General features: G+C 65.5%; 50 protein-coding genes and 1 pseudogene (2 of these 51 only partly in view). 25 read left to right on the forward strand and 26 right to left on the reverse strand.

What is annotated here, in order from left to right:
- Positions 1-878, forward strand: partial view of a hypothetical protein gene (locus M6E97_RS22185; RefSeq protein ID WP_003114568.1) — the 3' portion only. It extends 103 nt beyond the left edge of the window; 878 of the gene's 981 nt are visible here — the last part of the coding sequence; its start codon lies beyond the left edge, outside the window; the stop codon is at positions 876-878.
- A gap of 120 nt (positions 879-998) precedes the next feature.
- Here M6E97_RS22185 and hemE read toward each other — a convergent pair whose 3' ends face one another.
- From hemE to pilM, 11 genes are all read right to left on the reverse strand, one after another.
- The gene (gene hemE / locus M6E97_RS22190) at positions 999-2,066 is read right to left on the reverse strand and encodes a uroporphyrinogen decarboxylase (RefSeq protein WP_021263521.1); all 1,068 of its coding nucleotides are present in this window, start codon (positions 2,064-2,066) and stop codon (positions 999-1,001) included.
- Between the two features lie 176 nt (positions 2,067-2,242).
- Complete coding sequence (locus M6E97_RS22195) at positions 2,243-3,676, reverse strand: FAD-dependent oxidoreductase (RefSeq protein WP_049310645.1); 1,434 nt, start codon at positions 3,674-3,676, stop codon at positions 2,243-2,245.
- A 28-nt stretch (positions 3,677-3,704) separates the two neighbouring features.
- Positions 3,705-8,150: a glutamate synthase large subunit gene (gltB, locus tag M6E97_RS22200; RefSeq protein ID WP_003103700.1), complete on the reverse strand. Its 4,446-nt coding sequence runs from the start codon at positions 8,148-8,150 to the stop codon at positions 3,705-3,707.
- Positions 8,151-8,374: 224 nt separating this feature from the next.
- On the reverse strand, positions 8,375-10,030 hold the full coding sequence (locus tag M6E97_RS22205) for an AAA family ATPase (RefSeq protein ID WP_003141778.1): 1,656 nt from the start codon (positions 10,028-10,030) through the stop codon (positions 8,375-8,377).
- A gap of 6 nt (positions 10,031-10,036) precedes the next feature.
- Positions 10,037-11,143 (reverse strand): 3-dehydroquinate synthase, encoded by a 1,107-nt coding sequence (gene aroB / locus M6E97_RS22210; protein ID WP_003107839.1) that lies wholly within the window; start codon positions 11,141-11,143, stop codon positions 10,037-10,039.
- A gap of 49 nt (positions 11,144-11,192) precedes the next feature.
- Positions 11,193-11,711 (reverse strand): shikimate kinase AroK, encoded by a 519-nt coding sequence (gene aroK / locus M6E97_RS22215; RefSeq protein ID WP_003095833.1) that lies wholly within the window; start codon positions 11,709-11,711, stop codon positions 11,193-11,195.
- 11 nt (positions 11,712-11,722) lie between these two features.
- Positions 11,723-13,855: a type 4a pilus secretin PilQ gene (gene pilQ, locus M6E97_RS22220; RefSeq protein WP_023100018.1), complete on the reverse strand. Its 2,133-nt coding sequence runs from the start codon at positions 13,853-13,855 to the stop codon at positions 11,723-11,725.
- A 53-nt stretch (positions 13,856-13,908) separates the two neighbouring features.
- Entirely contained in the window at positions 13,909-14,433 is a 525-nt protein-coding gene (pilP, locus tag M6E97_RS22225) for a type 4a pilus biogenesis lipoprotein PilP (RefSeq protein ID WP_003116136.1), read from the reverse strand.
- On the reverse strand, positions 14,430-15,053 hold the full coding sequence (gene pilO, locus M6E97_RS22230) for a type 4a pilus biogenesis protein PilO (RefSeq protein ID WP_003116135.1): 624 nt from the start codon (positions 15,051-15,053) through the stop codon (positions 14,430-14,432). The genes pilP and pilO overlap by 4 nt, the downstream gene beginning before the upstream one ends.
- Positions 15,050-15,646, reverse strand: a complete 597-nt coding sequence (gene pilN / locus M6E97_RS22235) for a type 4a pilus biogenesis protein PilN (protein WP_003141783.1) — start codon at positions 15,644-15,646, stop codon at positions 15,050-15,052. The genes pilO and pilN overlap by 4 nt, the downstream gene beginning before the upstream one ends.
- Positions 15,646-16,710, reverse strand: a complete 1,065-nt coding sequence (gene pilM / locus M6E97_RS22240) for a type IV pilus assembly protein PilM (protein WP_003110888.1) — start codon at positions 16,708-16,710, stop codon at positions 15,646-15,648. The genes pilN and pilM overlap by 1 nt, the downstream gene beginning before the upstream one ends.
- Before the next feature lie 184 nt (positions 16,711-16,894).
- Between pilM and M6E97_RS22245 the strand changes: the two genes are divergently transcribed.
- The gene (locus tag M6E97_RS22245) at positions 16,895-19,366 is read left to right on the forward strand and encodes a penicillin-binding protein 1A (RefSeq protein WP_003135771.1); all 2,472 of its coding nucleotides are present in this window, start codon (positions 16,895-16,897) and stop codon (positions 19,364-19,366) included.
- A 95-nt stretch (positions 19,367-19,461) separates the two neighbouring features.
- Here the strand turns inward: M6E97_RS22245 and M6E97_RS22250 are convergent, their stop codons facing one another.
- From M6E97_RS22250 to rpmE, 4 genes are all read right to left on the reverse strand, one after another.
- A complete protein-coding gene (locus M6E97_RS22250; RefSeq protein ID WP_003095842.1) occupies positions 19,462-20,730 on the reverse strand; it encodes a malic enzyme in 1,269 nt (422 codons plus the stop codon).
- Positions 20,731-20,832: 102 nt separating this feature from the next.
- A complete protein-coding gene (locus tag M6E97_RS22255) occupies positions 20,833-22,272 on the reverse strand; it encodes a M48 family metalloprotease (protein ID WP_003095844.1) in 1,440 nt (479 codons plus the stop codon).
- Positions 22,269-23,036, reverse strand: coding sequence for a thermonuclease family protein (locus tag M6E97_RS22260; RefSeq protein WP_003103280.1), 768 nt, complete (start codon positions 23,034-23,036; stop codon positions 22,269-22,271). The genes M6E97_RS22255 and M6E97_RS22260 overlap by 4 nt, the downstream gene beginning before the upstream one ends.
- A 59-nt stretch (positions 23,037-23,095) precedes the next feature.
- Complete coding sequence (rpmE, locus tag M6E97_RS22265; protein WP_003095846.1) at positions 23,096-23,311, reverse strand: 50S ribosomal protein L31; 216 nt, start codon at positions 23,309-23,311, stop codon at positions 23,096-23,098.
- A 175-nt stretch (positions 23,312-23,486) separates the two neighbouring features.
- Between rpmE and M6E97_RS22270 the strand changes: the two genes are divergently transcribed.
- The 10 genes from M6E97_RS22270 to M6E97_RS22315 all read left to right on the forward strand — a co-directional run bounded on the left by M6E97_RS22270 (position 23,487) and on the right by M6E97_RS22315 (position 36,705).
- Positions 23,487-25,706 carry a primosomal protein N' gene (locus tag M6E97_RS22270; RefSeq protein WP_003110891.1) on the forward strand — a complete coding sequence of 740 codons (2,220 nt, stop codon included), beginning with the start codon at positions 23,487-23,489 and terminating at the stop codon, positions 25,704-25,706.
- Positions 25,707-25,954: 248 nt separating this feature from the next.
- Positions 25,955-27,718: an arginine--tRNA ligase gene (gene argS / locus M6E97_RS22275; RefSeq protein ID WP_003110892.1), complete on the forward strand. Its 1,764-nt coding sequence runs from the start codon at positions 25,955-25,957 to the stop codon at positions 27,716-27,718.
- Between the two features lie 34 nt (positions 27,719-27,752).
- Positions 27,753-28,448 carry an SPOR domain-containing protein gene (locus tag M6E97_RS22280; RefSeq protein ID WP_003095850.1) on the forward strand — a complete coding sequence of 232 codons (696 nt, stop codon included), beginning with the start codon at positions 27,753-27,755 and terminating at the stop codon, positions 28,446-28,448.
- A gap of 118 nt (positions 28,449-28,566) precedes the next feature.
- The gene (hslV, locus tag M6E97_RS22285) at positions 28,567-29,100 is read left to right on the forward strand and encodes an ATP-dependent protease subunit HslV (protein WP_003095852.1); all 534 of its coding nucleotides are present in this window, start codon (positions 28,567-28,569) and stop codon (positions 29,098-29,100) included.
- Between the two features lie 28 nt (positions 29,101-29,128).
- The gene (gene hslU / locus M6E97_RS22290) at positions 29,129-30,472 is read left to right on the forward strand and encodes an ATP-dependent protease ATPase subunit HslU (RefSeq protein ID WP_003135777.1); all 1,344 of its coding nucleotides are present in this window, start codon (positions 29,129-29,131) and stop codon (positions 30,470-30,472) included.
- A gap of 94 nt (positions 30,473-30,566) precedes the next feature.
- On the forward strand, positions 30,567-30,938 hold the full coding sequence (locus M6E97_RS22295) for a gamma-butyrobetaine hydroxylase-like domain-containing protein (protein ID WP_003095857.1): 372 nt from the start codon (positions 30,567-30,569) through the stop codon (positions 30,936-30,938).
- Between the two features lie 418 nt (positions 30,939-31,356).
- Positions 31,357-33,036 (forward strand): class II poly(R)-hydroxyalkanoic acid synthase, encoded by a 1,680-nt coding sequence (gene phaC / locus M6E97_RS22300; protein ID WP_003095864.1) that lies wholly within the window; start codon positions 31,357-31,359, stop codon positions 33,034-33,036.
- 152 nt (positions 33,037-33,188) lie between these two features.
- Complete coding sequence (phaZ, locus tag M6E97_RS22305; RefSeq protein WP_003095866.1) at positions 33,189-34,046, forward strand: poly(3-hydroxyalkanoate) depolymerase; 858 nt, start codon at positions 33,189-33,191, stop codon at positions 34,044-34,046.
- A gap of 303 nt (positions 34,047-34,349) precedes the next feature.
- Positions 34,350-36,032, forward strand: coding sequence for a class II poly(R)-hydroxyalkanoic acid synthase (gene phaC / locus M6E97_RS22310; RefSeq protein WP_003095871.1), 1,683 nt, complete (start codon positions 34,350-34,352; stop codon positions 36,030-36,032).
- 55 nt (positions 36,033-36,087) lie between these two features.
- Positions 36,088-36,705: a TetR/AcrR family transcriptional regulator gene (locus M6E97_RS22315; protein ID WP_003112003.1), complete on the forward strand. Its 618-nt coding sequence runs from the start codon at positions 36,088-36,090 to the stop codon at positions 36,703-36,705.
- A 43-nt stretch (positions 36,706-36,748) separates the two neighbouring features.
- Here M6E97_RS22315 and M6E97_RS22320 read toward each other — a convergent pair whose 3' ends face one another.
- The 3 genes from M6E97_RS22320 to M6E97_RS22330 all read right to left on the reverse strand — a co-directional run bounded on the left by M6E97_RS22320 (position 36,749) and on the right by M6E97_RS22330 (position 38,500).
- Positions 36,749-37,654, reverse strand: coding sequence for a phasin family protein (locus M6E97_RS22320; protein WP_033937866.1), 906 nt, complete (start codon positions 37,652-37,654; stop codon positions 36,749-36,751).
- Positions 37,655-37,664: 10 nt separating this feature from the next.
- A complete protein-coding gene (locus M6E97_RS22325) occupies positions 37,665-38,081 on the reverse strand; it encodes a phasin family protein (protein ID WP_003103463.1) in 417 nt (138 codons plus the stop codon).
- A 143-nt stretch (positions 38,082-38,224) separates the two neighbouring features.
- Positions 38,225-38,500, reverse strand: a complete 276-nt coding sequence (locus tag M6E97_RS22330; protein ID WP_003095874.1) for a polyhydroxyalkanoic acid system family protein — start codon at positions 38,498-38,500, stop codon at positions 38,225-38,227.
- Positions 38,501-38,635: 135 nt separating this feature from the next.
- Between M6E97_RS22330 and ubiE the strand changes: the two genes are divergently transcribed.
- The 12 genes and pseudogenes from ubiE (at position 38,636) to M6E97_RS22385 (ending at position 47,424) form a co-directional block, all read left to right on the forward strand.
- The gene (ubiE, locus tag M6E97_RS22335; RefSeq protein WP_003103462.1) at positions 38,636-39,406 is read left to right on the forward strand and encodes a bifunctional demethylmenaquinone methyltransferase/2-methoxy-6-polyprenyl-1,4-benzoquinol methylase UbiE; all 771 of its coding nucleotides are present in this window, start codon (positions 38,636-38,638) and stop codon (positions 39,404-39,406) included.
- A gap of 14 nt (positions 39,407-39,420) precedes the next feature.
- Complete coding sequence (locus tag M6E97_RS22340; protein WP_003110866.1) at positions 39,421-40,047, forward strand: ubiquinone biosynthesis accessory factor UbiJ; 627 nt, start codon at positions 39,421-39,423, stop codon at positions 40,045-40,047.
- Positions 40,044-41,645: a ubiquinone biosynthesis regulatory protein kinase UbiB gene (gene ubiB / locus M6E97_RS22345; RefSeq protein WP_003095885.1), complete on the forward strand. Its 1,602-nt coding sequence runs from the start codon at positions 40,044-40,046 to the stop codon at positions 41,643-41,645. The genes M6E97_RS22340 and ubiB overlap by 4 nt, the downstream gene beginning before the upstream one ends.
- A gap of 115 nt (positions 41,646-41,760) precedes the next feature.
- On the forward strand, positions 41,761-42,165 hold the full coding sequence (gene hisI / locus M6E97_RS22350; RefSeq protein ID WP_003095888.1) for a phosphoribosyl-AMP cyclohydrolase: 405 nt from the start codon (positions 41,761-41,763) through the stop codon (positions 42,163-42,165).
- The gene (locus M6E97_RS22355) at positions 42,158-42,493 is read left to right on the forward strand and encodes a phosphoribosyl-ATP diphosphatase (protein WP_003095892.1); all 336 of its coding nucleotides are present in this window, start codon (positions 42,158-42,160) and stop codon (positions 42,491-42,493) included. The genes hisI and M6E97_RS22355 overlap by 8 nt, the downstream gene beginning before the upstream one ends.
- A gap of 25 nt (positions 42,494-42,518) precedes the next feature.
- Positions 42,519-42,767 (forward strand): twin-arginine translocase TatA/TatE family subunit, encoded by a 249-nt coding sequence (locus M6E97_RS22360; RefSeq protein WP_003095893.1) that lies wholly within the window; start codon positions 42,519-42,521, stop codon positions 42,765-42,767.
- 13 nt (positions 42,768-42,780) lie between these two features.
- Positions 42,781-43,194 carry a Sec-independent protein translocase protein TatB gene (tatB, locus tag M6E97_RS22365; protein WP_015503776.1) on the forward strand — a complete coding sequence of 138 codons (414 nt, stop codon included), beginning with the start codon at positions 42,781-42,783 and terminating at the stop codon, positions 43,192-43,194.
- Positions 43,191-43,994: a twin-arginine translocase subunit TatC gene (tatC, locus tag M6E97_RS22370; protein WP_003095896.1), complete on the forward strand. Its 804-nt coding sequence runs from the start codon at positions 43,191-43,193 to the stop codon at positions 43,992-43,994. The genes tatB and tatC overlap by 4 nt, the downstream gene beginning before the upstream one ends.
- Positions 43,991-44,698, forward strand: coding sequence for a 16S rRNA (uracil(1498)-N(3))-methyltransferase (locus tag M6E97_RS22375; RefSeq protein WP_003095898.1), 708 nt, complete (start codon positions 43,991-43,993; stop codon positions 44,696-44,698). Before tatC ends, M6E97_RS22375 begins: the two co-directional genes overlap by 4 nt.
- Positions 44,699-44,963: 265 nt before the next feature.
- Positions 44,964-45,998, forward strand: a pseudogene (locus M6E97_RS31265) (methyl-accepting chemotaxis protein); the annotation flags it as partial.
- The gene (locus tag M6E97_RS31270; protein WP_404936215.1) at positions 45,990-46,853 is read left to right on the forward strand and encodes a methyl-accepting chemotaxis protein; all 864 of its coding nucleotides are present in this window, start codon (positions 45,990-45,992) and stop codon (positions 46,851-46,853) included. The pseudogene M6E97_RS31265 and the gene M6E97_RS31270, both read left to right, overlap by 9 nt.
- Before the next feature lie 109 nt (positions 46,854-46,962).
- On the forward strand, positions 46,963-47,424 hold the full coding sequence (locus M6E97_RS22385) for a UPF0158 family protein (protein WP_003110871.1): 462 nt from the start codon (positions 46,963-46,965) through the stop codon (positions 47,422-47,424).
- 7 nt (positions 47,425-47,431) lie between these two features.
- On the opposite strand, the gene M6E97_RS22390 is transcribed toward M6E97_RS22385, so the two are convergent.
- The 7 genes from M6E97_RS22390 to pip form a co-directional block, all read right to left on the reverse strand.
- A complete protein-coding gene (locus M6E97_RS22390; RefSeq protein ID WP_003095906.1) occupies positions 47,432-48,166 on the reverse strand; it encodes an amino acid ABC transporter ATP-binding protein in 735 nt (244 codons plus the stop codon).
- Complete coding sequence (locus M6E97_RS22395; RefSeq protein ID WP_003103450.1) at positions 48,159-49,121, reverse strand: amino acid ABC transporter permease; 963 nt, start codon at positions 49,119-49,121, stop codon at positions 48,159-48,161. The genes M6E97_RS22390 and M6E97_RS22395 overlap by 8 nt, the downstream gene beginning before the upstream one ends.
- A 65-nt stretch (positions 49,122-49,186) precedes the next feature.
- Positions 49,187-49,987: a transporter substrate-binding domain-containing protein gene (locus M6E97_RS22400; protein ID WP_003095910.1), complete on the reverse strand. Its 801-nt coding sequence runs from the start codon at positions 49,985-49,987 to the stop codon at positions 49,187-49,189.
- 237 nt (positions 49,988-50,224) lie between these two features.
- The gene (mdoH, locus tag M6E97_RS22405; RefSeq protein ID WP_033989450.1) at positions 50,225-52,810 is read right to left on the reverse strand and encodes a glucans biosynthesis glucosyltransferase MdoH; all 2,586 of its coding nucleotides are present in this window, start codon (positions 52,808-52,810) and stop codon (positions 50,225-50,227) included.
- Positions 52,803-54,380: a glucan biosynthesis protein G gene (locus M6E97_RS22410; RefSeq protein ID WP_003095915.1), complete on the reverse strand. Its 1,578-nt coding sequence runs from the start codon at positions 54,378-54,380 to the stop codon at positions 52,803-52,805. Before M6E97_RS22410 ends, mdoH begins: the two co-directional genes overlap by 8 nt.
- 456 nt (positions 54,381-54,836) lie before the next feature.
- Positions 54,837-55,274, reverse strand: coding sequence for a D-aminoacyl-tRNA deacylase (gene dtd, locus M6E97_RS22415; RefSeq protein WP_003095916.1), 438 nt, complete (start codon positions 55,272-55,274; stop codon positions 54,837-54,839).
- Positions 55,271-56,242: a prolyl aminopeptidase gene (pip, locus tag M6E97_RS22420; protein ID WP_003095918.1), complete on the reverse strand. Its 972-nt coding sequence runs from the start codon at positions 56,240-56,242 to the stop codon at positions 55,271-55,273. Before pip ends, dtd begins: the two co-directional genes overlap by 4 nt.
- A gap of 181 nt (positions 56,243-56,423) precedes the next feature.
- Here pip and M6E97_RS22425 point away from each other — a divergent pair, with 181 nt between their 5' ends.
- On the forward strand, positions 56,424-56,900 hold the full coding sequence (locus tag M6E97_RS22425; RefSeq protein WP_003095920.1) for an NUDIX domain-containing protein: 477 nt from the start codon (positions 56,424-56,426) through the stop codon (positions 56,898-56,900).
- A 4-nt stretch (positions 56,901-56,904) separates the two neighbouring features.
- Here the strand turns inward: M6E97_RS22425 and M6E97_RS22430 are convergent, their stop codons facing one another.
- On the reverse strand, positions 56,905-57,497 hold the 3' portion of the coding sequence (locus tag M6E97_RS22430; protein ID WP_003095923.1) for a transporter substrate-binding domain-containing protein. 307 nt of this gene lie beyond the right edge of the window; the window shows 593 of its 900 coding nt (coding positions 308-900); its start codon lies off the right edge, out of view; the stop codon is at positions 56,905-56,907.

Raw genomic sequence — 57,497 nt, forward strand, 5'->3', positions numbered from 1 at the left:
TGCGGGGCAACGGCCAGCTCGCCGCGGTCTACCGCGACGGCGCCAACCTGCAGGTGGTGGAAGGCGGCAGCACCCGCAACTACAGCTTCGGCAACGTGGTCTGGTCGGTCTTCGGCGCCACCGATACCGACGGCCAGCCCGGCGCGGAAATCCTGGTCAAGGCCGGTCCCGACCTGGTGATCGTCTCCCACGCCAGCACCACCCAGCGCAAGTACCCGGTAGGCAACGTCTCCTGGGCGATCATGCGTGCCACCGACGTCGACAACGTCGCCGGCGACGAAGTCATCCTCAGCATCGGCAACGGCGTGCGCACCGTATTCGATCGCACCCGTACGCAACGCGACGCCACCTTCAGCTACAACGGCACCTGGGGCCTGTTCGACGTCGCCGACGTGGACGGCGCGCCGGGCAAGGAACTGGTGCTGAACATGGGCAACGGCGTCAAGGTCATCGACCCGCGCACCAGTGGCGCCAAGGACTTCACCTTCAGCGGCTACCACGCGCTCGCACAGATCGCCGACCTCGACGGTCAGCCCGGCGCGGAGATCATCGGCCGCACCAGCACCGGCATCTACGTGATCAGCAACGCCAGTTCCCGCAAGGAATACAGCATCGGCGCCAGCGCCTGGGCACTCTATGGCGGCACCGCGGACACCGACGGCAAGCCGGGCAACGAGCTGATCGTGGTGATGCAGGGCAAGGTACGGGTCATCCACCACGCCAGCGGTGCCAGCAGCGACTACCGCATCGGCGACGTCAACTACAGCATCGATTCGGTGGCCGACATGGATGGCCAGCCGGGCGCGGAAATCCTCGTGCGCGACGCCAACGGCAAGCTGTTCGTGATCAACGACCGCACCGGCAAGGTAAGCAGTTGAGCCGGGCGGGTTGCGTAGGGCGGGTACGCCACCGGCGCGACCCCGCCAAGCAACGCGCCGGAGGGCCGTCGGCCCGCGCATGAAAAAGGGGAGCCTCGGCTCCCCTTCTTTCGTTCCGGCTCAGCCGTGGTACTGCGCCGACAGCTCGTGCACCGCCTCGAAGAAGGCGCCGGCATGGGCCGGGTCGACTTCAGGGGTGATGCCGTGGCCGAGATTGAACACATGCCCCGTACCCTCGCCGTAGGCCGCCAGGATCCGCGCGACTTCGGCGCGGATCGCCGCCGGATTGGCGTAGAGCACCGAGGGATCCATGTTGCCTTGCAGGGCTACACGCTCACCGACACGGGCCCGGGCGCTGCCGATGTCGCAGGTCCAGTCCAGGCCCAGCGCCTCGGCGCCGACCTCGGCCATCGACTCCAGCCACAGGCCGCCTCCCTTGGTGAAGAGGATCACCGGCACCCGGCGTCCGTCGTGCTCACGGATCAATCCATCGACGATCTTGCGCATGTAGGCCAGGGAGAACTCCTGGTAGGCCGCCGCCGACAGGCTGCCGCCCCACGAGTCGAAGATCTGCACCGCCTGGGCGCCGGCGCGGATCTGCCCGTTGAGGTAGCTGGTCACCGATTGCGCCAGCTTGTCCAGCAGGGCGTGCATGGCCTTGGGGTTGTCGTAGAGCATCGCCTTGGACTTGCGGAAGTCCTTGCTCGAGCCGCCCTCGACCATGTAGGTGGCGAGGGTCCAGGGGCTGCCGGAGAAGCCGATCAGCGGTACGCGGCCGTTCAGCTCGCGGCGGATGGTGCGCACGGCGTCCATCACATAGCCCAGGTCCTGTTCCGGGTCGGGAACCGGCAGCGCCTCGATGTCGGCCAGCGACGAGACCACCTTGCGGAAGCGCGGGCCTTCGCCGGTCTCGAAGTACAGGCCCTGGCCCATGGCATCGGGAATGGTCAGGATGTCGGAGAAGAGGATCGCGGCGTCCAGCTGCGGGTAACGGTCCAGCGGCTGCAGGGTCACTTCGCAGGCCAGCTCGGGGTTCATGCACAGGCTCATGAAATCGCCGGCCTTGGCACGGGTGGCACGGTATTCCGGCAGGTAACGACCGGCCTGGCGCATCATCCAGACGGGGGTGACATCGACGGGCTGCTTGAGCAGGGCGCGGAGGAAGCGGTCGTTCTTCAGGGCAGTCATAACGGCATCCGATCAAAGGCTGCTGGCTTCACGCGGGCGCGTGCGGAAGGGGGTTATCCACAGGCCGGCGGGCGAAAAGGGCCGCTATTGTCGCAAAGCACAAAACAAAAGGCACGGCGGGGGCCGTGCCTTTTGTCTATCGCGGTGATTTGTCGCAGCGCCGGTGGCGCCGCGGATCAGACGCCAAGGTAGTCGAGGATGCCTTCGGCCGCGGTACGTCCTTCGAAGATCGCCGTCACCACTAGGTCGGAACCACGGACCATGTCGCCACCGGCGAAGATCTTCGGGTTGCTGGTCTGGTGCTTGAACTGCGCCTGCGCCGGAGCCACCACGCGGCCCTGGCTGTCGGTGGCGATCTCGAAGCGCTCGAACCACGGCGCCGGACTCGGCCGGAAGCCGAAGGCGATCAGCACGGCTTCCGCCGGGATGATCTCCTCGGAGCCGGGAATCGGTTCGGGGCTGCGGCGTCCGCGGGCGTCCGGCTCGCCGAGACGGGTCTCGACCACCTTCACGCCTTCCACCCGGTCCTCGCCGACGATGACGATGGGCTGGCGGTTGAAGAGGAACTTCACGCCCTCTTCCTTAGCGTTCTTCACTTCCTTGCGCGAACCCGGCATGTTTTCTTCGTCACGGCGATAGGCACAGGTAACCGACTTGGCGCCCTGGCGGATCGAAGTGCGGTTGCAGTCCATCGCGGTGTCGCCGCCGCCCAGGACCACCACGCGCTTGCCCTTCATATCGACGAAGTCCTCGGCCGACTTCTCGAAGCCGAGGTTGCGGTTCACGTTGGCGATGAGGAAGTCCAGGGCGTCGTGTACGCCCGGCAGGTCCTCGCCGGGGAAACCACCCTTCATGTAGGTGTAGGTGCCCATCCCCATGAACACGGCATCGTACTCATCGAGCAACTGCTCCATGGTCACGTCCTTGCCGATCTCGGTGTTCAGGCGGAACTCGATGCCCATGCCGGTGAACACCTCGCGGCGACGGCTGAGGACGTGCTTCTCCAGCTTGAACTCGGGAATGCCGAAGGTCAGCAGGCCGCCGATCTCCGGGTTGCGGTCGAACACCACCGGGGTCACGCCGTTGCGCACCAGCACGTCGGCGCAGCCGAGGCCGGCCGGGCCGGCACCGATCACCGCGACGCGCCTGCCGGTCGGCTTGACCTTGGACAGGTCCGGGCGCCAGCCCATGGCGAAGGCCGTATCGGTGATGTATTTCTCCACCGAGCCGATGGTCACCGCGCCAAAGCCGTCGTTGAGGGTACAGGCACCCTCGCAGAGGCGGTCCTGCGGGCAGACCCGGCCGCAGACTTCCGGCAGGGTATTGGTCTGGTGCGACAGTTCGGCGGCGGCCAGGATGTTGCCTTCGGAAACCAGCTTCAGCCAGTTCGGGATGAAGTTGTGTACCGGGCACTTCCACTCGCAGTAGGGGTTGCCGCAGCCCAGGCAGCGGTGGGCCTGGTCGGCGGCCTGCTGCGGCTTGAACAGGTCGTGGATCTCCACGAACTCGCGCTTGCGCTGGCGCAGCAGCTTCTTCTTCGGGTCCTTGCGCCCGACTTCGATGAACTGGAAGTCGTTGTTCAGGCGGTCGGAATTCAGACGTTCAGACATATCGAAACCTCATCACAACTTCGGGCGCTTATTGCGGGTTGGCACGGGTGCTGGTCAGCAGCGAACCGAGGCTGGCCGCCTTCGGTTTCACCAGCCAGAACCGACGCAGGTAGTCATCCAGGTTTTCCAGGATGTTCGCGCCCCACTCGCTTGCCGTTTCGTTCACGTACTCGACCAGGACCTTGCGCAGGTGGCTGCGATAGGCCTCCATCGCCTCGCCGCTGATCCGCTGGATTTCCACCAGCTCGTGGTTCACGCGGTCGACGAAAGTGTTGTCCATGTCGAGGACGTAGGCGAAGCCCCCGGTCATGCCGGAGCCGAAGTTGTAGCCGGTCTTGCCCAGCACGCAGACGAAACCGCCGGTCATGTATTCGCAGCAGTGGTCGCCGGTGCCTTCCACCACCGCATGGGAACCGGAGTTGCGCACGGCGAAGCGCTCGCCGGCGGTTCCGGCGGCGAACAGCTTGCCGCCGGTGGCGCCGTACAGGCAGGTGTTGCCGACGATGGCCGATTCCTGGGTCTTGAACGGACTGCCCTTGGGCGGGGTGATCACCAGCTTGCCGCCGGTCATGCCCTTGCCTACGTAGTCGTTGGCGTCGCCTTCCAGGTACAGGTGCAGGCCACCGGCGTTCCACACGCCGAAGCTCTGTCCCGCGGTGCCCTTGAAACGGAACACCACCGGTGCCTTGGCCATGCCCTGGTTGCCGTGCAGGCGGGCGATCTCGCCGGATACCCGCGCGCCGATGGATCGGTCGCAGTTGCAGATGTCCAGCTCGTACTCGCCGCCGCTCAGGCCTTCGATGGCGGCCTTCGACAGCTCGACCATCTTCTCGGCCAGCAGGCCCTGGTCGAACGGCGGGTTTTTCTCCACCTCGCAGAACTGCGGCTTGTCGGCCGGGATCAGCTCACTGCCCAGCAACGGAGCGAGATCCAGGTTCTGCTGCTTGGCGGTCTCGCCGGGGAGGATCTCCAGCAGGTCGGTGCGGCCGATCAGCTCGCCCAGGCTGCGCACGCCGAGGCGCGCCAGCCACTCGCGGGTTTCCGTGGCGATGAAGGTGAAGAAGTTGATCACCATCGCGGTGGTGCCGATGAAGTGGTCCTTGCGCAACTTGTCGTTCTGCGTCGCCACGCCGGTGGCGCAGTTGTTCAGATGGCAGATGCGCAGGTACTTGCAGCCCAGGGCGATCATCGGCGCGGTGCCGAAGCCGAAGCTCTCGGCGCCGAGAATGGCCGCCTTGATCACGTCCAGGCCGGTCTTCAGGCCGCCATCGGTCTGCACCCGGACCTTGCCGCGCAGGTCGTTGCCGCGCAGGGTCTGGTGGGTTTCCGCCAGGCCCAGTTCCCAGGGCGAGCCGGCGTACTTGATCGAGGTGATCGGCGAGGCGCCGGTACCGCCGTCGTAGCCGGAGATGGTGATCAGGTCCGCATAGGCCTTGGCCACGCCGGCGGCGATGGTGCCGACGCCAGGCTCGGATACCAGCTTCACCGATACCAGCGCCTGCGGGTTGACCTGCTTGAGGTCGAAGATCAGCTGCGCCAGGTCTTCGATGGAGTAGATGTCGTGGTGCGGCGGCGGCGAGATCAGGGTCACGCCGGGCACCGCATAGCGCAGGCGGGCGATCAGGCCGTTGACCTTGCCGCCCGGCAACTGGCCGCCCTCGCCGGGCTTGGCGCCCTGGGCCACCTTGATCTGCAGGACCTCGGCGTTGACCAGGTATTCCGGGGTCACGCCGAAGCGGCCGGTAGCCACCTGCTTGATCTTCGAACTCTTCAGCGTGCCGTAGCGCGCCGGGTCCTCGCCGCCCTCGCCGGAGTTGGAGCGACCGCCCAGGGTGTTCATCGCCTCGGCCAGCGCCTCGTGGGCCTCCGGCGACAGCGCGCCGAGGGAAATCCCGGCGGCATCGAAGCGCTTGAAGATGGCTTCCAGCGGCTCCACCTCGTCGAGCGCCAGCGGCTGCGCGGCGGTCTTCACCTGCAACAGGTCGCGGATCATCGACACCGGGCGCTGGTCCACCAGCGCGGTGTATTCCTTGAACTTCTCGTAGTCGCCCTGCTGCACGGCAGCCTGCAGGGTATTCACCACATCCGGGTTGTAGGCGTGGTATTCGCCGCCATAGACGAACTTCAGCAAGCCGCCCTGCTGGATCGGCTTGCGGTTGCTCCAGGCCTCGGCGGCCAGGAGCTTCTGCTCGTTCTCGATATCGACGAAGCGCGCGCCCTGGATGCGGCTGGCGACTCCGGTGAAGCACAGGTCGGTGACCTCGTCGGACAGGCCCACAGCCTCGAACAGCTGCGCGCCACGGTAGGACGCGACGGTGGAGATGCCCATCTTCGAGAGAATCTTCATCAGGCCCTTGGAGATCCCCTTGCGGTAGTACTTGAACACCTCGTAGAGGTCGCCCAGCACTTCACCGGTGCGGATCAGGTCGGCCAGCACCTCGTAGGCGAGGAACGGATAGACCGCCGAGGCGCCGAAGCCGATCAGCACCGCGAAATGGTGCGGATCGCGGGCGGTGGCGGTCTCCACCAGGATGTTGGAGTCGCAGCGCAGCCCGGTCTGCACCAGGCGATGGTGCACCGCGCCGACGGCCAGGGCAGCATGCACCGGCAGTTTGCCGGGAGCGATATGGCGGTCGCTGAGGATCAGCAGCACCTTGCCGCCGCGCACGGCTTCCTCGGCCTGGTCGGCGATGTTGCGCACCGCGGCCTCCAGGCCCATCGACTCGTCGTAGTTGAGGTCGATGAAGTGGCGGTCGAAGCCCGGGCGGTCCAGGGTCATGATGGTCCGCCACTTCGCCGGCGAGATCACCGGAGTGGTGAGGATCGCCTGGTTGGCATGGTGCGGGGCTTCCTCGAAGATGTTCTGCTCGACGCCCAGGCAGGTTTCCAGGGACATCACGATGGCTTCGCGCAGCGGGTCGATCGGCGGGTTGGTGACCTGGGCGAATTGCTGGCGGAAGTAATCGTACGGAGAGCGGATGCGCCGGGAGAGGATCGCCATCGGCGTATCGTCGCCCATGGAGCCAACCGCTTCCTGGCCCTGCTCACCGAGCGGACGCAGCACCTGGTCACGCTCCTCGAAGGTGACCTGGAACATCTTCATGAATTGCTTGAGCTGGTCGGCGTCGTAGCTGGCCACGCCATGGTCGTCGTCCAGGGTCGCCTGGATGCGCAGGGCATTCTGCCGCAGCCATTGCTTGTAGGGATGGCGCGACTTCAGGCGGTTGTCGATGTCGTCGCTGTGCAGGACCTGGCCGGTCTCGGTGTCCACCGCGAGGATCTGCCCCGGACCGACGCGACCCTTGGCGATGACGTCCTCGGGCTTGTAGTCCCAGACGCCGATTTCCGAGGCCAGGGTGATGTAGCCGTTCTTCGTGGTGACCCAGCGCGACGGGCGCAGGCCATTGCGGTCGAGCAGGCAGACGGCATAGCGACCGTCGGTCAGCACGACGCCGGCGGGGCCATCCCAGGGCTCCATATGCAGCGAGTTGTACTCGTAGAACGCGCGCAGGTCGGCGTCCATGGTCTCGACGTTCTGCCAGGCCGGCGGGATGATCATGCGCAGGCCGCGGAACAGGTCCATGCCGCCGGTGACCATCAGTTCGAGCATGTTGTCCATGCTCGACGAGTCGGAGCCGACGCGGTTCACCAGCGGGCCTAGCTCTTCCAGGTCGGGGATCAGTTCGTTGGTGAACTTGGTCCGCCGTGCCTGGGCCCAGTTGCGGTTGCCGGTGATGGTGTTGATCTCGCCGTTGTGGGCGAGGAAGCGGAACGGCTGCGCCAGCGGCCATTTCGGCAGGGTGTTGGTGGAGAAGCGCTGGTGGAATACGCAGATCGCGGTCTGCAGGCGCTCGTCGCCAAGGTCCGGATAGAAGGCGGCCAGGTCGGCCGGCATCATCAGGCCCTTATAGATGATGGTCTTGTGCGAAAAGCTGCAGATGTAGTGGTCGCTGTCGGCGGCGTTGGCCACCGACGAGCGGCGCCGTGCGCTGAACAGCTTGATGGCGAAGTCCTGGTCGCTCAGGCCGGCGCCGCCGATGAACACCTGTTCGATCTGCGGCAGGCGCTCCAGCGCCAGGCGGCCGAGAACGCTGGTATCGATCGGCACCTTGCGCCAGCCGACCAGCTCCAGTCCGGCGGCGACGATCTCGCGATTCATGTTCTCGCGTGCCGCCTCGGCTTTCACCGGGTCCTGGTTGAAGAACACCATGCCCACCGCGTATTGCTCGGGCAGGTCGACAGAAAAGGCTTCCCTGGCGACGGCACGCAGGAACAGGTCGGGCTTCTGGATCAGCAGCCCGCAGCCGTCCCCGGTCTTGCCATCGGCATTGATCCCACCGCGGTGGGTCATGCAGGTCAGTGCTTCGATTGCGGTTTGCAGAAGTTGATGGCTCGGCTCGCCCTGCATATGGGCGATCAGGCCAAATCCGCAGTTATCCTTGAACGTTTCAGGATGGTACAGACCTGCTTTCATAAGGAACTCTCACCGGCAAAACTTTTTTAGTCATCTACTTCGCCTGTCACCCGCTCATGCGGCGAGTTTTCGACAGGCAAAGGGAGGCCATTGTACATAGGTGCACAAGGCCTCACAAATTTTGCGGCGAGAAAATGAAATTCAATGTCGCCAAAATGAAAGACGAAACCCGCCGGTCATGCTAACGACTAGCGAGTTTCGTCAAGAGGCGACGGCAGGTCGGATCAATGCGCCTGGCCGATCTCCTGCTGGATGCTGGCGAAGGTACGCGGCCACGGCTTGCCGGCCTGCACCTTGGACGGCAGTTTTTTCACTGCGGCCAGGGCGGCGGCACGATTCGGGAAGCTGCCATAGGTGACGACGTAGAACGGCTTGCCTTGCAGGGTTTTCTTGAAGTAGCGGAAATCGCCGCCGCCCTGCTGGCGAATGAACGCCTGGGCATTGGCTTCGGAGCCGGTACCGAGGATCTGCAGGGCGAAGTTACCACCAGACTGGTTGCGATACCACTGGCTTCCCGCACCGCCACCGCTGGCCGGCTTGGCGGCCGGAGCCGGGGCCGGCTTCGCCGCGGCGGTGGTGGCCGGCTTGCTCGCCGCCGGCTTGGCCGGAGCGGGGGCCGGGGCCGGCTTGCTGGCCGGGGCGCTGGCGACCGGCGCGGCCGGTGCCGGGGTCTGCGCCGGAGTCGGGGTCGCCGCAGGCGCGGTCGGTTCGGTCGGCGCCGGCGGCACCGGATGCATCGGCGTGACGCCGTTGTTGGCCAGCGGCGTCACCGGAGGAGCCGAGCTGGAAACGGTAGGCGGCACCGCGGCGGACGGCAGGCCGCCTTCGTCGTCGCCACCTTGCCCGGCGGCCTGGGCCAGCGGCTCGCGAATGACCGGCTGCGACTCGCCGACCAACGGTAGCGGCAACGGCTGGCTGGAGCCGTTGAACTCCACGGCCGGGCCGCTGCCCGGCTGCTGGGCCTGGGCCGGCGTAGCGCCATTCATGGACAATTCGGTAGAGGCGGTCTGCGGCGCCTCCGGCTTGCTCTTGCCTTGCATGAACCAGGCGGCGATCACGCCGATGGCCACGACCGCAAGAATCACCAGATGCTTCTTGGGCAAGTTGAAAGACCCTCCGGTTGCCTTGCGCGCTGCGCCACGATTGGCCAGCATCGCTTCGATCAGGGCATCGCGGGCGACCTGGTTGATCGCTCCCGGCCAGCCTTCCGACTGCTCGTGGATGTCCACCAGCAGGTCGTTGGAAATCAGCTCGATGCCCTGCCCGGCGCCCTCGAGACGCTGGGCCAGGTAGTCGCGGGTTTCCTCTTCGCTGTATGGCTGCAACTCGATGGCATGGAAGCGCTCCTCACCCTCGGAAAACACCTCCAGGCGCGGCAGCAACGACGGCTCACCGAACAGGAATACATGCAGGCGTCCCTCGTTGGTGCCGGAAGCCAGCAGCAACAGCACTTCCAGCGCGCTGTCCTGGAGCTGCTCGGCATCGTCCACCATCAGGTAGACGTCCTGCCCGGTGATCGCCAGCTGCGCCACCTTGGTCAGGATCGCCTCCAGGCTCGCCTGGTTGATGCTCAGGCCCTGCGCCACTTGGCGCAGCAACGAAGTCTCGTCGGCGGCGGTGCGCGCCGAGATCACCACGCTGAGGACCGCATCCTTGTTGGTGCTGGCCACCAGCGCCTGGCGCAGCAGGGTCTTGCCGCTACCCAGGGGCCCGGTGACCAGCAGCAGGAGCTGGCTGTAGCGGGCCAGATGGTGCAACTGGCCGAGCACCGGCTTGCGCTGCGCCGGGAAGAACTTGAAACCCGGAACGCGCGGCGCGAACGGGTCGTGACTGAATTGGTAGTGGCCCAGGAAGGCCTCATCGGCATGCAAGCTGGTCATGGGACCTCATTCATCTCCAAGCTGGTCGGCCAAGGCCCGATAGTCGGTGCGCAGGGTCGCGTCCAAGATCTCACGGGGAAAATCGCCGGTGACCACGGCATTCCCCAGTCCTTGCAGCAAAACCAGACGCAGGCGGCCATCGAGCACTTTCTTGTCGACGGCCATGTGTTCCATAAAATCTTCCGCCGTCATCTCGGCCGGCGGTACCACGGGCAGGCCAGCCCGGCGCAGCAGACGGATACCGCGATCGCGCTCGGCGGCGCTCAGCCAACCCAACCGATGCGACATCTCGAGTGCCATCACGGTTCCCGCCCCTACCGCTTCGCCGTGCAACCAGACGCCGTAACCTTGCTGGGTCTCGATCGCGTGACCGAAGGTATGGCCGAGGTTCAGCGTGGCACGCACGCCCGACTCGCGCTCGTCGGCGCCCACCACGCGGGCCTTCGCCGCGCAAGAGCGCTCGATGGCCTCGGTGACAACGGTCGGCTCCAGTGCCAGCAAGGCATCCATGTGCTCTTCCAGCCAGGTGATGAACGGTTCGTCGCAAATGAAACCGTACTTGATCACCTCCGCCAGCCCGGCGGACAGCTCGCGGGACGGCAGCGTCTTCAGCGACGCGGTGTCGATGACCACCGCCTGGGGCTGGTAGAACGCACCGATCATATTCTTGCCCAACGGATGGTTGATCCCGGTCTTGCCGCCCACCGAGGAGTCGACCTGGGACAACAGGGTGGTCGGCACCTGGATGAAGTTGACCCCACGCTGGTAGCAGGCCGCGGCGAAACCGGCCATGTCACCGATGACGCCGCCGCCCAGGGCGATCAGGGTAGTCTTGCGGTCATGCCGCTCCTTCAGCAGGGCATCGAAGATCAGTTGCAGGGTTTCCCACTGCTTGTAGGCCTCGCCGTCGGGCAGCACCACAGGGGTGACCTCGTGGCCTTGCAGTGCCTTGAGCAGGGTTTCCAGATAGAGAGGAGCGACCGTTTCGTTGCTGATCACCGCGACCCGGCGACCGACGATATGCGGCGCGAACCAGCGGGCGTCGCCCAGCAGGTTTTCACCGATGTAAATGGGATAGCTACGCTCGCCTAGATCGACGTGAAGTGTGCGCATGAGGCCCCCAGACAGGAAAGGGCAATAGGATAACGCAATTCGCCGCGCCTCAGCGGGGCGGCAACTTGCGCAGGCGTTCGAGAATTTCCTGGACGACCAGGCGCGGCGGCCTTTCGTCGGTCTCCACCACCACATCGGCGATTTCGCGGTAGAGCGGGTCGCGCAGCGCCATCAGGTCGCGGAGGATCTGTCCCGGGTTGGGCTTCTGCAACAAGGGGCGGTTGCGGTCCCGCGCCGTGCGCGCGATCTGGTGCTCGACCGAGGCATGCAGGTACACAACCCGGCCACCGGCGCGCAGCACCTGGCGGTTACCGTCGCGCATCACCGCCCCGCCGCCGGTGGCGATCACCATGCCGTCGGCGGCGCAGAGTTCGGTGAGCATGGCCTGCTCACGCTCGCGGAAACCGACCTCGCCCTCGACATCGAAGATCCATGGGATATTCGCGCCGCACCGCTGTTCGATCTCCTTGTCGGAGTCCTTGAACGCGAGATGCAGCTCCTTGGCGAGCAGGCGCCCGATGGTGCTCTTTCCAGCACCCATCGGGCCGACGAGGATCAGGTTGACCACGTTGTTCGATATCAGCGACCGATTGCGATGGCCTGATTATTCATGATCCGCGGTGTCAGGAAAACCAGAAGTTCGTTTTTCGTATCGGAGACCGTATCGCGGCGGAACAAACGGCCCAAGTAAGGCAGGTCACCGAGGAAGGGTACCTTGTCGACAGCCTTTGTCTGGGTGTTGCTGAATACACCGCCGATAACGATGGTTTCACCATCGTTGACCAGAATCTTGGCGTTAACCTCGTTCTTGTTGATCGGAGGAACTCCATTCAAAGCATTCTGGAAGTCGGGAGCATCCTTGGTCACCTTCACCTCAACGATGATCCGATTGTCTGGAGTGATCTGCGGCGTCACCTCCAGAGAAAGAGCGGCCTCCTTGAACGAGGTGCTGGTCGCACCACTGGAACTGGCCTCCTGATATGGGATCTCCGATCCCTTTAGGATCTTCGCGGTTTCCTTGTCAGAAGTTACGACCTTGGGTTGCGAAACCACTTCGCCGTTCCCGGTTTTCTCCATGGCCGATAATTGCAAGTCAAGAATGATGTTATCGGTGATAAAGCCAATACCGATACCGGAACTAGCATCCTTGGCCCCCATATCCACAAATGGGGTCGGAGAATTATCTCTGGTCGGGAACGTACACTGCCCCTGGAACGGCCCGCAGTTGTAACCTTCCTTATCCTTGATGCCCATGTTGCCGTTCTTGCCGTAGCTGTTCCAGTTGCCATTGTGGTAGGCACCACCCCAACGCACACCAAGACTCTTGTCGTACCCCACGTTGGCCTCGACGATACGGGCCTCGATCATCACCTGACGAACCGGGATGTCCAACTGGGAAACGATTCGGCGTAGCTCGTCCAGCCGCTCCTGCGGCTGATAGGCAATGATGCTGTTGGTACGGTCATCTACGGTAATCGAACCACGAGAATTTTCTTTCTCTTCGCCACTACTAGTAACCGACTGGAACAGCTTGGCAATGTCCGCGGCCTTGGCGTAGTTCACCTGGATCAGTTCCCGACGCAGTGGCGCCAACTCGGCGATCTGCTTCTGCGCTTCCAGCTCCTGGCGCTCACGGGCGGCGATCTCGTCGGCCGGGGCCACCAGCAGCACGTTGCCGAGCTTGCGCTTGTCCAGGCCCTTGGTCTTCAGCACCAGGTCCAGCGCCTGGTCCCACGGCACGTTCTGCAGGCGCAGGGTGATATTGCCCTGCACGGTATCCGAGGCCACCAGATTCAGGTCGGTGAAGTCGGCGATCAGCTGCAGTACCGAACGCACGTCGATGTCCTGGAAGTTCAGCGACAGCTTCTCGCCGGTATAGGCGAAATTGTCCTTCTTGCGCCGCTCGGCGTCTTCCGTGGTCATCGGTTTGATGCTGACGGTCAGGCGATTGTCGGTCTGGTAGACCAGGTAGTCGTAGAGCCCGCTCGGCTCGATGGTGATGCTGGTACGGTCGGATTGCGCGCTGGCGTTGACGAACTGCACCGGCGTGGCGAAGTCCTTGACGTCCAGGCGAACCCGCAGCGCATCCGGCAGTTGGGTCTTGGCGAAGTCCAGGCGGATCTTGCCGCCCTGCTCCTGGATATCCGGGCTCAAGGTCGGGTCGGACAGGTCGATGACCACGTTGCCCTCGCCCTTTTCGCCACGCTGGAAATCGATGTTGCGGATGGCACGACCCGCCGGCACGTACGGCTTGGGCTTGATCGGCTGGGCATAGCTGGCCGGAGCCGGGCTTGCCCTGACCGGAGCGGCGGAAGCGACGCTGGCGCCGGCCGGCGAATTGCCGACCACCACGAAGAGGTTGTTGCCTTCCACCCGGGTGGTGTAGGACGACAGCGTGGTCAGGTTGATGATCAACCGTGTGCGATCCTTCGCCTCGACCACCGTGACGCTGCGCGTATTGCCCACGCTCAGCTCGCGGTTCTTGGTGCCGAGCTTGTTCTGCACCCCCGGCAGATCGAGGGCGATTCGCGCCGGCTGCTCGATGGTATAGCCACGCGGCGCGGCGACGGGCTCGTCGAACTGCAGCTTTAGCTCGACCCGGTCGCCAGGCAGTGCCGCCACGTCGAGTTTCTCCAGGTCCGCGGCGAGCAATGCCGGCGCGAACATGGCGGCCAGCAAAGCGATCCCGAGGCGCGAGAGGCCACTGTTCATCGTCCGACTCCGTTGTACAGACTGCTGTTGGTTATGCATGTTTTTCCCCGCCCTCAGGAGCGTTCCTTGAGAGTCAGGCTGCGCGGACGCTCCAGCCAGTTCCCCTCTCCGTCAGGAACGATTTCAATCACGTCTATTTTTCCTTCGCTGATGCCGACGACCTTGCCGTCGTTGCGTCCCAGGTAGTCCCCGACCCTCACCCGATGCACGCCACCTGCGCCCTTCACCAAGGCGAAGGTACCCTGGGCGTTGGACAGTGTGCCGACCATCTCGAAGGTTTCGATGTTGAAACCTTCCAGGAACTGCTTGACCCGTGTCTCGTCGGGTTTAACCACCTTGTTGCCTTTCTGCCGCACGGTCAGGTCGATCTTCACCGGCGGCTGGAACGGACTACGCAGGTTCGAAGCGCTATAAGTAAAAGCTTCATATGGCTGAAACTTCGGCAGAGGCTCGATATTGCCCTTAGGTCGAGCACGTACCTCGTTCATATAGGCTTGAAGATCGCCGAACTCGGAATTCGCGCCGCAACCGGCAAGCATGGTGAGCAGCAAGCTGCTCAGAATCAGGCGGGCTCTCATTTCTTCAGCCCCTTGTCGTTGTAGCGGTAGGTCTTGGCCAAGATGCTCATGCGCAGCTTCGAGGTGTTATCGGGCGAAGCCGGCTTGATCTCGAAGTCATGCAGGGTAACGATCCGCGGCAGGCTGGACACGCCGCTGACGAAGGTCGCCAGGTCGTGGTAGCCGCCGACCACGCTGATCTGGATCGGCAGCTCGATATAGAACTGCTGAGTGACTTCAGGGAGCAGCTTGATCTCCTCGAACTCCAGGCCGCTGCCCAGACCGGTACGAGTGATGTCCTCGAGCAGCCCGGGTACCTCGGTGTCGCTGGGCAACTGCCGCAGCAAGGCGCCGAAGGACTCCTCCATCTCCTTCATCTGTGCCTTGTAGGCTTCCAGGTTCGCGGCCTGGAACGCTTTGGTAGCAAATTGCTGCTTGAGCGATTCTTCTTGCGCAGCCTGCTGTTCGAGCTGTGTTTGCAAGTCACGGAGATGGAAGTTGTAGCCCAGCGCCAGGACCGCCGCGGTCAGCAGCACGCAGACGATGACCTTGACCGCCGCCGGCCAGGAACCGATGTTGTTCAGATCGAGGTCGTTTACGTCGATCTTGCGCAGACTTTCCAGGGAACTGGCCAGACTCATTTCTTGGCTCCTTGCGCAACCCCATGCTTCGCCTTGGCGTCTTCCTCGCCGGGCTGCGTCTGCTGCACGGTCAGTTGGAACACGTTGGCCTGGTCCACCGCGCCCTGGGTCACCGCCTTGACCTCGTTCAGGGTCGGAGCGGTCAGCCACTCGGACGCGTCCATGTTGCGCATGAGATTGGAAACGCGGTTGTTGGACTCGGCCGCGCCGGCGATGGCGATGTTCTTGCCGGTCATCTTCAGGTCGGTGAAATACACACCGTCAGGCAAGGTGCGCACCAGTTGGTCGAACACCCGACCAATGATCGGGCGGTTGCCCTGCAGGTCCTGAATGATCTTCATCCGCTCGAGCAACTGCTGGCGCCGCGATCTCAACTCGCTGATTTCCTTGATCCGCGCATCCAGCACAACGATCTCCTTGCGCAGGAAGTCGTTGCGCGCGCCCTGATGCTCAATCGCAGTGTTGAGATATTGGCCACCAAGAAACACCAGTGCGCCGGAAACCAAAAGGACGCCGCCAAGAATCACCAGGAACTGCTGCTTGCGCTGCTCGCGCAGCTCTTCGCGCCAGGGTAGAAGGTTGATCCGTGCCATCAGTCGAAACTCCTCAACGCCAGGCCGCAGGCGATCATCAACGCCGGAGCGTCGCTGGCCAGGGCGCCGGCATTCACCTTGCCGTTCAGCGCCATGTCGGCGAACGGGTTGGCGACCAGGGTCGGGGTGCCGATCTTCTGCTGGATCAACCGATCGAGATCCTGGATAGACGCCGTACCGCCCGCCAGGACGATGTAGTCGACGTCGTTGAACTGTCCGGCGGCGAAGAAGAACTGCAGCGAGCGGGAAACCTGCTGCACCACGGCGTCCTTGAACGGACGCAGAACTTCGCTGTCGTAGTCATCCGGAAGACCGCCCTGCTTCTTGGCGAGGCCGGCTTCCTCCACCGAGAGTCCGTAACGCCGCTGGATCTCCTCGGTGAGCTGGCGACCGCCGAACAGCTGTTCGCGGGTATAGATGGTGCGTCCGTTGTGCAGGACGCTCAGGGTGGTCATGGTCGCGCCGATGTCCACTACCGCCACGGTCAACTGGTCGGTGTCGGCACCCAGCTGGCTGCTCAGCAGCGCATAGGAGCGCTCCAGCGCGTAGGCCTCGACGTCGACCACCTTGGCGGTCAGGCCGGCCAGCGCCAGGGCCGCTTCGCGAACCTCGACGTTCTCTTTCCGACAGGCGGCCAGGAGTACGTCCACGCGCTCGGGATTGCGCGCGGAGAGTCCCTGGACCTCGAAGTCGATGGCGACTTCCTCCAGCGGATAGGGGATGTACTGGTCGGCCTCGATCTTCAGCTGGTTTTCCAGTTCATCCTCGGAAAGCCCGGCCTCCATCTCGATGGTCTTGGTGATCACCGCCGAACCGGCGACGGCGACCACGGCCGACTTCAGGTTGGTTTTCGCCTTGACCAGCACCCGTGACAACGCCTGGCCGACCCCTTCCAGCTCGACGATGTTCTTTTCCACGACTGCATTCGGCGGAAGCGGCTCGACGGCATAGGCCTCCACTTTGTAGCGGCCTCCGGAGCGGCTCAACTCAAGGAGCTTTACCGAGGTCGAGCTGATGTCGATCCCCAGCAAGGTGTTCGCTTTCTTCTTTATGAGCCCTAGCACGACCAATTCCCTATTAGCGTTCAATACTTACGAACGATTCTTCTTTTTTCACATTAGATACCAGAGCCGAAGGCCAGGCAAATGGCTAGGTCACAGAAAAATTGCTTATAATGTGAACAGCTTTTGCCTTTTTCCTGTCCTATTCGCTTAACTCTTTCTTTTTCCTGGAAATCCGAATCTACCCATGCGCCTGCTGAAGTTCCTGTGGTGGACTTGCGTCACCCTGATTTGTGGAGTGCTGCTCAGTTTCAGCGGCGCCTATCTCTATCTGAGTCCCAGCCTGCCCTCGGTGGAAGCTCTGCGTAACGTCCAGCTGCAGATCCCCCTCAAGGTCTACAGCGAGGACGGCAAGCTGATCTCCGAGTTCGGCGAGATGCGCCGGACGCCGATCCGCTTCGCCAACATCCCGCAGGACTTCATCCATGCCCTGCTGTCCGCCGAGGACGACAATTTCGCCAACCATTATGGCGTCGATGTGAAAAGCCTAATGCGCGCCGCCGCGCAATTATTGAAAAGCGGTCACATCCAGACTGGCGGCAGCACCATCACCATGCAGGTAGCGAAGAACTACTTCCTTACCAATGAAAGAAGCTTCTCGCGAAAGATCAATGAAATCCTCCTGGCCCTGCAGATCGAGCGACAGCTGACCAAGGACGAGATCCTCGAGCTTTACGTCAACAAGATCTACCTGGGCAACCGTGCCTATGGCATCGAGGCTGCCGCACAGGTCTATTACGGCAAGCCGATCAAAGACTTGAGCCTGGCCGAGATGGCGATGATCGCCGGCCTGCCGAAAGCGCCCTCGCGCTACAACCCGCTGGTCAACCCGACCCGCAGCACGGAACGGCGCAACTGGATCCTCGAGCGCATGCTCAAGCTCGGCTTCATCGACCAGCAGCGCTACCAGGCCGCCGTCGAGGAGCCGATCAACGCCTCCTACCACGTGCAGACCCCCGAACTGAATGCGCCCTACATCGCCGAGATGGCCCGTGCCGAGATGGTCGGCCGCTACGGCAGCGAGGCCTATACCGAGGGCTACAAGGTCATTACCACGGTCCGCAGCGACCTGCAGAACGCCGCCAGCCAATCGGTCCGCGACGGCCTCATCGACTATGACCAGCGCCACGGCTACCGCGGCCCGGAGACCCGCCTGCCGGGCCAGACCCGCGACGCCTGGCTCAAGCACCTGGGCCAGCAGCGCAGCATCGGCGGCCTGGAGCCGGCGATCGTCACCCAGGTGGAAAAGAGCGGGATCATGGTGATGACCCGCGACGGCAAGGAAGAAGCCGTGACCTGGGACAGCATGAAATGGGCACGCCCCTTCCTCAGCAACAACAGCATGGGCCCGATGCCGCGCCAGCCCGCCGACGTGGCCCAGGCCGGCGACCAGATCCGCGTGCAGCGCCAGGAAGACGGCACCCTGCGCTTCGTACAGATTCCCGCCGCACAGAGCGCGCTGATCTCCCTCGACCCGAAGGACGGGGCGATCCGCTCGCTGGTCGGCGGCTTCTCCTTCGAGCAGAGCAACTACAACCGCGCGATCCAGGCCAAGCGCCAGCCGGGCTCCAGTTTCAAGCCGTTCATCTACAGCGCGGCCCTGGACAACGGTTTCACCGCCGCCAGCCTGGTCAACGATGCGCCGATCGTGTTCGTCGACGAGTACCTGGACAAGGTCTGGCGACCGAAGAACGACACCAACACCTTCCTCGGCCCGATCCCGCTGCGCGAAGCCCTGTACAAGTCCCGCAACATGGTCTCGATCCGCGTCCTGCAGGGCCTGGGCATCGAGCGGGCGATCAGCTACATCACCAAGTTCGGCTTCCAGCGCGACGAACTGCCGCGCAACTTCTCCCTGGCCCTGGGTACCGCGACAGTCACACCGATGGAAATCGCCGGCGCCTGGAGCGTATTCGCCAACGGCGGCTACAAGGTCAATCCGTACGTCATCGAACGCATCGAGAGCCGCGACGGACAGGTGCTGTACCAGGCCAATCCGCCCCGCGTGCCGGTGGAAGAACAGGTCGCTGCGCCGGATGCGGAAGACGCCGGGAATCCTGGCGACCCCGAGCATCCGGAGAGCGCCGAAGGCGAAGGTTCGATCGAAGCCCAGCAAGTCGCCGCCAAGGCCCAGACCACCTTCGAGCCGACCCCGGCCGAACGGATCATCGATGCCCGTACCGCCTATATCATGACCAGCATGCTGCAGGACGTGATCAAGCGCGGTACCGGGCGCCGCGCTCTGGCGCTGAAGCGCACCGACCTGGCCGGCAAGACCGGCACCACCAACGATTCCAAGGATGGCTGGTTCTCCGGCTACAACTCCGACTACGTGACCAGCGTCTGGGTCGGCTTCGACCAGCCGGAGACCCTGGGTCGCCGCGAGTACGGCGGTACCGTCGCGCTGCCGATCTGGATCAGGTACATGGGCTTCGCCCTCAAGGACAAGCCGATGCACACCATGGCCGAGCCGCCAGGCATCGTCAGCCTGCGCATCGACCCGGTAACCGGCCGTTCGGCCGCGCCGGGCACTCCCGGCGCCTATTTCGAGATGTTCAAGAACGAGGACACCCCGCCCTCGGTCAACGAACTGCCGCCGGGCAGCTTCCCTGGCAGCCCGCTGCCGGATGACGAAGGCGCGCCGATCGACCTGTTTTGAACCGGCGCCGGCGCTTCGTCGACGACGACGGAGCGCGAGGCGCAGGCAAAAAGAAACCCCGCCAAGGCGGGGTTTCTTTTTATCCGGCGGATCGATCAGCCGTTGAAGACTTCGTCCACCGATTTCAGCGGATAGTTCTTCGGATACGGCAGGGTAGCCACGCCGGTCTCGATGGCAGCCTTGGCCACGGCATCGGAAACCACGGTGATCAGGCGCTTGTCCATCGGCTTCGGAATGATGTACTCGCGGCCGAATTCCAGCTTGTCCACGCCATAGGCGGCGCAGACGTCCTCCGGGACCGGCTGCTTGGCCAGGTCGCGCAGGGCCAGGGCGGCGGCGATCTTCATCTCTTCGTTGATGCGCGTGGCACGTACGTCCAGGGCACCGCGGAAGATGAAGGGGAAACCGAGCACGTTGTTGACCTGGTTCGGATAGTCGGAACGTCCGGTAGCCATGATCACGTCGTTGCGGGTGGCATGGGCCAGTTCCGGCTTGATCTCCGGGTCCGGGTTCGAGCAGGCGAACACGATCGGGTTCGGCGCCATGCGCTTGAGGTCTTCCGGCTCCAGCAGGTTGGCGCCGGACAGGCCGACGAACACGTCGGCGCCCTCCAGGGCGTCGGCCAGGGTACGCTTGTCGGTCTCGGTGGCGAACACCGACTTGTACTGGTTCAGATCGTCGCGACCGGCGTGGATCACGCCCTTGCGGTCGATCATGTAGATGTTCTCGACCTTGGCGCCCATGCTCACCAGCAGCTTCATGCAGGAGATGGCGGCAGCGCCGGCGCCGAGGCAGACGATCTTCGCTTCTTCCAGCTTCTTCCCGGCCAGTTCCAGCGCGTTGAGCATGCCCGCCGCGGTCACAATGGCGGTGCCGTGCTGGTCATCGTGGAACACCGGGATGTCGCACTGTTCGATCAGCGCGCGCTCGATCTCGAAACACTCGGGAGCCTTGATGTCCTCGAGGTTGATACCGCCGAAGGTGATGGAAATACGCTTGACGGTATCGATGAAAGCCTGCGGGCTCTCGGCGTCGACCTCGATGTCGAACACGTCGATGCCGGCGAAGCGCTTGAACAGCACACCCTTGCCTTCCATCACCGGCTTGGAGGCCAGCGGGCCGAGGTTACCCAGGCCGAGAATCGCGGTGCCGTCGGAAATCACTGCCACCAGGTTGCCCTTGCCGGTGTACTGATAGGCCAGCTCGGCATCGCGGGCGATTTCACGCACCGGCTCGGCGACACCCGGGCTGTAGGCCAGGGACAGGTCCCGGGCGGTAGCGGTGGGTTTGGTCAGCTCGACACTCAGTTTTCCCGGACGGGGTTGTGCGTGATATTCGAGGGCAGCGGTTTTAAGATCGGACATTTGGGCACTTCCGCTTTATTGCTTGTTGGACAGACGGGGCGACCGAGCATACGCAAGAAGACGACGCCCCACAAGATCGTCAGGACCCGGCTGTCAAGACCTCTAGCGTACGACTTTAAGCCAATCGCCCGGACGGGGTTCACCGCTCGGATAAAGGTCATTCAGCAGACGCAGACGAGCCACGGAGTCACTCAATGACCCCTCGCCGCCAGCCGCCAATTGCTCCAGCGTCTGCCCCGCCTTGACCTGCACCAGATGCAGGCGTCGCGGCTGCGCCAGGGCCCGCTCCTTGTCGCGCAGCGGACGGAAGCTGCGGATCACGCTGAGGAAGCGGTCGTCCTGGGTCTCCAGGGAACCGACCTTGACCACGCCGACGAACAGGTAGGCGCGGTCGCCCTGGTAGATCACAGCAACCCGTCGCGCCGGGTTGCCTGGCACCACCGCCGTGTAGCCGTTCAGCCCGGCCTGCTTCAGCGACTCTTCCTGGGCCAGCCGTTGCCCGGCGTTCTTGCGCAGGAACTCCGCGGGCGTCAGGCGGGAATCATGGGGCACCAGCTTCATGCCGATGAACGACTGCTCGTCCGCCGGATAGCCAAGCAGGGCGCTGGGCTGGTTGAGGATCTTCCAGCCCGCCGGATAGCTCAGGGTGAAGTCCAGCTCGGCATGGTAGAAGTTCTGCCCGCGACGCACACCGGCCGATGCCGAGTCGCCGAACGGCATGCCTTCCAGATGGCGAAGAAAGACCTCGCGCCCCACTTCCTGCTGTCCGTTGGCCAGTTGCCGGGCCGGGCCGACCACTTCCTGCAGGCGCCGGTCGTTGTCCGGATGGGTATCGAACAATCCGTGGTAGCCGCCGGCCTGTACCGCCTGGCCATTACGCGCGGCCTCTTCGCGAGCGAAGTCCTCCTGGTTCTTCAGCACCCGCACCACCTGGATCATCGCCGTCGGATCGTAGCCGGCGCGGGCCAGGTACTGGGCGCCGAGACCATCGGCCTCCAGCTCCATGTCACGCCCGTAGCCGCGGACGAAGGCCGTGCCGAGCACGTTGGCCAGGTCGCCGGCGGCGCCGACCCCGGTGCCGATCGCCACCGCCTGGCCAAGGATGTTCCAGGCGCTGGCCTGGCTCTGCTGGCGCACGCTGTGGCGCGCCGTGACATGGCCGACCTCATGACCGAGCACCGCGGCCAGTTCGGCCTCGGAGCCAAGGTAGGCGATCAGTCCGCGATGGATATAGATGTAGCCGCCCGGCAGGGCGAAGGCGTTGATGTCTGGCGAATCGATGACAGTGAAATGATATTGCAGGTTGCTGCGGTGGCTGCTGCGGGCGACCCGCTCGCCTACCCGTTGCACGTAGGCCTGGAGCTTTTCATCGTTGTAGCGGGGGAACTGCTTGAGGATTTCCTGGTTGTAGCGAGCGCCCATGCCGAGTTCCTGCTGCTCGCTCATCATCACGAAATCGCTCTTGCCGGTGGCCGGGTTCACCGCGCAGCCGCCCAGCGCGCCGACTCCCAGCAACAGCAGCAGGAGCCAGGCGGTCTTCATGGCAACCATTCCAGCATCGCCGGATCGGTCACCGACATCTGCCAGCGCGCCTTGCCGGCCGGCACAGCGCCACGGCGGGAACGATCGACCACCCAACCACGCACTTCCAGCGAACGTCCCGCCATCTGCATCACCCGTTTCGCATCGAACGCCTTGAGCACCTTCGGCTCGATCCGCAGGACCAGCGGACCGTCCATCTCCAGCCAGATACCGCCCCGGTTGCGTTCGACCTCGAGCACCCGCCCGCGGACCACGGCGAAGCCGCTCTGCGCCAGTCGATCGAGCGAAAGCACCGGCGAACGCTTCCATACACCCAGATTAGCCGAACGCGCGGCACGTTCCGCCGCTTGCTGACAGGCCGTCAGCTCGGTGTTCGGCGCGACCGCCACCAGGTAGCCCAGGCCCTCGCCGAGCAGGCGCGCCTCGAGGTTGGCGCCGCTGGCATCGAACAGGTGCGCCAGGGTCCGCCCGTAGTGATCGCGGGCCTGGCGGCCCGGCTGCAGGGCGAGACGCCCGTCGCTGGCCGATACCAGCGCCTGCAGCCGCTGCTTCGCGGCTTCGGCGAAGGGCTCGGTGGTGCGGCCGTTGTGCGCCAGTTCAGGCGCATTGATACCGATCAGCCGCACGCTGCGGCCATCGCGCAGGCGCACGGTATCGCCGTCCACCACCCGCGCCACCTCGACGTTCTGCAAGGCACCGGTAGGCCGGCAGGCCTCCGCCGCACCGGCGAAGGCGGAAACCACGGACATGAAAAAGGCGCCCACCAGGGACGCCTTTCTCGGTACAGCGACAAGTAGCATTGCGCGCGTTCGCGGCAAGCGGCTTACTTGGTGGCGCCGAATACGCCGAAACGCTGCTTGAAGCGGTCGATACGGCCGCCGGTGTCCAGCACCTTCTGCTTGCCGGTGTAGAACGGGTGGCATTCGGAGCACACGTCCAGGTGGATCGGCTTGCACAGGGTGGAACGGGTCTTGATGACGTTACCGCAGCTGCAGGTAGCTTCGATAGCTTCGTAAGTCGGATGGATGTCCGCTTTCATGATTCAATCCTCGAGGCGTTGTGTGCCGCCACCCAGCGCGTTTACCAGGCACCGCACGTAATTAAGGGCGTGGATCATACCAGACCGATTCATCTATGCAAGCGACCCCGCCCGCCGGTCGTCTGCTAACATCGCCGGCCCAGTCCTCGTTTCCTTCATCCCCGGAAGCCGCTGAGTGTCAGACCTGATCCTACGCCTAGCCCTGCCTTCGCCACTCCGCCGCCTGTTCGACTACCGCGCGCCCCGCGGCATTCCGCGCAGCGCCCTACAGCCGGGGATTCGCCTGCTGCTGCCGTTCGGGCGCCGGGAGCTGGTTGGCGTTCTGATAGAGGTGACGGACCGTTCCGAAGTACCCGAAGACAAGCTCAAGCCTGCCCTCAGGGTACTCGACGCCAAGCCGCCGATGCCGGCGCACCTGCTCGAACTCTGTCGCTGGACCGCCCAGTACTACCAGCACAGCCTCGGCGACACCCTGTCCTGGGCGCTGCCCAACCTGTTGCGCCAGGGCGAGCCGGCCGAGGCGCGCCAGCAGCGCTTCTGGCATGCCACCGCGCAATCCAGCCTCGACGATCCGCGCCTGGCCCGGGCGCCGCGCCAGCGCCAGGCCCTGGCGATTCTCAAGCAGCATCCGCACGGGGTTTCCCATGAGTTGCTGAACCAACTGGAAATAAACAAGGACAGCCTCGACCTGCTCAAGGAAAAAGGCCTGGTCGAACTGGAGGTGCGGCGCCACAGCACCCCGCCGCGCGAAGGCGGCTGGCTGGCCCAGGCGGAGTTGCCGCTGAACCCCGAGCAGCGCGCCGCCTTCGAGGCGGTTCGCGCCAGCCACGGCGGTTTCCATTGCTTCCTGCTGGCCGGGGTCACCGGCAGCGGCAAGACCGAGGTCTACCTGCAACTGATCCGCGAAACCCTGGCCGCAGGCCGCCAGGCCCTGGTGCTGATTCCCGAGATCAACCTGGGCCCGCAGACCCTGGCGCGTTTCGAACGCCGCTTCAACGCGCGCATCGCCCTGCTGCATTCGGCCCTGACCGACCGCGAGCGCCTCGACGCCTGGCTCGCCGCCCGGGATGGCGAGGCCGACATCGTCATCGGCACCCGCTCGGCACTGTTCACGCCGCTGAAGCGGCCGGGACTGATCATCGTCGACGAGGAACACGACGCCTCCTATAAACAGCAGGACGGCCTGCGCTACCACGCCCGCGACCTGGCACTGGTACGCGCGCGCCTGGAGAACGTGCCGATCCTGCTCGGTTCGGCCACGCCCGCCCTGGAAAGCCTGCACAACGCCCAGGCCGGCCGCTACGGCCTGCTGCGCCTGACCCAGCGCGCCGGTGGCGCGCACCCGCCGAAGTTCATCCGCCTCGACGTGAAGAGCATGCCGCTCGACGCCGGCCTTTCCCGTCCGCTGCAACAGGCCATCGGCGATACCCTGGCGGCCGGCCAGCAGGTCCTGGTATTCCTCAATCGCCGCGGCTTCGCTCCGACCCTGCTTTGCCACGACTGCGGCTGGATCAGCCAATGCCCGCGCTGCGACGCGCGGATGACCGTGCACCAGGGCAGCGGCGAGTTGCGCTGCCACCACTGCGACCACCGCCAGCGGCCGCCGATGAACTGCCCGCAATGCGGCAAGCTCGACCTGCGTCCGGTAGGCGCCGGCACCGAGCGCGCCGAGGAACGCCTGCGGATTCTCTTCCCGAACCATCCGGTGCTGCGCATCGACCGCGACAGCACCTCGCGCAAGCACGCCATGCGCGACCTCTTCGCCACCATCAACAGCGGTGAGCCATGCATCCTGGTCGGCACCCAGATGCTCGCCAAGGGGCACCACTTCCCACGGGTCACCCTGGTGGCGATCCTCGATGCCGATGGCGGCCTGTTTTCCGCCGACTTCCGCGCCAGCGAACGCATGGCCCAGCAGATCGTCCAGGTCGCCGGCCGCGCAGGACGCGCCGAGGAGCCCGGGCGGGTACTGATCCAGACCCACCTGGCCGATCACCCGCTGCTGGTCCAGCTCACCGAGGACGGCTACTTCGCCTTTGCCGAACAGGCCCTCAGCGAACGCCGCGCCGCCGGCCTGCCGCCCTTCGCCCACCTCGCCCTGCTGCGCGCCGAAGCGCACAAGCCGGGCCAGGCGGAAGCCTTCCTCGACAGCGCCTGCAGTGCCGCCGAGCAATTGCTCGAGCAGATGGGCGGACCGGAGGTGGAACTGCTCGGGCCGGTGCCCGCGCCCATGGAGCGGCGTGCCGGCAAGCACCGCGCGCAACTGCTGCTGCAGTGCATGAGCCGGGCGCCGCTGCATCGCCTGCTGACGCCCTGGCTGCAGAGCCTCGAACAGTTGCCCGGCGGGCGCCAGGTGCGCTGGTCGCTCGATATCGATCCGATCGACCTGTTCTGAGCGCCTTCCAGGAAGACGCCCCGCTTGACTGGGGTCAGCCGGAATCCGCGATGTCCGGCGCAAACTGTCGGCTAATCGCCGCAACGGTTGGCAACGCCTGTCCGCCCACGGATAATGCGCGGTTCTGAGCCTCGACCGGCCACCCCGCGCACATCGCGGGGAGTGAACTTCGGAGCGCCGCATCCGCCGGCCCTTCCCCTGCCCGACCGTCGCGCGCCGCCCCTCTGCCCGCGAGCACGGAGAGAACGATGAAAGACACGATTCGCCAGCTGATCCAGCAAGCCCTCGACCAACTGACCGCGGACGGCACCCTGCCCGCCGGCCTGACCCCGGACATCCAGGTGGAGAACACCAAGGACCGTAGCCACGGCGATTTCGCCAGCAACATCGCCATGATGCTGGCCAAGCCGGCCGGGATGAAGCCGCGCGACCTGGCCGCCAGGCTGGTCGAGGCAATCCCCGCCCACGAGCAACTGGCCAAGGTGGAGATCGCCGGCCCCGGCTTCCTCAACTTCTTCCAGGATCACGTCTGGCTCGCCGCCAGCCTCGACCGCGCCCTCGCCGACGAACGTCTCGGCGTGCGCAAGGCAGGCCCGGCGCAGCGCGTGGTGATCGACCTGTCCTCGCCGAACCTGGCCAAGGAAATGCACGTCGGCCACCTGCGCTCGACCATCATCGGCGACGCCGTCGCGCGCGTCCTCGAGTTCCTCGGCGACACGGTGATCCGGCAGAACCACGTCGGCGACTGGGGCACCCAGTTCGGCATGCTGCTCGCCTACCTGGAAGAGCAACCGGTCGACGCCGAGGCCGAGCTGCACGACCTGGAGGTCTTCTACCGCGCGGCGAAGAAACGCTTCGACGAGTCTCCCGAATTCGCCGACCGCGCCCGCGAACTGGTGGTCAAGCTGCAGGCCGGCGACCCTGACTGCCTGCGCCTGTGGACCCGCTTCAACGAGATTTCCCTGTCGCACTGCCAGAAGGTCTACGACCGTCTCGGCGTGAAGCTGAGCATGGCCGACGTCATGGGCGAGAGCGCCTACAACGACGACCTCGCCCAGGTGGTCGCCGACCTGACCGCCAAGGGCCTGCTCACCGAAGACAACGGCGCGTTGTGCGTCTTCCTCGAAGAGTTCAAGAACGCCGAGGGCAATCCACTCCCGGTGATCGTGCAGAAGGCCGGCGGCGGCTACCTCTACGCCACCACCGACCTCGCCGCCATGCGTTATCGGCACAACGTGCTGCACGCCGACCGCGTGCTGTACTTCGTCGACCAGCGCCAGGCCCTGCACTTCCAGCAGGTCTTCGAAGTGGCGCGGCGCGCCGGTTTCGTTCCGGCCGGCATGGAGCTGGAGCACATGGGCTTCGGTACCATGAACGGCGCCGACGGCCGTCCGTTCAAGACCCGCGACGGCGGTACGGTGAAGCTGATCGACCTGCTGGAAGAGGCCGAGAGCCGCGCCTATGCGCTGGTCAAGGAACGCAACGAGCAGCGCGCCGAGCGTGGCGAGGAGCCGTTCGACGAGGTCCAGCTGCGCGAGATCGGCCGGGTGGTGGGGATCGACTCGGTGAAGTACGCCGACCTGTCCAAGCACCGCACCAGCGACTACAGCTTCAACTTCGAACTGATGCTCAGCTTCGAAGGCAACACCGCACCCTACCTGCTCTACGCCTGCACCCGCGTGGCCAGCGTCTTCCGCAAGCTCGGCCAGGGCCGCGAGCAACTGGGCGGGAAGATCGTCCTCGAGCAGCCCCAGGAGCTGGCCCTGGCCGCACAACTGGCGCAGTTCGGCGACCTGATCAACAACGTCGCGCTCAAGGGCGTGCCGCACCTGCTCTGCGCCTACCTGTACGAGTTGGCCGGGCTGTTCTCCAGTTTCTACGAGCACTGCCCGATCCTCACCGCCGAGGACCCGGCGCAGAAGGACAGCCGCCTGCGTCTCGCCGCGCTGACCGGCCGTACCCTGGAACAGGGCCTGGAGCTGCTCGGTCTGAAGACTCTGGAACGCATGTAATCGAACCCGCCCGAACAGGAGTCCGGGAACCCCCATGGCAAAGAAGAAACCCGCCCCCAAGCGCGGCGCCAGCCGCTACCAGGCGCCCGCCGCGAAGAACGGCGTTCCCGGCTGGGTCTGGCTGGTCGCCGGCCTGGCCATCGGCGGCTTCATCATGTTCCTGATGAAGCTCGAACCCGGGCGCAAGGACGTCCAGCGCGAACGCCCGGACGCCCAGCGCCCGGCCGCCGTGCAGGGCAAGCAGCCGCAGCAGAACGGCCAGGCCCAGCAGCCCGCACAAACGCAGACGCCGGCCCAGGCCAAGCCGAAGTACGAGTTCTACACCCTGCTGCCGGAGTCCGAGGTCGTGGTGCCGCCGGAAGCGGTACCGGAGAAAGCCCCGCCGCCGCCCACCCCCGCCGAGCTGGCCAAGGCCGACGAAGCGCGGGCCAAGGCCGCACTCGCCGGGCAGGTGCCACCGCCGCTGCCGAAAGCGGTGGTCGCCGCCAGCACGCAGTTCTTCCTGCAGGCCGGCTCGTTCCGCAAGCAGTCCGACGCCGACCGCGTGCGCGCGCAGATCATCCTGCTCGGGCAGTCGGTGAACGTCGAGGCCGGCAACGTCCGCGACGAGACCTGGTACCGGGTGATGGTCGGCCCGTTCAACAGCCGCGACCAGTTGTCCCAGGCGCAGAAGACACTGTCCTCCAACGGCTTCAGCAACCTGCTGTTACAGCAACGCAAGGCCCGCTGAACGCGGGCCACGCCGTGCGTTCCGACGCACGGCGGTGCGTGCGGTTGAAAAGCCGCGGATCGCCCCTATATCTCCCAGCATTCCGGGCATTCGGCCCCGCAGTGTGGAGATTTCCCCCTTGACCACCATCGTATCTGTCCGCCGCAACGGCAAAGTCGTCATGGGCGGCGACGGCCAGGTTTCCCTGGGCAACACCGTGATGAAAGGCAACGCCAAGAAGGTCCGGCGCCTGTATCACGGTCAGGTACTGGCCGGTTTCGCCGGCGCCACCGCCGATGCCTTCACCCTGTTCGAGCGCTTCGAGCAGCAACTGGAGAAACACCAGGGGCACCTGGTCCGCGCCGCCGTCGAACTGGCCAAGGACTGGCGCACCGACCGCTCCCTGAGCCGCCTCGAAGCCATGCTCGCGGTCGCCAACAAGGATGCCTCGCTGATCATCACCGGCAACGGCGACGTGGTCGAACCCGAACACGGCCTGATCGCCATGGGCTCCGGCGGCGGCTTCGCCCAGGCCGCGGCCCTGGCCCTGCTGCAGCACAACGCCGAGCTGAGCGCTCGGGAAGTCGCCGAGACCGCGCTGAACATCGCCGGCTCGATCTGCGTCTTCACCAACCAGAACCTGACCATCGAGGAGCTGGACAGCGCCGTCTGAAGCGCTCGTCCCCCGCTGGAGTAAACGAATGTCCATGACGCCCCGCGAGATCGTCCACGAACTCAACCGCCACATCATCGGCCAGGACGACGCCAAGCGCGCCGTCGCCATCGCCCTGCGCAACCGCTGGCGACGCATGCAACTGCCGGCCGAGCTGCGCACCGAGGTCACGCCGAAGAACATCCTCATGATCGGCCCCACCGGCGTCGGCAAGACCGAGATCGCCCGCCGCCTGGCGCGCCTGGCGAACGCGCCGTTCATCAAGGTCGAGGCGACCAAGTTCACCGAGGTCGGCTATGTCGGACGCGACGTCGAGTCGATCATCCGCGATCTCGCCGACGCCGCGGTGAAGATGCTCCGCGAACAGGAGATCCAGAAGGTCAAGTATCGCGCCGAGGACGCCGCCGAAGAGCGCATCCTCGATGCCCTGCTGCCGGCCGCGCGTCCCGCCATGGGCTTCGGCGACGAGCCGGCACGCGAGGACAGCAACACCCGCCAGCTGTTCCGCAAGCGCCTGCGCGAAGGCCAGCTGGACGACAAGGAAATCGACATCGAGGTGGCCGACAACCCGGCCGGCGTGGAGATCATGGCCCCGCCCGGCATGGAGGAGATGACCAACCAGTTGCAGAACCTGTTCTCCGGCATGAGCAAGGGCAAGAAGAAGACCCGCAAGCTGAAGGTCGCCGAGGCCCTGAAGCTGATCCGCGACGAAGAGGCGGTGCGCCTGGTCAACGAGGAAGAGCTCAAGGCACGCGCCCTGGAGGCGGTCGAGCAGCACGGCATCGTCTTCATCGACGAGATCGACAAGATCGCCAAGCGCGCCAACGCCGGCGGCGCCGACGTCTCCCGCGAGGGCGTACAGCGCGACCTGCTGCCGCTGATCGAGGGCTGCACGGTGAACACCAAGCTGGGCATGGTCAAGACCGACCACATCCTGTTCATCGCCTCCGGCGCCTTCCACCTGAGCAAGCCAAGCGACCTGGTTCCCGAGCTGCAGGGCCGCCTGCCGATCCGCGTGGAGCTCAAGGCCCTCAGCCCGAACGATTTCGAGCGCATCCTCACCGAGCCGCATGCCTCGCTCACCGAGCAGTACCGCGAGCTGCTGAAGACCGAGGGACTGGCCATCGAGTTCGCCGAGGACGGCATCAAGCGCCTTGCCGAGATCGCCTGGCAGGTCAACGAGAAGACCGAGAACATCGGTGCCCGCCGCCTGCATACGCTGCTTGAGCGGCTGCTGGAGGAGGTCTCGTTCAGCGCCGCCGACCTGGCCAGCGAGCATAGCGACAAGCCGATCCTGATCGATGCCGGCTACGTCAACAGCCACCTCGGCGAGCTGGCCGAGGACGAGGACCTGTCCCGCTACATCCTTTGACCACCGCCGCCGCCACGGCCAGCACCGTGGCGGCGGGCCGCGCGGTCCCGAACCGGGGTATCCTTGTACTCCGCCCTTCCGCGAGTCCGATGCGATGCGTATCCCTTCCGCCATCCAGCTGCACAAAGCCTCGAAGACCCTGACCCTGCGCTACGGCGAGGACAGCTACGACCTGCCCGCCGAGTTCCTCCGCGTGCATTCGCCCTCGGCCGAGGTCCAGGGCCACGGCAACCCGGTATTGCAGTACGGCAAGCTGAACGTCGGCCTGGTCGGCGTCGAGCCCGCCGGCCAGTACGCACTGAAGCTGAGCTTCGACGACGGCCACGACAGCGGCCTGTTCACCTGGGACTACCTGTACGAGCTGGCGACCCGCAAGGACCAGCTGTGGGCCGACTACCTGGCGGAGCTGGCCAGCGCCGGCAAGTCGCGCGACCCCGACGAGTCGGTCGTCAAGCTGATGCTCTGAAGCGCCGGGCCGAGTGCCCCTTCGCGGCACACGGCATCCAGGCGATTTTTCCCCGCTGCCCCGAACGAGGGCACGTCATTTGCAACATTCGCCCCGCAGACTGCCAGACCAGACATCCGGTCGGCGCGGTCGCCACGGCGAATGTCCTACCCTGCACGGCAGCAACGCTCTAGTCCGCAGGTCGGCCGCTCGCCGGGCCAGCCACGCCGGCCACCGATGCTTCTGCCAGCTTGCACGCCAGCGGAAACTCGCGTAACCAAGGCGGTGCAGCCCCTTGTCCGGGTTCCCTTCCCTGACGTGCGTCCGCCCCGCCCTGAAACGTGCGGGTGGGCTGGTAGTCGAGCAGTAGCCGGCCGGACACCTGGTCCCCGGTTTCGTTGCGGTCCCCTGTTTCGCCTCGAACAATGGAGCGTTGCCGATGAGTCAAAAGAACAATAACGAGCTTCCCAAGCAAGCCGCGGAAAACACGCTGAACCTGAATCCGGTGATCGGCATCCGGGGCAAGGACCTGCTCACCTCCGCGCGCATGGTCCTGCTCCAGGCGGTGCGCCAGCCACTGCACAGCGCCAGGCACGTGGCGCATTTCAGCCTGGAGCTGAAGAACGTCCTGCTCGGCCAGTCGGAGCTGCGCCCAGGCGACGACGACCGGCGCTTTTCCGACCCGGCCTGGAGCCAGAATCCGCTGTACAAGCGCTACATGCAGACCTACCTGGCCTGGCGCAAGGAACTGCACAGCTGGATCAGCCACAGCGACCTGTCGCCGCAGGACATCAGTCGTGGCCAGTTCGTCATCAACCTGCTGACCGAGGCGATGTCGCCGACCAACAGCCTGAGCAACCCGGCGGCGGTCAAGCGCTTCTTCGAGACCGGCGGCAAGAGCCTGCTGGACGGCCTCGGCCACCTGGCCAAGGACCTGGTGAACAACGGCGGGATGCCGAGCCAGGTGGACATGGACGCCTTCGAGGTGGGCAAGAACCTGGCCACCACCGAGGGCGCCGTGGTGTTCCGCAACGACGTGCTGGAACTGATCCAGTACCGGCCGATCACCGAGTCGGTGCACGAACGCCCGCTGCTGGTGGTGCCGCCGCAGATCAACAAGTTCTACGTCTTCGACCTGTCGCCGGACAAGAGCCTGGCGCGCTTCTGCCTGCGCAACGGCGTGCAGACCTTCATCGTCAGCTGGCGCAACCCGACCAAGTCGCAGCGCGAATGGGGCCTGACCACCTATATCGAGGCGCTCAAGGAGGCCATCGAGGTAGTCCTGTCGATCACCGGCAGCAAGGACCTCAACCTCCTCGGCGCCTGCTCCGGCGGGATCACCACCGCGACCCTGGTCGGCCACTACGTCGCCAGCGGCGAGAAGAAGGTCAACGCCTTCACCCAACTGGTCAGCGTGCTCGACTTCGAACTGAATACCCAGGTCGCGCTGTTCGCCGACGAGAAGACCCTGGAGGCCGCCAAGCGTCGCTCCTACCAGTCCGGCGTGCTGGAGGGCAAGGACATGGCCAAGGTGTTCGCCTGGATGCGCCCCAACGACCTGATCTGGAACTACTGGGTCAACAACTACCTGCTCGGCAACCAGCCGCCGGCGTTCGACATCCTCTACTGGAACAACGACACCACGCGCCTGCCCGCCGCGCTGCACGGCGAGTTCGTCGAACTGTTCAAGAGCAACCCGCTGAACCGCCCCGGCGCCCTGGAGGTCTCCGGCACGCCCATCGACCTGAAGCAGGTGACTTGCGACTTCTACTGTGTCGCCGGTCTGAACGACCACATCACCCCCTGGGAGTCGTGCTACAAGTCGGCCAGGCTGCTGGGCGGCAAGTGCGAGTTCATCCTCTCCAACAGCGGCCACATCCAGAGCATCCTCAACCCACCGGGCAACCCCAAGGCACGCTTCATGACCAATCCGGAACTGCCCGCCGAGCCCAAGGCCTGGCTGGAACAGGCCGGCAAGCACGCCGATTCGTGGTGGCTGCACTGGCAGCAATGGCTGGCCGAACGCTCCGGCAAGACCCGCAAGGCGCCCGCCAGCCTGGGCAACAAGACCTATCCGGCCGGCGAAGCCGCGCCCGGAACCTACGTGCATGAACGATGAAAAGCGACCAGCCTGAAGAACTGCCGCAGGAGCGATCCGCGGCCTCCGCCGACGAAACCCCGCCAGCGCCTCCGGCGCGGCCCCGCGCCGCGCGGAAGCCGGCCAGGCCCCGTATCGCCGAGCCCGCGGCTGCGCCGCCGAGGACCCCGAGCATGCCCCAGCCCTTCGTCTTCCGGACCATCGACCTCGACGGCCAGACCATCCGCACCGCAGTGCGGCCGGGCAAGGAAGGAAGCACTCCGCTGCTGATCTTCAACGGCATAGGCGCCAACCTGGAACTGGTATTCCCCTTCGTCCAGGCGCTCGACCCGGAACTGGAGGTGATCGCCTTCGACGTTCCCGGCGTCGGCGGTTCCTCGACGCCCAGCGTGCCCTACCGCTTTCCCGGCCTGGCCAAGCTGGCGGCGCGGATGCTCGACTACCTGGACTACGGCCAGGTCAACGCGATCGGCGTGTCCTGGGGCGGCGCGCTGGCCCAGCAGTTCGCCCACGACTATCCGGAACGCTGCAAGAAGCTGATCCTCGCCGCCACTTCGGCTGGCGCGGTGATGGTGCCAGGCAAGCCGAAGGTACTGATGCGCATGGCCAGCCCGCGGCGCTACATCCAGCCCTCCTATGGCGTACACATCGCCCCGGACATCTACGGCGGGGCCTTCCGCCGCGACCCCAAGCTGGCCATGGCGCATGCCAGCAAGGTGCGTTCGTCGGGCAAGCTGGGCTACTACTGGCAATTGTTCGCCGGGCTCGGCTGGACCAGCATCCACTGGCTGCATAGGATCCGCCAGCCGACCCTGGTGCTGGCCGGCGACGACGACCCGATCATCCCGCTGATCAACATGCGCGTGCTGGCCTGGCGCATTCCCAACGCCGAACTGCACGTGATCGACGACGGCCACCTGTTCCTGGTGACCCGCGCCGAATCGGTGGCGCCGATCATCATGAAGTTCCTCGCCGAGGAGCGCCGCCGCGCCGTCATGCACCCTCGTCCGTTCCTGCCCAAGACCGGCTGAACTGCTGCGCGGGCAACACCAGGGCAGCAGACACTGCTTCGTCATGGTGCAGGTGCATAGTCAATGTTCCGCAACGGCGCATGGCGCCTGGCTTCGCCGCGACAGCGCAAGCTCTGCGACGCCCCTCCCGGCGTTGTGGTACAGCGCTTGCTGCCCCACTGTCGGGCGGCATCCTCCCTGTTCAGGCAGGTGTGCGGTTCTGCCCCGGGTGAAACGGAATTCACAGGCTATAACTGAGTATTCCGAGCCAGGGGACTATCGCCCATGGCATCCAGACTGTGGTCCTACGACGGAGTGTGGTCCATGCGAGAAAAACAGGAATCGGGTAGCGTGCCGGTGCCCGCCGAGTTCATGAGTGCGCAGAGCGCCATCGTCGGCCTGCGCGGCAAGGACCTGCTGACGACGGTCCGCAGCCTGGCCGTCCACGGCCTGCGCCAGCCGCTGCACAGTGCGCGGCACCTGGTCGCCTTCGGAGGCCAGTTGGGCAAGGTGCTGCTGGGCGACACCCTGCACCAGCCGAACCCTCAGGACGCCCGCTTCCAGGATCCATCCTGGCGCCTCAATCCCTTCTACCGGCGCACCCTGCAGGCCTACCTGGCGTGGCAGAAGCAACTGCTCGCCTGGATCGACGAAAGCAACCTGGACTGCGACGATCGCGCCCGCGCCCGCTTCCTCGTCGCCTTGCTCTCCGACGCCGTGGCACCCAGCAACAGCCTGATCAATCCGCTGGCGGTAAAGGAACTGTTCAATACCGGCGGGATCAGCCTGCTCAATGGCGTCCGCCACCTGCTCGAAGACCTGGTGCACAACGGCGGCATGCCCAGCCAGGTGAACAAGACCGCCTTCGAGATCGGCCGCAACCTCGCCACCACGCAAGGCGCGGTAGTGTTCCGCAACGAGGTGCTGGAACTGATCCAGTACAAGCCGCTGGGCGAGCGCCAGTACGCCAAGCCCCTGCTGATCGTGCCGCCGCAGATCAACAAGTACTACATCTTCGACCTGTCGCCGGAAAAGAGCTTCGTCCAGTACGCCCTGAAGAACAACCTGCAGGTCTTCGTCATCAGTTGGCGCAACCCCGACGCCCAGCACCGCGAATGGGGCCTGAGCACCTATGTCGAGGCCCTCGACCAAGCCATCGAGGTCAGCCGCGAGATCACCGGCAGCCGCAGCGTGAACCTGGCCGGCGCCTGCGCCGGCGGGCTCACCGTGGCCGCCTTGCTCGGCCACCTGCAGGTGCGCCGGCAACTGCGCAAGGTCAGTAGCGTCACCTACCTGGTCAGCCTGCTCGACAGCCAGATGGAAAGCCCGGCGATGCTCTTCGCCGACGAGCAGACCCTGGAGAGCAGCAAGCGCCGCTCCTACCAGCATGGCGTGCTGGACGGGCGCGACATGGCCAAGGTGTTCGCCTGGATGCGCCCCAACGACCTGATCTGGAACTACTGGGTCAACAACTACCTGCTCGGCAGGCAGCCGCCGGCGTTCGACATCCTCTACTGGAACAACGACAACACGCGGCTGCCCGCGGCGTTCCACGGCGAACTGCTCGACCTGTTCAAGCACAACCCGCTGACCCGCCCGGGCGCGCTGGAAGTCAGCGGGACCGCGGTGGACCTGGGCAAGGTGGCGATCGACAGCTTCCACGTCGCCGGCATCACCGACCACATCACGCCCTGGGACGCGGTCTATCGCTCGGCCCTCCTGCTGGGCGGCCAGCGCCGCTTCATCCTGTCCAACAGCGGGCACATCCAGAGCATCCTCAACCCTCCCGGAAACCCCAAGGCCTGCTACTTCGAGAACGACAAGCTGAGCAGCGATCCACGCGCCTGGTACTACGACGCCAAGCGCGAAGAGGGCAGTTGGTGGCCGGTCTGGCTGGGCTGGCTGCAGGAGCGCTCGGGCGAGCTGGGCGACCCTGACTTCAACCTTGGCAGCGCCACGCATCCGCCCCTCGAAGCAGCCCCGGGCACCTACGTGCATATACGCTGAAAGACCCGGCCCGGGCGCCTGGAGCCGGGCACCTCGATCCCCAGAAGAAGTCCGGATGAAGACACGCGACCGTATCCTCGAATGCTCGCTGTTGCTGTTCAACGAACAGGGCGAACCCAACGTCTCGACACTGGAAATCGCCAACGAACTGGGCATCAGCCCGGGCAATCTCTACTACCACTTCCATGGCAAGGAACCGCTGGTGATGGCGCTGTTCGAGCGGTTCCAGGCCGAGTTGGCGCCGCTGCTCGATCCGCCCGAGGAGGTGCGCCTGGGCGCGGAGGACTACTGGCTGTTCCTGCATCTGATCGTCGAGCGCCTCGCCCACTACCGCTTCCTGTTCCAGGACCTGTCCAACCTGACCGGGCGCCTGCCACGGCTGGCTCGCGGCATCCGTACCTGGCTCGGCGCGCTGAAGCGGACCCTGGCCACCCTGTTGGCCCGCCTAAAGACCGACCGGCAGTTGCGCAGCGATGCGCCGGCACTCGGGCAACTGGTCGAACAGATCACCCTGACCCTGCTGTTCTCCCTGGATTACCAGCGGGTACTGGGCAGCAAGGGCGAGGTGCGCACGGTGGTCTACCAGATCATGATGCTGGTCGCCCCGCATCTGCGCAGCGAGGCCCAACGCTCGGCGGAAAGCCTGGCGCAGCGCTACCTGGGACCGGAATGAAAAACGCCCGGCGAGTGCCGGGCGTGTGCGTTGCCGCCAGGACTCAGCCCTGGCTGCTCGGCGTCGCCGGAGCGTTCGCTGCCGGAGCGCTGGCTGCCGGTGTGGCGGCGGGGGCAGCGGGCGCGCTCGAAGACGCGGCGGGAGCGGCCGGTTTCGCCGCGGCGGGCTTGGCGGCCGGCTTCTTCGCCGCAGGCTTTTTCGCAGCCGGCTTGGCGGCAGGTTTCGCCGCGGGCTTGGCGGCGGTCGCAGCGGCCGGCTTGGCTGCCGGCTTCGCGGCGGGCTTGGCTGCGGCAGGTTTCGCAGCAGGCTTCGCCGCAGCCTTGGCTGCCGGCTTGGCCGCCGGTTTGGCGGCGGGCTTGGCTGCCGGCTTGGCGGCCGCGGTCTTCGCTGCAGGTTTTTTCGCCGCGGGTTTCGCCGCAGGCTTGGCGGCGGCCTTGGCTGCCGGTTTAGCTGCCGGCTTGGCCGCTGCGGTTTTCGCCGCGGGCTTGGCAGCCGGTTTCGCCGCAGGCTTGGCCGCTGCCTTCGCCGCCGGCTTGACGCTGACGCCGGTGAGTTTCTCGATCTGTCTGGTCAGCGTATCGACCTTGCCGTGCAGCTCCTTCACCTCGTTGCGGCTCGGCACGCCGAGACGCGAGATTGCGCTGTTCAGGCGCTTGTCGAAAGCTTCCTCGAGCTCGCTCCACTTGCCGAGCGCACGGTCCCGAACCTCGTCGACCTTGCTCTTCGCAGAGCGGGCAGAAGCCTTCGCCGCACCGACCTGCGCGTCCACATCGGACTTCGCTTCTTTTTCAGCCTTCTCGCCGTCTTTCACCAAGGTCTCGAACAGCTTGCTGCCGTCCTTGCTGACCTTCGAGTAGGCCCCCAGACCAGCCAGCCAGATCTGCCGCGAGTATTTCTCGATCTCGCCGATCCAACTGGACTCTTTTTCGCTCTTCTTCTTGCCAGCCATCCTGCTCTCCTTATTGGGTTCTCGCGACACGCTCGAGCACTGCGCTCAGCTCATCCAGCTTAGCAGAGAGTGCTTCGACATCGTTCCGGGAAGGTATGCCTATCCGGTTCAACGTGCTAGCGACACGGCTGTCGAATGCCTGCTCGATCCTGTCGAGCTGGTCTTCGACCTTTCCCTTCACCGAAGAGAGGCCGGTCTTGACACTGTCATTGGCCGAATCGACCTGACTTGTGACCAGCGATTTGCCTTTTTTCTCCAGGGCTTCGCCAGCTTTCACCAATTCCTTGAAGTAGTCGCTGCCTTCGGTGCCCAGGCGGGAATACGCACCCAGGCCGGCAAGCCAGATCTGGCGGGCATAGTGGCGGATCTCGGAGACCAGGGAAGTGGATTCGGAAACGGTCTTTTTCTTCAGGGCAATCTTGGCCATGGGGCACCTCACGCTCGTTGGGTTGAAGAAACCGCAGGCGCCGCCGGAACGCTGGCAGCGTGAGAGCAAGGTATCGGGGAAAATTAGAAACCGCATACTAAGCGGAAGATGGGCGCCGCCAGGACGGCGAACGCCCGGCAGGATCAGGCCAGCGCCTTGTCCAACGCCTTCTCGATCTCGCCCTTGAGCAGGCCGCTCATGGCCGACAGCATCAGGCCGAGCTTGACGTCCACCGCGACCTTGTCCGCCCCCACTGCGATCCTGCCGTCGACGCCGCTGCGCTTGAAGGTCAGCTCGTCGCCCTGCCATTCGCACTGCACGCCGTGCTCCTTCGCCAGACGTTCGGCCAGTTTCTCCGCCTTGGCCCGTGCGGCGTCCAGCCCCAGGCTGTGCGGACGTTCGATGTGGATACGCGACATGGATCGACTCCTGATTGCAGATCGGAAAACTATACGCGGCCAGACAAAACACCGCACCCGCGCCGTCGGACGGCGGCACAGCACTTTCCCCACATCCTGTTAGAATGCCCGGCATTCTTTCCAGGTGAGAACGTCATGAACGATCCCCGCAAAGGCGCCGACGCCGAACCCACCACCCACTTCGGCTACCAGAACGTTCCGGAAAGCCAGAAGGCGAAGAAGGTCGCCGAGGTATTCCACTCGGTGGCAGCCAAGTACGACCTGATGAACGACCTGATGTCCGGTGGCATCCATCGCCTGTGGAAGCGCTTCACCATCGAGCTGTCCGGCGTGCGCAGCGGGAACCGCGTGCTCGACATCGCCGGCGGCACCGGCGACCTGACCCGGCAGTTCTCGCGCCTGGTCGGCCCGACCGGCGAGGTGGTGCTGGCCGACATCAACGCCTCGATGCTCAAGGTCGGCCGCGACAAGCTGCTCGACAAGGGCGTCTCCGGCAACGTCAGCTTCGTCCAGGCGGACGCCGAGAAGCTGCCCTTCCCGGACAACCACTTCGACTGCGTGACCATCGCCTTCGGCCTGCGCAACGTCACCCACAAGGACGAAGCGATCCGCTCCATGCTGCGCGTGCTCAAGCCCGGTGGCCGCCTGCTGGTGCTGGAGTTCTCCAAGCCGAGCAGCAACCTGCTGTCCAAGGCCTACGACGCCTATTCGTTCAGCCTGCTGCCGCTGATGGGCAAGCTGGTCACCAACGACTCCGAGAGCTATCGCTACCTGGCCGAGTCGATCCGCATGCACCCCGACCAGGAAACCCTGAAGGCGATGATGGTGGAAGCCGGCTTCGACCGCGTGACCTACCACAACATGACCGGCGGCATCGTCGCCCTGCACCGCGGTATCAAGCCTTAACCGAGGGCGCGCCGATGAGCTCGCTGCTGATCCAGGCCGTGCTGGCCGCCGCCGAAACCGGCATCAATCGCGTCCTGCGCCTCGACGGGACAGCGCTGCCGCGCCTGCGCAGGCTTTCCACCAAGGTCATCGAGGTCGACTGCCTGAGCCCGCCGCTGCGGGTCTTCATCCTGCCCGCCGGCGACGGCCTGCACTTCGCCGCGCAGCATGAGGCGGAGGTCGACTGCACCTTGCGTGCGCCGGCCGGCAACCTCCTGCACCTGGCCCTGGCGCGCGACAAGACCCGCGTCCTGCACAGCCCGGAAGTCAGCATGGACGGCGACAGCGCGGCCCTGCTGGAACTGGCCGGCATCCTGCAGAGCCTGGAGCTGGACTGGGAGTACGAACTGTCGCGCTGGCTCGGCCCGCTCGCCACCCAGGTGCTCGGCAGCGGCCTGCGCGACGCTTCGCGCTGGAGCGCGCAGAGCCTGCACAGCCTGCGCCTGAACCTGGCCGACTACCTTGCCGAGGAAAGCCGTACGCTGGTCGGCCAGCACGAAGCCGAAGCCCGCTTCGCCGAACTGGACCAGCTGAAGCTGGCCCTCGATCGTCTCGACGCGCGCGTCGGACGCCTCAGCCAAAAGACCAAGCCCGACGCATGAAGCTCCTCGCTGTCCGCCGCCTCCTGCGCATCCAGCGCGTCGTCATCCGCTACCGCCTGGACGACCTGATCCTCGAACTGCCGATGCTGCCCTGGTGGCTGCGCCTGCTCGGTGCCACCCTGCCCTGGCGCTGGCTGCCGCGGCGCAAGCTGGAACTGACCCGCGGCGCGCGCCTGCGCCTGGCGCTGCAGGACCTCGGACCGATCTTCATCAAGTTCGGCCAGATTCTCTCCACCCGCCGCGACCTGCTGCCCGACGACATCGCCAACGAACTGGCCTGGCTGCAGGACAAGGTGCCGCCCTTCCCGCCGGAGCTGGCGGTCAAGCGCATCGAGGAACAACTGGGCGCGAAGATCGAACAGGTCTTCGCCCGCTTCGAACGCGAACCGCTGGCCTCTGCCTCGGTGGCCCAGGTCCACGCCGCGCGGCTGAAGAGCGGCGAGGAAGTGGTGGTGAAGGTGATCCGGCCGAACCTGGAACCGGTGATCCGCTCCGACATCGCCTGGCTGTTCATCCTCGCCCGCCTCGCCGAGCGGGTCTCCAGCGAGGCGCGGCGCCTGCACCCGGTGGAAGTGGTCAGCGACTACGAGAAAACCATCGTCGACGAACTCGACCTGCTCCGCGAGGCAGCCAACGCCTCGCAGCTGCGGCGCAACTTCGAAGGCTCGCCGCTGCTCTACGTGCCACAGGTCTACTGGGACTGGTGCCGGCCCAAGGTGCTGGTGATGGAGCGCATCTACGGCATCCCGGTGACCGACCTGGAAACCCTGCGCGACCAACGCACCGACTTCAAGGCACTGGCCGAGCGCGGCGTGGAGATCTTCTTCACCCAGGTGTTCCGCGACAGCTTTTTCCATGCCGACATGCACCCCGGCAACATCTTCGTCAGCACCCGCGCGCCCTGGAGCCCGCAATACATCGCGGTGGACTGCGGCATCGTCGGCAGCCTGACCGACGAGGACCAGGACTACCTGGCGCGCAACCTGATCGCCTTCTTCAAGCGTGACTACCGCAAGGTCGCCCAACTGCATATCGACTCCGGCTGGGTCCCGGCGGAAACCAAGGTCAACGACTTCGAGGCGGCGATCCGTACCGTCTGCGAACCGATCTTCGAGAAGCCGCTGAAGGACATCTCCTTCGGCCAGGTCCTGCTGCGCCTGTTCCAGACCGCGCGTCGTTTCAACATGGAGATCCAGCCGCAACTGGTGCTGCTGCAGAAGACCCTGCTGAACATCGAAGGCCTCGGCCGCCAGCTCTACCCGGAACTCGACCTGTGGGCCACCGCACAGCCGTTCCTGGAGCGCTGGATGCGCGAACGGGTCAGCCCGAAGCAGTTGCTGCGCAATTTCCAGCAACAGGTCGAGCAGGTGCCGCACCTGTCGCAAATGGCCCGCGACACCCTCGAACGCCTGTCACAACCGCACGCCCACAATGCGCCGCCGCCGGAGTGGAAAGGTTCCCGCCACGACTGGCTCGGGCGCCTGGTGGGCGCGGTGCTGCTGGTCGGCGCCGCCGAGGTCGGCCTGGGTCAGCAGCTGGAAGCCTGGCCGGCGTGGGTGATGCTGGCCGGCGGGGTGTTCCTGATCCTGCGCCGCTAGCGCCGCGCACGGCCACTAGGCCCGCGCCGATAGCCAGTCGCGCTCCCGGCTGGCACACTACTCCCATTTCCGCCGGAAACGCACGCAACGTACCGGCAACGAACGTGGAAAGACCATGAAAGACTGGCTGGATGAGATTCACTGGAACGCCGACGGCCTGGTCCCGGCGATCGCCCAGGATCACGAGACCGGGCGCGTGCTGATGATGGCCTGGATGAACCGCGAGGCGCTGGCCCTGACCGCCAGCGAGAACCGTGCAATCTATTGGTCGCGTTCGCGTGGCAAGCTGTGGCGCAAGGGCGAGGAGTCCGGGCATGTGCAGAAGCTGCACGAACTGCGCCTGGACTGCGACGCCGACGTGGTCATCCTGATGGTCGAGCAGGTCGGCGGGATCGCCTGCCATACCGGCCGGGAAAGCTGTTTCTACCGCGTCTTCGAGAACGGCGCCTGGAAGACCGTCGATCCGGTGCTGAAGGACCCGGACGCCATCTACGAACACGCAGGACACCACCATGAGTGACACCCTGACCCGTCTGGCGGCGGTGCTCGAGGAGCGCAAGAACGCCGCGCCCGACAGCTCCTACGTGGCCAGCCTGTACCACAAGGGCCTGAACAAGATCCTGGAGAAGGTCGGCGAGGAGTCGGTGGAAGCCATCATCGCCGCCAAGGATGCCGCGGCCAGCGGCGACTGCCAGGACCTGATCTACGAAACCGCCGACCTCTGGTTCCACTCGCTGGTGATGCTCTCGGCCCTCGGCCAGCATCCGCAAGCCGTGCTGGACGAACTGGAGCGCCGCTTCGGCCTTTCCGGCCACGCCGAGAAAGCCGCCCGCCAACCATCGGCCTGAACCTACACATTGCGAGGAATACGACATGGGCATTTTTGACTGGAAACACTGGATCGTCATCCTGATCGTCGTGGTACTGGTGTTCGGCACCAAGCGCCTGAAGAACCTCGGTTCCGACGTCGGCGAAGCGATCAAGGGCTTCCGCAAGGCGGTGAACACCGAGGAAGACGACAAGAAGGACCAGCCCGCCGCCCAGCCGGCCCAACCGCTGAACCAGCCGCACACCATCGACGCCCAGGCGCAGAAGGTCGAAGAGCCGGCGCGCAAGGACTGACGGGTAGCCATCGATGTTCGGAATCAGCTTCAGCGAACTGTTGCTGGTCGGGCTGGTCGCCCTGCTGGTGCTCGGCCCCGAGCGCCTGCCGGGCGCCGCACGTACCGCCGGCCTGTGGATCGGCCGCCTGAAGCGCAGTTTCAATACCATCAAGCAGGAAGTGGAACGGGAAATCGGTGCGGACGAGATCCGCCGGCAACTGCACAACGAGCACATCCTCTCGATGGAGCGCGAAGCGCAGAAGCTGCTGGCCCCGCTGACCGGCCAGAATCCCCCGCAGGAAACCCCGCCGCCGGCGGCCGAGAGCCCGGCGCCGAGCGTACCCACGCCGCCGCCGACCAGCACGCCCGCGGACGCCGCGGCACCGCCGGCAGTCGCTACCTCCACTCCCCCTTCGCCACCGTCCGAGACGCCGCGTAATCCATGAGCGCCGATAAACCCGAGCAGCCCGAGCACGACCAGGAAATGCCCCTGGTCTCGCACCTGACCGAACTGCGTACGCGCCTGCTGCGCAGCGTGGCGGCGATCTTCCTGATCTTCGCCGGCCTGTTCTACTTCTCGCAGAAGATCTACACCCTGGTCTCCGAGCCGTTGCGCCGCTTCCTTCCGGAAGGCACCAGCATGATCGCCACCGACGTCGCCTCGCCGTTCCTCGCGCCGTTCAAGCTGACCATGGTGGTGGCTCTGTTCCTCGCCATGCCGGTGATCCTCGCGCAGGTCTGGGGCTTCATCGCGCCCGGCCTGTACAAGCACGAGAAGCGCGTGGCGCTGCCGCTGCTGGTGTCCAGCATCATCCTGTTCTACGCCGGGATGGCCTTCGCCTACTTCCTGGTGTTCCCGATGATCTTCCACTTCTTCGCCAGCGTGACGCCCGAGGGCGTGGCGATGATGACGGACATCAACAGCTACCTGGACTTTGTCCTGACCCTGTTCTTCGCCTTCGGCGTCGCCTTCGAGATCCCGGTGGCCACGGTGCTGCTGATCTGGATCGGGGTGGTCGACGTCGAGTACCTGAAGAAGATCCGCCCGTACGTGATCATCGGCTGCTTCGTGGTCGGCATGGTCCTGACCCCGCCGGACATCTTCTCCCAGACCATGCTCGCGGTGCCGATGTGGCTGCTGTTCGAGATCGGCCTGCTGTTCGGCCGCCTGGTACGCAAGCGCGGCGAGCATCCGGACGACCAACCGGCCAGCGACGGCGACCAGCCTCCGGCCACCCGCCAGTGAACCTGCTGCTCCTCGACGACGCCGACTTCGTGTCGGCGGATCGTGCGGTCCTGCACGATCGCCGCCTCAAGCACCTGCACGAAGTGCACCGCGCCGAGAACGGCGACACCCTGCGGGTCGGCCGCCTCGGCGGCTGGATGGGCGAAGGCCGCCTGCTGAAGCTCGACGCCAGCGAGGCGACCCTGGAGGTGCGCTTCGACCAGCCGCCGCCGGCCAAGTTGCCGATCACCCTGCTGCTGGCCTTGCCGCGACCGAAGATGCTCCGCCGGGTGTTGCAGACCATCGCCGCAATGGGCGTACCGAAGCTGGTGCTGCTGAACAGCTACCGCGTGGAAAAGAGCTTCTGGCAGACCCCGTTCCTCGACCCGGCGGCGATCCGCGAGAACCTGGTCCTCGGCCTGGAGCAGGCCCGCGATACGGTGCTGCCGGAAATCATCGTCGAGAAGCGCTTCAAACCCTTCGTCGAAGACCGCCTGCCGGCCCTGGCCGCCGGCAGCCTCGGCCTGGTCGGCCATCCCGGTCCCTGGCCGGCCTGTCCGCGCGCGGTGGAGAAGCCGGTGACCCTGGCGATCGGCCCGGAAGGCGGCTGGATTCCCTACGAGGTCGACAAGCTGCGCGAAGCCGGACTGCATCCGGTGCAGCTCGGCGAACGTATCCTGCGCGTGGAAACCGCGGTCAGCGCCTTGCTTGCGCGGTTGTTCTGAAAAAACTCCGGTAAAAGACTGAAGGTTTTCCTCGCCCGGCCGACATCCTCTGTCGCGCAGGGCTCCGCATGACAACCATAAGACCTCGCCCGCCGGCCACGTACCGGCCCTCCGCGCCCGCACGCCGGACGCGACGACGCTGAGCCATTACCTGTTCCGCCACGCCATGGGGCTGTCAACCCAGGGTGTCGCACTGCCTGGAGTAATGACGATGTACGATTGGTGGGTTCTCCAACTGGCCAAGCTGAGCGTCAGCCGCAAGCTGATGGTCGGTTTCGGTGTCCTCCTCGCGCTGCTTCTGCTGGTGGTGATCAGCAGCAACCGCACCCTCACGCACCAGACCGCCCTCAGCGAGCAGCTCGCCGAAGTCGCCAGCCTGATGGAACAGGCCCAGCAAGCCGAACAAGGCCGCCTGGCATTCGAAGCCGGCAGCGACCCGCGCCAGGCCGAGCAGGTCCGCCAGACCCTGGCCGGGATGCTCCAGCGCCTGCAGGCGCTGCGCGACAGCGAGCTTGACCCGGCCGCCCTGGCCCACCAGGCCGAAGCCATCGAAGCCTACCGCAAGGCCTTCGACGACCTCACCGCAGCCGATCAGCAACGCAGCGCCGCCCGTGGTGTGCTGGTGGGCACTGCACAGCAGGCGCTGGACAGCTTCGCCCGCCTCGAGGAACTGATGGACGCCAGCCTCGCGCAGCAGGCCGGCGACCCGCAGGCGTTGCAACGCAGCCGTGCGGTGGCCGACCTGCACCAACAGTTGCTCATGGTGCGTTACCAGGTGCGCGGCTACGTCTTCGAGCGCAGCGACAAGGCCGAGCAGGCCGCGTTCGCCGCGTTCGACGCCCTCCGCCAGGCCGGCACGACGCTGCGAGGCCAATTGCCCGGCGAGGCCGATGCGGCGCTGGAACAGGCCATGGGCAGCCTCCAGGGCTATCGTGGCGGCATCGAGCAGTTCCGTGCCGGCGTCGTCCGCACGCGCCAGGCGCAGCAAGCGATGCAAAGCAGCACCCAGGATATGGCCCGGGCCGGCCGGACCCTCACCGAAGCCGGTCGCCAATTGCGCGAGAGCACCGCCAGCCGCGACCGCACCAGCCTCTGGCTGATCGCCGCGCTGGCCCTGGCCTTCGGCTGCGTCGCCGGCTGGGCGATCAACCGGCAGATCGTCCGGCCGCTGGACGAAGCCCTCGCGCAGGCCGAGGCCATCGCCGCCGGCGACCTCGGCAAGCGTCCGCAGAATCCCCTGACCCTCCAGCGCCGCGACGAACTGGGCCAGTTGCAGCGAGTCATGCAGCGCATGGGTGACAGCCTGCGCGAGCTGGTCGGGCGGATCGGCGACGGCGTCAGCCAGTTGGCCAGCTCCGCCGAGGAACTCTCGGCGGTCACCGAGCAGACCCGCGCCGGGGTCAACAGCCAGAAAGTGGAGACCGACCAGGTCGCCACCGCCATGCACGAGATGGCCGCCACCGTGCAGGACGTCGCGCGCAACGCCGAGCTGGCCTCCCAGGCCGCTCGCCAGGCCGATGAAGAGGCGCGCCAGGGCGACGCGGTAGTCGACCAGGCGGTGACCCGCATCGAGCGCCTGGCTAGCGAAATGGACGTTTCCAGCGAAGCCATGGCGCGCCTGAAGAACGACAGCGAGCAGATCGGCAGCGTCCTCGACGTGATCAAGTCGGTGGCCGAGCAAACCAACCTGCTGGCGCTCAACGCAGCCATCGAAGCGGCACGCGCCGGCGACGCCGGACGCGGCTTCGCGGTGGTCGCCGACGAGGTCCGCGGCCTGGCCCAGCGCACCCAGCAGTCCACCGCCGAGATCGAGGGCCTGATCCAGCGTCTCCAGCAGGGCGCCGGCGAAGCCGCCGAACGCCTGGAGAACAGCCGCTCGCTGACCGCCAGCACGGTGGAACTGGCGCGCCGCGCCGGCGCCGCGCTGGACAGCATCACCCGCACCGTCTCCGACATCCAGAACATGAACCTGCAGATCGCCACTGCCGCGGAGCAACAGAGCACGGTGGCCGAGGAGATCAACCGCAGCGTCCTCAGCGTGCGCGACGTCGCCGAACAGTCGGCCGCCGCCAGCGAGCAGACCGCCGCCTCCAGCGGCGAACTGGCGCGCCTGGGCACGCAGTTGCAGGCGCAGGTGGGACGCTTCCGCCTGTAACATCCCGAGAGGATCCTCCTTGCATCGGCAGCCCCTCCCGTCCATCGAAAGCGGACAGGAGGGGCACCTTTGCGTAGGATCAGGCTTTCGCCTTTTGGGAGATGACGCCATGCGCCCGATGACCATCGATATCGACGAACTGGCCTTCGCCCTGGATACCCCGGGAATCGACCACTACCTCGACCTGCACAGCGGCAAGGTGCTGCTGATCTCCGCCGAGGCGCCCGATCCCGAACTGGACGCATTGCTGGAAAACGAGCCGGAACGCCTGCTGCTGATCGACCCGCTGAGCACCACCCAGTCGCTGGGACTGATGCAGGATTTCCTCCGCGAGGTGGAAGAGCCGCACGCCTATGCGACGCTCGCCAACGCGCTGCAGAGCCGCAAGCCGTTCAAGGCCTTCAAGCACTCTCTGATGGAGTACCCGGAACTGTTGCAGGACTGGTACCGCTACCAGAACGAGCGCCTGCGCGAATGGGCGCTGGACTGGCTGGAGGACAACGATATCCAGCCGGCCGCGCGGCAGGGTCCGACGTCGCTCCTGCCGCCGCCGGGCAAGCCGTTCGCCTAGCGCGGTACTAGAGGACCTGGCGGAGGAAGGCCTGGGCCCGCGGGTCCTGCGGATTGTCGAAGAACTGCGCCGGCGGCGCGTCCTCCAGCAGCTTGCCGTGGTCGAAGAACAGCACGCGGTCGGCCACTTCGCGGGCAAAGCCCATCTCGTGGGTCACGCAGACCATGGTCATGCCTTCCACGGCCAGGGTCTTCATGACGTCGAGGACTTCGCCGACCATCTCCGGATCGAGCGCCGAGGTCGGTTCGTCGAACAGCATCACCTTGGGGTCCATGCACAACGCGCGAGCGATCGCCACGCGCTGCTGCTGGCCGCCGGACAGGCGCGAGGGATATTCGTCGGCCTTCTGCCCGATACCGACCTTGGCCAGCAGCGCCCGCGCCTTGGCCTCGCGCTCGGCCTTGCCGCGCTTGCGCACCACGCGCTGGGCCAGGCAGAGGTTCTCGAGCACGGTCATGTGCGGGAACAGGTTGAAATGCTGGAACACCATGCCGACTTCGCGGCGGTAGGCATTGATGTCGGTCCTCGGGTCGGCCAGGTCGACGCCGTCGATGCTCACCGAGCCTTCGTCGAACTCCTCCAGGCCGTTCAGGCAGCGCAGGAAGGTCGACTTGCCGGAACCGGACGGACCGATCACCACCAGTACCTCGCCCCTGGCCACGCGGGTACTCACGTCGTCCACCGCGCGCACTACCTGGCCGCGGGTATCGAAGACCTTCAGCAGGTTGCGTACTTCAATCACTTTGTCCGAGCCTCCGCTCCAGTCGGGATGCCATGTGCGAAAGGGGCAGGTTCAACAGCAGGTACAACGCGGCGACGCAGAACCAGATCTCGAAGGTGGAGAACGAGGTGGTGATCGCCTCGCGGCCGCTCTTGGTCAGTTCGGTGATGGCGATCACCGAAACCAGCGAGGTGTCCTTGACCAGGCTGATGAACTGCCCGGCCAGCGGCGGCAGCACGCGCTTGAAGGCCTGCGGCAGGATCACGTAGCGCATCGACTGGCCGGCGTTCAGGCCCAGGGAACGGGCGGCCTCGTTCTGTCCGCGGGCGATGGACTGCACGCCGGCCCGGATGATCTCGGCCACGTAGGCGCCGGTGAACAGCGCCAGCGCCGCGACCCCGGCAAACTCGCGGGACAGGTTGAGCACGGTGCCGATGAAGAAGTAGAAGATGAAGATCTGCACCAGCAACGGCGTGCCGCGCACCAGCTCGACGTAGATCGTCGACAGGTCGTGCAGGGTCGGGTTCTTCGACAGCCGGCAGAGGCCGGCGACCAGGCCGATCGCCAGGCCGATGGCACCGGACACCAGCGATAGCCAGAGGGTGGTCCACAGGCCCCAGAGCAGTGGGCCGGCGGCCCAGTGGCGGGTCACCCCGACCGCGTCGCCCTCGGCCACGTCGTCGCCTTCGGAGAATTGCAGGCTGTCCTGGGCGACGGTCACGACCTGCTTCTCGCCGCTCTCGCCAAGCAGCGTGACGCGCGCGTCCCTGCCCTGTTCCTCGATAGCCTCGACCCGGCCGATCTCGTTGGCCCGCAACGGCTCCTCGGCCTGGTAGGCGAAGTACTGCGGAACGCGGTTCCAGCGCCATTCATAGGAAATCAGCGAGGTGGAGAACCACAGCGCCCAGGCCAGGACCAGCAGGATCAGCCCGGTCAGCAGGTGCCAGGGCCAGACGGAACGTTTCTTCTTGGTCACGGAAACTCTCTCGAACGATGGAATGCGCAGGTACGACGGCCCCCTTCGCGGGGGCCGTCAGCGGTTCATTCCATTTCCTTCAGCCACTCGGTGTTCTTGAACCACTTGTCGTGGATGCGCTGATAGGTGCCGTCTTCGCGGATCTGATGGAGGAAGTTGTTGATGAAATTGATGCTGTCGTAGTCGCCTTTCTTCAGGCCGAACGCCAGCGGCTCGTAGGTGAACGGCTGGTCGAGGTAGACCAGCTTGCCGGCGCCGAACTTGCTCACCGCCACCACGTTGTAGGGCGAGTCGTAGATGAAGGCGTCGGCCTTGCCGTTGACCACGTCCATCACCGCTTCCGGCTCGTTGTCGAAGCCGTGGTACTTGGCCTTGCTGATCAGCTTGCGGGCAACGATCTCACCGGTGGTGCCGATCTTCGAGGTGATGCTGTACTGCGGATCGTTCAGGTCCTTGTAGGACTTGATCTTGCCTTCCAGTTCCTTGCGCACCAGCAGGGTCTGGCCGACCACGATGAAGGGCTCGGAGAAGTTCAGGCGCAGGTTGCGCTCCTGGGTCAGGGTCATGCCCGAGCCGATCATGTCGAACTTGTCGGTCAGCAGCGCCGGGATGATGCCGTCGTAGCTGGTGGAGACCAGCTCCAGCTTGACGCCCATGGACTTGGCCATGGCCTTGAGCAGGTCGACTTCGAAGCCGATGATCTGGCCACGCTTGTTGGTCATCTCGAACGGCATGTAGGTCGGGTCCATGCCGACCCGCAGGGTGCCGCGCTTGACCGCGTCCTCCACCGCGCCGGCCGCCTGGACCGAAGCCACGCCCACCAGGGCGCAGACGCCCAGAACCAATGAAGCAAGATACTTTTTCATTCCCCAATCCCCAGCAGTCTTAGAAACACAGTCGTCGAACGGATGCTCTCGTCGTGTCGCCGTCCCGGGCGGGCAGCAGGCCATGACCGGCTGCGCAAAAGGCGGCCGATAGTACCTCAGCTGGCGAACGATACGAGACTTTCTGGATTGCCGGCGCAGGGTAACAGCAGCGCCGCACGGGGAAAACAGGCAAGAAACAGACCATGCCCCCGGCGGCGTTCCGCCGGGGGCATGGGATCAGGACTGGGCGGCGGGCAGCAGGCCGGCGTCGCCGGGCACTACCTGGGCCAGCGGTACGCTGGCGGCGTGGGGGTCGTCCGCCTCGGCCTTGCGCCAGCGGCCGAGCCAGTCGTCGCGGTCCTCTTCCCAGACCCGCGTATGCAGGCGCGAAAGTGCTACCGGGTCACTCAACAGGGCCAGGCGCGTGGCGCCGTCGAGCTGTTCCGGGCCCTTCTCGATGGCCTTGCCGATACGCTCGCCGCGCACCGTCTCGATGGCTTGCGCACGGTTGTGGCGAGCCGTGCCCATGGCGCAGGCCAGGGCGTTGAGCAACGGATCGACGGCGGCCTTGAGGAAGCCATCCTTGAGTGCATGCCAGCGGTTCTCGTAGGTGTACTCGTCGGTGGCGCGCAGCTCGCGCGGCGTGTCGTACTCCTCCGGGATCAGGAACAGCTTTTCGTCGCGGGCGCGCAGGCCCAGCTTCACCCGGCTGGAGATCACCGATACCGGGATAGACAGGATCAGCGAACCGACGATCGGCGACAGCCACCACAGGAAGCGCGGGTTGAGCCAGGCCACCAGCAGGGTCCAGGCGATACCCAATAGGGTCTGCATGCCGTGCCGGCGGATCGCCTCGCTCCAGGGCGTGGCGTCGTCGTCGCGCTGCGGCGAGTTCCACTGCACCGACCAGCCGAGGAAGGCGGCCAGCACGAAGCGGGTGTGGAAGAGCATGCGCACCGGCGCCAGCAGCACCGAGAAGAACATCTCCAGGAGCATGCTCAGGGTCACTCGGATCACCCCGCCGAAACCCTTGGCGCCCTTGGCCCAGATCAGCATTACGCTGAGCAGCTTGGGCAGGAACAACAGGGTCAGGGTGGTGGAGAACAACGCGATGGCCTTCTCCGGATGCCACTGCGGCCAGATCGGGAACAACTGCCGCGGTTCCAGGAAGTACTGCGGCTCCATCAGTTGGTGCACCGCCAGCAGCGCGGTGGAGAGCACCAGGAAGAAGAACCACAACGGCGCCGACAGGTAGGACATGACCCCGGTGAGGAACACCGCGCGGTGCACCGGGTGCATGCCCTTGACCAGGAACAGGCGGAAGTTCATCAGGTTGCCGTGGCACCAGCGGCGGTCGCGCTTGAGTTCGTCGAGCAGGTTCGGCGGCAGTTCTTCGTAGCTGCCGTCGAGGTCGTAGGCGATCCACACGCCCCAGCCGGCACGGCGCATCAGCGCAGCCTCGACGAAGTCGTGGGACAGGATCGCGCCGGCGAACGAGCCCTTGCCCGGCAACGGCGCCAGGGCGCAGTGGTCGATGAAGGGCTGCATGCGGATGATCGCGTTGTGGCCCCAGTAGTGCGACTCGCCGAGTTGCCAGAAGTGCAGGCCGGCGGTGAACAGCGGGCCGTAGACGCGGGTGGCGAACTGCTGCATGCGCGCATACAGGGTGTCCATGCCGGACGCCTTCGGCGCGGTCTGGATGATCCCCGCCTCAGGATTGGCCTCCATCAGGCGCACCAGCTTGGCCAGGCAGTCGCCGCTCATCACGCTGTCGGCGTCCATCACCACCATGTAGCGGTAGTCGCCGCCCCAGCGCCGGCAGAAGTCGTCGATGTTGCCGCTCTTGCGCTTCACCCGGCGCCGGCGGCGACGGTAGAAGATCTTGCCGAAGCCCTTGGTCTCGCAGCACAGCTCGAGCCAGGCCTGCTGCTCGGCGACGGCGATATCCGGGTCATTGGTGTCGCTGAGGACGAAGAAGTCGAAGCGCTCCATCTCGCCGGTGGCGGCCATCGACTCGACGGTCGCCCGCAGGCCGGCGAATACCCGCGGCACGTCTTCGTTGCAGATCGGCATGACGATCGCCGTGCGGGCGTCGGCGGCGATCGGCTCGCTGCCGGCGCTGCTGCCGGAGATCCGGTAGCGGTCACGCCCGGTGAGCAGCTCCCAGAAGCCCATCAGCGCGGTCCAGAAGCCGGCCGAGACCCAGCAGAAGAGGATCGCGAAGAGCGCCAGGATGCCGAACTGGATGACATAGGGCAGCACCTGCTGGACGGTATCCAGCAGGCTCTGCTGGGCCAGTTCCTCCAGGTCGACGAAGGCCCAGCCCTGGTAGGGCAGGATGCCTTTCATGTAGTAGGTGGCGACCGAGGTCTGCGCCAGCATCAACAACAGCAGGATGAACCGGCGCAGCGAGCCGACCCGCTGCCAGCGGGCCCGCGGCAGGGCACGCTTGGGCTTGGGCGGGTTGCTGCGTCCGGTCAGCCGACGCCAGCCGCGCACCAGGATGTTGGTGCGCCAGGGCTCGGGAATCACCTTGGTACGGCGGATCGGCGGGGAAATCTTGAGGAAGGTGCGACCCTGGGCGTCGACGCCGAACATCTCGGCGTCGTCCAGCTCAGGGGTGCCCAGCTGCAGGCGGGCGCGTACCGAGGCCAGGGCGGGATCGCCCCCGGCATCGGCAGCGGCGCCTTCCGCTCCCGCCAGGCGAGCGTGCAGCTCGGAGAAGGAAGCGGACTCGCCAAGTCGCTCCCGCTCCTCTTCCGCCAGGGGAAGATGAGCGAGGTAGTCGGCCAGCGGTGCTTTCGTAGTGGATGGGTTATTCATCGGCAGGCAGCTGATAGCTCCAGGTTTCGCTCAGTGGCTTCTGCGCCTCGTCGACCAGCGCCGCGCGCATTTCCACCGGCTTCTTCGGATCCTTGACCTTGATCCGCAGCGTCAGGCGCCAGCCTTTCAGGACCGGGTTGTAACGCAGGCTGTTCTCCACCACCTCGGCGTTGCTGTCGGTGCTGACCTGGGTGGTCACTGGCGCGTCCGGCGCCAGGTCCTTCAGGGCCGGCCCTTCGAAGTCGACGACCAGGGCGGTGCTGCCGTCCTGCTGGCGGATCAGGTTCTTCTGCTTCACGTCGCCGACCGAGCGCATGGTCTGCTTGACCCAGGAGGATTTCGGGTCGTGCAGCTCGTCTTCATCCATGGTCCAGTGCAGGCGGTAGGCGAAGTCCAGCGGCTTTCCGACCTCAGGCTGGGTCTCGGGGTTCCAGAACGCGACGATATTGTCGTTGGTTTCGTCCGGGGTCGGGATTTCCACCAGTTCCACGGTGCCCTTGCCCCAGTCGCCCTTCGGCTCGATCCAGGCGCTCGGACGCAGGTCGTAGCGGTCGTCCAGGTCTTCGTAGCGGGAGAACTCGCGGCCGCGCTGGAGCAGGCCGAAGCCTTTCGGGTTCTCCACGCTGAAGGTGCTCACCGACAGGTGCTTCGGATTGTTCAGCGGACGCCACAGCCACTCGCCGTTGCCGGCATGGATCTGCAGACCGCTGGAGTCATGCAGCTCGGGCCGGAAGTTGTGCTGCTCGGACGGCTGGTTGGAGCCGAACAGGTACATGCTGGTCAGCGGCGCCAGGCCCAGTTTGCTGACCTTGTCGCGGAGGAACACGCGGGCCTGGACATCCATCACCGCATCCTTGCCCGGACGCAGCACGAAGCGGTAGGCGCCGGTGGCCCGCGGCGAGTCGAGCAGGGCGTAGATCACCAGTTGCTTGTCCTGCGCCTTCGGCCGCTCGATCCAGAATTCGCGGAAGCGCGGGAACTCTTCGCCCGAAGGCAGCGCGGTATCGATCGCCAGGCCGCGCGCCGACAGACCGTAGACCTGGCCCTTGCCGACCACGCGGAAGTAGCTCGCGCCAAGGAAGGTGGCGATCTCGTCCTGCTTGTCGGCCTTGTTGATCGGATAGAGCACGCGGAAACCGGCATAGCCGAGATCCTTGGTGGCATTCTCGTCGAACTTCAGGGATCCGAAATCGAATTTGGTGCGATCGTACTTGATCGGCTTGACCGTGGTAGCGGTCACCTCGTTGATCTTCACCGGCGTGTCGAAGTGCATGCCCTGGTGATAGAAGCTCAGCTTGAACGGCGTCTTCAGCTTGCCCCAGTAGGCGCGCTCGTTGATGAAACGGATCTGCTGGTAATCGGCGAATTTCATTTCGCTGAATTCCGATGGCAGGTTGCTGGTCGGCGCGGAATACTTGTCGCCGGCCAGGTCCTTGGCCTTGCTCGCCACGTCGTCGATGCTGAACGCCCATACCGGGGCGGCGACGAATGCCAGCGCGGTCGAGCCGGCAAGCAGCAGGGTGCGCACGCGGGCGCGGAAATCGGTGTTTGAAACGGAACGGAAAATCACGAGGCCCCCTCGTCCGTGAACATGAATTACTGAAGACGCCCTGACCGTTCAGGGGTCTCCGACGGCACCGGAGTGCCGGTCGAACATGGTTTCGCCACATTCGCTGCCAAACCCGATAGATAGCCAGATTTGGCGCGATCTGACAAAAAGAATGCCTGTTTCCAGTCATTCGCGTTACGTGCACCGGGCCTGGAAAACCAGGGGGCATGCCGCTCGTCGGCTAGCGACCCCAGAGGTTCCGACCCTGCCCGGGCGGAATGATTCCCGTCCATTGGGTTGCAGGACGCCCCGCCCGGCATCGGGATGCCAGCCGGCCTGTCCTGTACAGCATGAAATCGGCGTGCGGATGATGCACCGAGGTTGTGACAAAAGGCCATGTATCTGTCACAAAAATTCACCGTTCCGGCCCCGCCATCCCTCCCTGAAGCACCTTGGGGACAATCCCCTCGACGCCGATCAACTCTCCAGCAGGAAGGTCACCGGCCCGTCGTTGACCAGGTGCACCTGCATGTCGGCGCCGAAACGCCCGGTCGCCACCTGCGGATAGGCCTCCCGCGCCAGTTTCACCAGGTGCTCGAACACCGTCTCTCCTTGCGCCGGCGGCGCCGCGCTGGAGAAGCTCGGACGCAGTCCGCTGCGGGTGTTCGCCGCCAGGGTGAATTGCGAGACCAGCAGCAAGCCGCCCTGCACGTCCAGCAAGGACCGGTTCATCTTGCCCTCGTCGTCGCCGAACACCCTGTAGTTGAGCAGCTTGTGCAGCATCTTCGCCGCGCAACGCTCGCCATCCTCGGGCTCGACCCCGACCAGCACCAGCAGGCCGCGATCGATGGAGCCGACGATTTCGCCGCCAACCTCCACCCGCGCCGCGCCGACGCGCTGCAGCAATGCCTTCATTCGGCCTCCGGCGGCAGGTCGAGCAGTCGCCGGCCGATCTCGTTGGTGGCGCGCACCAGCGCATCGACTATCCCCGGCTCGCTGGCGGTATGCCCGGCGTCGCGGATGATCTGCAGTTCGCTGTTCGGCCAGGCCTGGTGCAGGGCCCAGGCATTGTCCAGCGGACAGATGGCGTCGTAGCGGCCATGCACGATCACGCCAGGCAGATGGGCGATGCGGTGCATGTCCTCGAGCAACTGGTTGGGCCTGAGGAAGCCCTGGTTGACGAAGAAGTGGTTCTCGATGCGCGAGATCGACAGCGCCCTGCCCGGCTCGGTGAAGCGGTCCACCACCATGGGGTTGGGGCGCAGCGTGGCGGTGCGGCCCTCCCAGGTCGACCAGGCCTTGGCAGCGTGCATCTGGGCGATCTGGTCGCTACCGGTCAGGCGCTTGTGGAAGGCCGCCAGCAGGTCGCCGCGCTCTTCCGGCGGGATCGGCGCGACATAGTCTTCCCAATAGTCGGGGAACAGGCGGCTGGCGCCTTCCTGGTAGAACCAGTGGATGTCCTGCGGACGGCAGAGGAAGATGCCGCGCAGGATCAGCGCATGGACCCGCTCGGGATGGGTCTGCGCGTAGGCCAGCGACAGGGTCGAGCCCCAGGAACCGCCGAACAGCACCCACTTCTCGATACCCAGGTGCTCGCGCAGGCGCTCCATGTCCGCCACCAGCTCCCAGGTGCTGTTCTTCTCCAGGCTGGCGTGGGGCGTGGAACGGCCGCAACCGCGCTGGTCGAAGGTGACGATACGGTAGAGGTTGGGATCGAAGAAGCGACGCGACAGGGCATCGCAACCGGAGCCGGGGCCGCCGTGGACGAAGACGACCGGCAGTCCGTCCGGCGAACCGCTTTCGTCGGCATACAGCACATGCGGTTCGTCGACGGCCAGCTCGTGGCGAGCGTAGGGTTTAATTTCCGGATACAGAACTAGCATGATGCGCTCCCGAGGCGATGTGTTCGGCCCCCGGCGCAAACGTCGACAGCGGGGCCCGTCCTTTGCTCTGCCGCGCATGATACTTCGGCGCCGGGAAAAAAACCGAGCGGCTTTCATGTCCGCCCCGGTAGACAGGAAACCATCAATCCAAGCAACGGCGCCTGGCGCCGGGAGAGCGAGCATGGCCGAGGCCTTGCGACACCGTATCCGCGCCGCCGGCCTGCTGGTGGTGGAGCAACGCATCCTGCTGGTCCGCCACGAGGTCGGCGGCGACATCTACTGGATTCCGCCCGGCGGCGGCTTCGAGTCGGAATGCGACGAATCGACGAAGGATACCGTCCGGCGCGAGTTTTTCGAGGAGACCGGCCTGCGGGTGGACGTCGGCCCGCTGGTCTACGTGCGCGAATTCGCCGAACCCGCCGCCGGGCGCTTCCACATGGAGCTGTTCTACCGCATCGACGCCTGGCGTGGCGAGCCGACCCTGGCCAACCTGAAGGGCCTGGGCGGCGACGAGTTCGATATCCGCGAGGTCGGCTGGATCGCCCGCGACGAACTGCCTGGCCTGCCGTCCTTCTATCCAGCCGAACTGGCCGACGACGTCTGGTCGCGCCTGGACGCGCCGACGCCGTCGATCCGCCACCTTGGCCTGCAGCGCTAGACGCTCACTGCACCGGATCGCTGGTGGGGTTCTCGAGGATTGCCTTCAGCTCCGCGGTCATGGGGAACTCCAGGTTCAACCCCTTGGGCGGGATCGGCTGCTGGAACCAGCGCTGGTAGATGCCCTGTATCTCGCCCGAGCGATACAGCCCGGCCAGGGTCTCGTTGACCAGGGCAAGGAACTGCGGGTCGTCCTTGCGCACCATGCAGCTGTAGATCTCCCGCGATTGCGGCTCGCCGACCACCACCCAGTCGTGCGGCTGGCGCGCCTTGGCGCGTTCGCCGTAGAGCAGCGCATCGTCCATGTAGAAGGCCACCGCGCGACCCGATTGCAGCATCTGGAAGGCTTCGCCGTGGTCCTTGGCGCTGACCACGTTCATCCCCAGCTTGTGTTCGGCGTTGTAGTTCTTCAGGTAGCGCTCGTTGGTGGTGCCGGCGGTGGTCACCACGTTCTTGCCCTTGAGGTCGTCGAAGTGGGCTATGCCGCTGTCCTTGCGGGTCAGCAACTGGCCCTTGACGTAGATGAAGCCATAGGAGAACGCCACCTGTTTCTGCCGCTCGGCGGTGACCCCGGTGGAGCCGCACTCCAGGTCGACGG

The sequence above is a fragment of the Pseudomonas sp. B111 genome, assembly GCF_026428275.1.
In the GTDB taxonomy this organism is placed as follows: Bacteria; Pseudomonadota; Gammaproteobacteria; order Pseudomonadales; family Pseudomonadaceae; genus Pseudomonas; species Pseudomonas aeruginosa.

Coding starts and splice junctions, on each gene's coding strand:
- M6E97_RS22325 (WP_003103463.1), bottom strand. CDS start 38,081: ATGGCCAAGATTGCCCTGAAGAAAAAGACCGTTTCCGAATCCACTTCC.
- M6E97_RS22250 (WP_003095842.1), bottom strand. CDS start 20,730: ATGTCCGATCTTAAAACCGCTGCCCTCGAATATCACGCACAACCCCGT.
- mdoH (WP_033989450.1), bottom strand. CDS start 52,810: ATGAATAACCCATCCACTACGAAAGCACCGCTGGCCGACTACCTCGCT.
- ubiE (WP_003103462.1), top strand. CDS start 38,636: ATGAACGATCCCCGCAAAGGCGCCGACGCCGAACCCACCACCCACTTC.
- M6E97_RS31270 (WP_404936215.1), top strand. CDS start 45,990: ATGGGTGACAGCCTGCGCGAGCTGGTCGGGCGGATCGGCGACGGCGTC.
- M6E97_RS22385 (WP_003110871.1), top strand. CDS start 46,963: ATGCGCCCGATGACCATCGATATCGACGAACTGGCCTTCGCCCTGGAT.
- hisI (WP_003095888.1), top strand. CDS start 41,761: ATGAAAGACTGGCTGGATGAGATTCACTGGAACGCCGACGGCCTGGTC.
- M6E97_RS22425 (WP_003095920.1), top strand. CDS start 56,424: ATGGCCGAGGCCTTGCGACACCGTATCCGCGCCGCCGGCCTGCTGGTG.
- aroB (WP_003107839.1), bottom strand. CDS start 11,143: ATGCGCACACTTCACGTCGATCTAGGCGAGCGTAGCTATCCCATTTAC.
- M6E97_RS22255 (WP_003095844.1), bottom strand. CDS start 22,272: ATGAAGACCGCCTGGCTCCTGCTGCTGTTGCTGGGAGTCGGCGCGCTG.
- argS (WP_003110892.1), top strand. CDS start 25,955: ATGAAAGACACGATTCGCCAGCTGATCCAGCAAGCCCTCGACCAACTG.
- pilO (WP_003116135.1), bottom strand. CDS start 15,053: ATGAGTCTGGCCAGTTCCCTGGAAAGTCTGCGCAAGATCGACGTAAAC.
- M6E97_RS22340 (WP_003110866.1), top strand. CDS start 39,421: ATGAGCTCGCTGCTGATCCAGGCCGTGCTGGCCGCCGCCGAAACCGGC.
- M6E97_RS22330 (WP_003095874.1), bottom strand. CDS start 38,500: ATGTCGCGTATCCACATCGAACGTCCGCACAGCCTGGGGCTGGACGCC.
- M6E97_RS22295 (WP_003095857.1), top strand. CDS start 30,567: ATGCGTATCCCTTCCGCCATCCAGCTGCACAAAGCCTCGAAGACCCTG.
- dtd (WP_003095916.1), bottom strand. CDS start 55,274: ATGAAGGCATTGCTGCAGCGCGTCGGCGCGGCGCGGGTGGAGGTTGGC.
- M6E97_RS22355 (WP_003095892.1), top strand. CDS start 42,158: ATGAGTGACACCCTGACCCGTCTGGCGGCGGTGCTCGAGGAGCGCAAG.
- gltB (WP_003103700.1), bottom strand. CDS start 8,150: ATGAAAGCAGGTCTGTACCATCCTGAAACGTTCAAGGATAACTGCGGA.
- M6E97_RS22315 (WP_003112003.1), top strand. CDS start 36,088: ATGAAGACACGCGACCGTATCCTCGAATGCTCGCTGTTGCTGTTCAAC.
- ubiB (WP_003095885.1), top strand. CDS start 40,044: ATGAAGCTCCTCGCTGTCCGCCGCCTCCTGCGCATCCAGCGCGTCGTC.
- M6E97_RS22205 (WP_003141778.1), bottom strand. CDS start 10,030: ATGACCAGCTTGCATGCCGATGAGGCCTTCCTGGGCCACTACCAATTC.
- pilN (WP_003141783.1), bottom strand. CDS start 15,646: ATGGCACGGATCAACCTTCTACCCTGGCGCGAAGAGCTGCGCGAGCAG.
- pilP (WP_003116136.1), bottom strand. CDS start 14,433: ATGAGAGCCCGCCTGATTCTGAGCAGCTTGCTGCTCACCATGCTTGCC.
- M6E97_RS22245 (WP_003135771.1), top strand. CDS start 16,895: ATGCGCCTGCTGAAGTTCCTGTGGTGGACTTGCGTCACCCTGATTTGT.
- phaZ (WP_003095866.1), top strand. CDS start 33,189: ATGCCCCAGCCCTTCGTCTTCCGGACCATCGACCTCGACGGCCAGACC.
- M6E97_RS22360 (WP_003095893.1), top strand. CDS start 42,519: ATGGGCATTTTTGACTGGAAACACTGGATCGTCATCCTGATCGTCGTG.
- hemE (WP_021263521.1), bottom strand. CDS start 2,066: ATGACTGCCCTGAAGAACGACCGCTTCCTCCGCGCCCTGCTCAAGCAG.
- hslU (WP_003135777.1), top strand. CDS start 29,129: ATGTCCATGACGCCCCGCGAGATCGTCCACGAACTCAACCGCCACATC.
- rpmE (WP_003095846.1), bottom strand. CDS start 23,311: ATGAAAGCGGACATCCATCCGACTTACGAAGCTATCGAAGCTACCTGC.
- M6E97_RS22320 (WP_033937866.1), bottom strand. CDS start 37,654: ATGGCTGGCAAGAAGAAGAGCGAAAAAGAGTCCAGTTGGATCGGCGAG.
- pilQ (WP_023100018.1), bottom strand. CDS start 13,855: ATGAACAGTGGCCTCTCGCGCCTCGGGATCGCTTTGCTGGCCGCCATG.
- tatC (WP_003095896.1), top strand. CDS start 43,191: ATGAGCGCCGATAAACCCGAGCAGCCCGAGCACGACCAGGAAATGCCC.
- M6E97_RS22280 (WP_003095850.1), top strand. CDS start 27,753: ATGGCAAAGAAGAAACCCGCCCCCAAGCGCGGCGCCAGCCGCTACCAG.
- M6E97_RS22400 (WP_003095910.1), bottom strand. CDS start 49,987: ATGAAAAAGTATCTTGCTTCATTGGTTCTGGGCGTCTGCGCCCTGGTG.
- phaC (WP_003095871.1), top strand. CDS start 34,350: ATGCGAGAAAAACAGGAATCGGGTAGCGTGCCGGTGCCCGCCGAGTTC.
- M6E97_RS22195 (WP_049310645.1), bottom strand. CDS start 3,676: ATGTCTGAACGTCTGAATTCCGACCGCCTGAACAACGACTTCCAGTTC.
- phaC (WP_003095864.1), top strand. CDS start 31,357: ATGAGTCAAAAGAACAATAACGAGCTTCCCAAGCAAGCCGCGGAAAAC.
- tatB (WP_015503776.1), top strand. CDS start 42,781: ATGTTCGGAATCAGCTTCAGCGAACTGTTGCTGGTCGGGCTGGTCGCC.
- pip (WP_003095918.1), bottom strand. CDS start 56,242: ATGCTAGTTCTGTATCCGGAAATTAAACCCTACGCTCGCCACGAGCTG.